Origin of the sequence: Streptomyces sp. NPDC005263, assembly GCF_042872365.1 — a bacterium.
In the GTDB taxonomy this organism is placed as follows: Bacteria; Actinomycetota; Actinomycetes; order Streptomycetales; family Streptomycetaceae; genus Streptomyces.
Window position 1 is genome coordinate 574,566 of sequence record NZ_JBIAKJ010000005.1, and the last position, 56,603, is coordinate 631,168.

General features: G+C 71.4%; 52 protein-coding genes (2 of these 52 cut by a window edge). 26 read left to right on the top strand and 26 right to left on the bottom strand.

Annotated features, from left to right (window positions below):
* The 3 genes from ACFYRY_RS25050 to ACFYRY_RS25060 all read left to right on the top strand — a co-directional run.
* Positions 1-343, top strand: the end of a protein-coding gene (locus tag ACFYRY_RS25050; RefSeq protein WP_389149686.1) for a beta-galactosidase. The gene continues 1,700 nt to the left of window position 1, outside the view; only the last 343 of its 2,043 coding nucleotides appear in the window; its start codon lies beyond the left edge, outside the window; the stop codon is at positions 341-343.
* A 131-nt stretch (positions 344-474) separates the two neighbouring features.
* Entirely contained in the window at positions 475-2,523 is a 2,049-nt protein-coding gene (locus ACFYRY_RS25055; protein WP_389149689.1) for an RICIN domain-containing protein, read from the top strand.
* 163 nt (positions 2,524-2,686) lie between these two features.
* Positions 2,687-3,154, top strand: a complete 468-nt coding sequence (locus tag ACFYRY_RS25060; RefSeq protein WP_389149692.1) for a hypothetical protein — start codon at positions 2,687-2,689, stop codon at positions 3,152-3,154.
* A 37-nt stretch (positions 3,155-3,191) separates the two neighbouring features.
* On the opposite strand, the gene ACFYRY_RS25065 is transcribed toward ACFYRY_RS25060, so the two are convergent.
* Together ACFYRY_RS25065 and ACFYRY_RS25070 are read right to left on the bottom strand one after the other, a co-directional pair.
* Positions 3,192-4,052 carry a DUF1932 domain-containing protein gene (locus ACFYRY_RS25065; protein ID WP_389149695.1) on the bottom strand — a complete coding sequence of 287 codons (861 nt, stop codon included), beginning with the start codon at positions 4,050-4,052 and terminating at the stop codon, positions 3,192-3,194.
* 38 nt (positions 4,053-4,090) lie between these two features.
* Positions 4,091-5,602, bottom strand: coding sequence for an MFS transporter (locus ACFYRY_RS25070; protein ID WP_389149697.1), 1,512 nt, complete (start codon positions 5,600-5,602; stop codon positions 4,091-4,093).
* 173 nt (positions 5,603-5,775) lie between these two features.
* Between ACFYRY_RS25070 and ACFYRY_RS25075 the strand changes: the two genes are divergently transcribed.
* Entirely contained in the window at positions 5,776-6,273 is a 498-nt protein-coding gene (locus tag ACFYRY_RS25075; protein WP_389149700.1) for a lamin tail domain-containing protein, read from the top strand.
* An 18-nt stretch (positions 6,274-6,291) separates the two neighbouring features.
* Here the strand turns inward: ACFYRY_RS25075 and ACFYRY_RS25080 are convergent, their stop codons facing one another.
* The 3 genes from ACFYRY_RS25080 to proP form a co-directional block, all read right to left on the bottom strand.
* The gene (locus ACFYRY_RS25080; protein ID WP_389149703.1) at positions 6,292-6,669 is read right to left on the bottom strand and encodes a luciferase family protein; all 378 of its coding nucleotides are present in this window, start codon (positions 6,667-6,669) and stop codon (positions 6,292-6,294) included.
* A gap of 117 nt (positions 6,670-6,786) precedes the next feature.
* A complete protein-coding gene (locus ACFYRY_RS25085; protein WP_389149706.1) occupies positions 6,787-7,002 on the bottom strand; it encodes a hypothetical protein in 216 nt (71 codons plus the stop codon).
* A 281-nt stretch (positions 7,003-7,283) separates the two neighbouring features.
* The gene (gene proP, locus ACFYRY_RS25090) at positions 7,284-8,792 is read right to left on the bottom strand and encodes a glycine betaine/L-proline transporter ProP (protein ID WP_389149709.1); all 1,509 of its coding nucleotides are present in this window, start codon (positions 8,790-8,792) and stop codon (positions 7,284-7,286) included.
* 291 nt (positions 8,793-9,083) lie between these two features.
* Here proP and ACFYRY_RS25095 point away from each other — a divergent pair, with 291 nt between their 5' ends.
* The 4 genes from ACFYRY_RS25095 (at position 9,084) to ACFYRY_RS25110 (ending at position 15,762) form a co-directional block, all read left to right on the top strand.
* Complete coding sequence (locus ACFYRY_RS25095) at positions 9,084-11,897, top strand: SpoIIE family protein phosphatase (protein ID WP_389149712.1); 2,814 nt, start codon at positions 9,084-9,086, stop codon at positions 11,895-11,897.
* 104 nt (positions 11,898-12,001) lie between these two features.
* Entirely contained in the window at positions 12,002-13,366 is a 1,365-nt protein-coding gene (locus ACFYRY_RS25100; RefSeq protein WP_389149715.1) for an FAD-dependent oxidoreductase, read from the top strand.
* 296 nt (positions 13,367-13,662) lie between these two features.
* Positions 13,663-14,544, top strand: coding sequence for a hypothetical protein (locus ACFYRY_RS25105; RefSeq protein WP_389149718.1), 882 nt, complete (start codon positions 13,663-13,665; stop codon positions 14,542-14,544).
* A gap of 96 nt (positions 14,545-14,640) precedes the next feature.
* Positions 14,641-15,762 carry a hypothetical protein gene (locus ACFYRY_RS25110; protein ID WP_389149721.1) on the top strand — a complete coding sequence of 374 codons (1,122 nt, stop codon included), beginning with the start codon at positions 14,641-14,643 and terminating at the stop codon, positions 15,760-15,762.
* Positions 15,763-15,813: 51 nt separating this feature from the next.
* Here the strand turns inward: ACFYRY_RS25110 and ACFYRY_RS25115 are convergent, their stop codons facing one another.
* Positions 15,814-16,461, bottom strand: a complete 648-nt coding sequence (locus tag ACFYRY_RS25115; RefSeq protein ID WP_389149724.1) for a hypothetical protein — start codon at positions 16,459-16,461, stop codon at positions 15,814-15,816.
* 194 nt (positions 16,462-16,655) lie between these two features.
* Between ACFYRY_RS25115 and ACFYRY_RS25120 the strand changes: the two genes are divergently transcribed.
* The 3 genes from ACFYRY_RS25120 (at position 16,656) to tgmB (ending at position 18,273) form a co-directional block, all read left to right on the top strand.
* On the top strand, positions 16,656-16,949 hold the full coding sequence (locus ACFYRY_RS25120; RefSeq protein WP_389149727.1) for a YkvA family protein: 294 nt from the start codon (positions 16,656-16,658) through the stop codon (positions 16,947-16,949).
* A gap of 132 nt (positions 16,950-17,081) precedes the next feature.
* The gene (gene tgmA / locus ACFYRY_RS25125) at positions 17,082-17,273 is read left to right on the top strand and encodes a putative ATP-grasp-modified RiPP (protein WP_389149730.1); all 192 of its coding nucleotides are present in this window, start codon (positions 17,082-17,084) and stop codon (positions 17,271-17,273) included.
* A 16-nt stretch (positions 17,274-17,289) separates the two neighbouring features.
* Positions 17,290-18,273, top strand: a complete 984-nt coding sequence (tgmB, locus tag ACFYRY_RS25130; RefSeq protein WP_389149732.1) for an ATP-grasp ribosomal peptide maturase — start codon at positions 17,290-17,292, stop codon at positions 18,271-18,273.
* Positions 18,274-18,295: 22 nt separating this feature from the next.
* Here the strand turns inward: tgmB and ACFYRY_RS25135 are convergent, their stop codons facing one another.
* From ACFYRY_RS25135 to ACFYRY_RS25150, 4 genes are all read right to left on the bottom strand, one after another.
* Entirely contained in the window at positions 18,296-18,526 is a 231-nt protein-coding gene (locus ACFYRY_RS25135; protein WP_389149735.1) for a hypothetical protein, read from the bottom strand.
* Between the two features lie 427 nt (positions 18,527-18,953).
* Positions 18,954-19,229: a DUF5133 domain-containing protein gene (locus tag ACFYRY_RS25140; RefSeq protein WP_389149738.1), complete on the bottom strand. Its 276-nt coding sequence runs from the start codon at positions 19,227-19,229 to the stop codon at positions 18,954-18,956.
* A 188-nt stretch (positions 19,230-19,417) separates the two neighbouring features.
* Positions 19,418-19,963: a hypothetical protein gene (locus ACFYRY_RS25145; RefSeq protein ID WP_389149741.1), complete on the bottom strand. Its 546-nt coding sequence runs from the start codon at positions 19,961-19,963 to the stop codon at positions 19,418-19,420.
* A 27-nt stretch (positions 19,964-19,990) separates the two neighbouring features.
* On the bottom strand, positions 19,991-20,590 hold the full coding sequence (locus ACFYRY_RS25150) for an ATP-binding protein (protein WP_389149744.1): 600 nt from the start codon (positions 20,588-20,590) through the stop codon (positions 19,991-19,993).
* Between the two features lie 205 nt (positions 20,591-20,795).
* Between ACFYRY_RS25150 and ACFYRY_RS25155 the strand changes: the two genes are divergently transcribed.
* A complete protein-coding gene (locus ACFYRY_RS25155) occupies positions 20,796-21,026 on the top strand; it encodes a DUF397 domain-containing protein (protein ID WP_389149748.1) in 231 nt (76 codons plus the stop codon).
* A gap of 100 nt (positions 21,027-21,126) precedes the next feature.
* Complete coding sequence (locus tag ACFYRY_RS25160; protein ID WP_389149751.1) at positions 21,127-22,041, top strand: helix-turn-helix domain-containing protein; 915 nt, start codon at positions 21,127-21,129, stop codon at positions 22,039-22,041.
* Between the two features lie 122 nt (positions 22,042-22,163).
* Here ACFYRY_RS25160 and ACFYRY_RS25165 read toward each other — a convergent pair whose 3' ends face one another.
* Both ACFYRY_RS25165 and ACFYRY_RS25170 read right to left on the bottom strand, forming a co-directional pair.
* On the bottom strand, positions 22,164-22,982 hold the full coding sequence (locus tag ACFYRY_RS25165) for an SAM-dependent methyltransferase (protein WP_389149754.1): 819 nt from the start codon (positions 22,980-22,982) through the stop codon (positions 22,164-22,166).
* 139 nt (positions 22,983-23,121) lie between these two features.
* Complete coding sequence (locus ACFYRY_RS25170; RefSeq protein WP_389149757.1) at positions 23,122-23,979, bottom strand: aldo/keto reductase; 858 nt, start codon at positions 23,977-23,979, stop codon at positions 23,122-23,124.
* 336 nt (positions 23,980-24,315) lie between these two features.
* Here ACFYRY_RS25170 and ACFYRY_RS25175 point away from each other — a divergent pair, with 336 nt between their 5' ends.
* Entirely contained in the window at positions 24,316-25,197 is an 882-nt protein-coding gene (locus ACFYRY_RS25175) for a Gfo/Idh/MocA family protein (protein ID WP_389149760.1), read from the top strand.
* 93 nt (positions 25,198-25,290) lie between these two features.
* On the opposite strand, the gene ACFYRY_RS25180 is transcribed toward ACFYRY_RS25175, so the two are convergent.
* A complete protein-coding gene (locus tag ACFYRY_RS25180; protein ID WP_389149762.1) occupies positions 25,291-26,187 on the bottom strand; it encodes a GNAT family N-acetyltransferase in 897 nt (298 codons plus the stop codon).
* A gap of 292 nt (positions 26,188-26,479) precedes the next feature.
* Between ACFYRY_RS25180 and ACFYRY_RS25185 the strand changes: the two genes are divergently transcribed.
* Positions 26,480-27,580: a PP2C family protein-serine/threonine phosphatase gene (locus ACFYRY_RS25185; protein ID WP_389150284.1), complete on the top strand. Its 1,101-nt coding sequence runs from the start codon at positions 26,480-26,482 to the stop codon at positions 27,578-27,580.
* Between the two features lie 3 nt (positions 27,581-27,583).
* Here ACFYRY_RS25185 and ACFYRY_RS25190 read toward each other — a convergent pair whose 3' ends face one another.
* Positions 27,584-29,809, bottom strand: coding sequence for an MMPL family transporter (locus tag ACFYRY_RS25190; RefSeq protein WP_389149765.1), 2,226 nt, complete (start codon positions 29,807-29,809; stop codon positions 27,584-27,586).
* A gap of 206 nt (positions 29,810-30,015) precedes the next feature.
* On the opposite strand from ACFYRY_RS25190, the gene ACFYRY_RS25195 reads away from it, so the two are divergent.
* Entirely contained in the window at positions 30,016-30,222 is a 207-nt protein-coding gene (locus ACFYRY_RS25195; RefSeq protein WP_389149767.1) for a hypothetical protein, read from the top strand.
* A 120-nt stretch (positions 30,223-30,342) separates the two neighbouring features.
* On the top strand, positions 30,343-31,746 hold the full coding sequence (gene sthA, locus ACFYRY_RS25200; protein ID WP_389149770.1) for a Si-specific NAD(P)(+) transhydrogenase: 1,404 nt from the start codon (positions 30,343-30,345) through the stop codon (positions 31,744-31,746).
* A gap of 14 nt (positions 31,747-31,760) precedes the next feature.
* On the opposite strand, the gene ACFYRY_RS25205 is transcribed toward sthA, so the two are convergent.
* The gene (locus tag ACFYRY_RS25205) at positions 31,761-32,291 is read right to left on the bottom strand and encodes a DUF5709 domain-containing protein (protein WP_389149773.1); all 531 of its coding nucleotides are present in this window, start codon (positions 32,289-32,291) and stop codon (positions 31,761-31,763) included.
* Positions 32,292-32,636: 345 nt separating this feature from the next.
* Between ACFYRY_RS25205 and ACFYRY_RS25210 the strand changes: the two genes are divergently transcribed.
* Positions 32,637-34,109 (top strand): APC family permease, encoded by a 1,473-nt coding sequence (locus tag ACFYRY_RS25210; RefSeq protein ID WP_389149775.1) that lies wholly within the window; start codon positions 32,637-32,639, stop codon positions 34,107-34,109.
* 11 nt (positions 34,110-34,120) lie between these two features.
* A complete protein-coding gene (locus tag ACFYRY_RS25215; protein ID WP_389149778.1) occupies positions 34,121-35,080 on the top strand; it encodes a hypothetical protein in 960 nt (319 codons plus the stop codon).
* 87 nt (positions 35,081-35,167) lie between these two features.
* On the opposite strand, the gene ACFYRY_RS25220 is transcribed toward ACFYRY_RS25215, so the two are convergent.
* The 5 genes from ACFYRY_RS25220 to ACFYRY_RS25240 all read right to left on the bottom strand — a co-directional run bounded on the left by ACFYRY_RS25220 (position 35,168) and on the right by ACFYRY_RS25240 (position 41,679).
* Positions 35,168-35,443 carry a DUF6355 family natural product biosynthesis protein gene (locus ACFYRY_RS25220; protein WP_389150287.1) on the bottom strand — a complete coding sequence of 92 codons (276 nt, stop codon included), beginning with the start codon at positions 35,441-35,443 and terminating at the stop codon, positions 35,168-35,170.
* Between the two features lie 484 nt (positions 35,444-35,927).
* A complete protein-coding gene (prcB, locus tag ACFYRY_RS25225; protein ID WP_389149781.1) occupies positions 35,928-36,782 on the bottom strand; it encodes a proteasome subunit beta in 855 nt (284 codons plus the stop codon).
* Positions 36,783-36,884: 102 nt separating this feature from the next.
* Positions 36,885-38,381, bottom strand: coding sequence for a hypothetical protein (locus tag ACFYRY_RS25230; protein ID WP_389149784.1), 1,497 nt, complete (start codon positions 38,379-38,381; stop codon positions 36,885-36,887).
* Positions 38,382-38,587: 206 nt separating this feature from the next.
* Entirely contained in the window at positions 38,588-40,945 is a 2,358-nt protein-coding gene (locus ACFYRY_RS25235) for a glycoside hydrolase family 65 protein (RefSeq protein ID WP_389149786.1), read from the bottom strand.
* Complete coding sequence (locus tag ACFYRY_RS25240; RefSeq protein ID WP_389149789.1) at positions 40,942-41,679, bottom strand: HAD family hydrolase; 738 nt, start codon at positions 41,677-41,679, stop codon at positions 40,942-40,944. The genes ACFYRY_RS25235 and ACFYRY_RS25240 overlap by 4 nt, the downstream gene beginning before the upstream one ends.
* Before the next feature lie 104 nt (positions 41,680-41,783).
* Here ACFYRY_RS25240 and ACFYRY_RS25245 point away from each other — a divergent pair, with 104 nt between their 5' ends.
* The gene (locus tag ACFYRY_RS25245; RefSeq protein WP_389149792.1) at positions 41,784-42,491 is read left to right on the top strand and encodes a nucleoside/nucleotide kinase family protein; all 708 of its coding nucleotides are present in this window, start codon (positions 41,784-41,786) and stop codon (positions 42,489-42,491) included.
* Between the two features lie 248 nt (positions 42,492-42,739).
* Here the strand turns inward: ACFYRY_RS25245 and ACFYRY_RS25250 are convergent, their stop codons facing one another.
* The 5 genes from ACFYRY_RS25250 to ACFYRY_RS25270 all read right to left on the bottom strand — a co-directional run bounded on the left by ACFYRY_RS25250 (position 42,740) and on the right by ACFYRY_RS25270 (position 49,130).
* Entirely contained in the window at positions 42,740-44,458 is a 1,719-nt protein-coding gene (locus tag ACFYRY_RS25250) for a hypothetical protein (protein ID WP_389149794.1), read from the bottom strand.
* Between the two features lie 2 nt (positions 44,459-44,460).
* The gene (locus tag ACFYRY_RS25255) at positions 44,461-45,363 is read right to left on the bottom strand and encodes a carbohydrate ABC transporter permease (RefSeq protein WP_389149797.1); all 903 of its coding nucleotides are present in this window, start codon (positions 45,361-45,363) and stop codon (positions 44,461-44,463) included.
* On the bottom strand, positions 45,360-46,280 hold the full coding sequence (locus tag ACFYRY_RS25260) for a carbohydrate ABC transporter permease (protein WP_389149799.1): 921 nt from the start codon (positions 46,278-46,280) through the stop codon (positions 45,360-45,362). Before ACFYRY_RS25260 ends, ACFYRY_RS25255 begins: the two co-directional genes overlap by 4 nt.
* 122 nt (positions 46,281-46,402) lie before the next feature.
* On the bottom strand, positions 46,403-47,722 hold the full coding sequence (locus tag ACFYRY_RS25265) for an ABC transporter substrate-binding protein (protein ID WP_389149802.1): 1,320 nt from the start codon (positions 47,720-47,722) through the stop codon (positions 46,403-46,405).
* 274 nt (positions 47,723-47,996) lie between these two features.
* Entirely contained in the window at positions 47,997-49,130 is a 1,134-nt protein-coding gene (locus ACFYRY_RS25270; RefSeq protein WP_389149805.1) for an ROK family transcriptional regulator, read from the bottom strand.
* A 294-nt stretch (positions 49,131-49,424) separates the two neighbouring features.
* Here ACFYRY_RS25270 and ACFYRY_RS25275 point away from each other — a divergent pair, with 294 nt between their 5' ends.
* The 3 genes from ACFYRY_RS25275 to ACFYRY_RS25285 all read left to right on the top strand — a co-directional run bounded on the left by ACFYRY_RS25275 (position 49,425) and on the right by ACFYRY_RS25285 (position 54,237).
* On the top strand, positions 49,425-50,357 hold the full coding sequence (locus tag ACFYRY_RS25275; protein WP_389149808.1) for an N-acetylglucosamine kinase: 933 nt from the start codon (positions 49,425-49,427) through the stop codon (positions 50,355-50,357).
* 176 nt (positions 50,358-50,533) lie between these two features.
* Positions 50,534-52,462, top strand: a complete 1,929-nt coding sequence (locus tag ACFYRY_RS25280; RefSeq protein ID WP_389149811.1) for a phosphatase PAP2 family protein — start codon at positions 50,534-50,536, stop codon at positions 52,460-52,462.
* A gap of 92 nt (positions 52,463-52,554) precedes the next feature.
* On the top strand, positions 52,555-54,237 hold the full coding sequence (locus ACFYRY_RS25285; protein WP_389149813.1) for a phospholipid carrier-dependent glycosyltransferase: 1,683 nt from the start codon (positions 52,555-52,557) through the stop codon (positions 54,235-54,237).
* Between the two features lie 5 nt (positions 54,238-54,242).
* Here the strand turns inward: ACFYRY_RS25285 and ACFYRY_RS25290 are convergent, their stop codons facing one another.
* Positions 54,243-54,644, bottom strand: coding sequence for a DUF3662 domain-containing protein (locus ACFYRY_RS25290; protein ID WP_389149816.1), 402 nt, complete (start codon positions 54,642-54,644; stop codon positions 54,243-54,245).
* 179 nt (positions 54,645-54,823) lie between these two features.
* On the opposite strand from ACFYRY_RS25290, the gene ACFYRY_RS25295 reads away from it, so the two are divergent.
* From ACFYRY_RS25295 to ACFYRY_RS25305, 3 genes are all read left to right on the top strand, one after another.
* On the top strand, positions 54,824-55,771 hold the full coding sequence (locus tag ACFYRY_RS25295) for a MurR/RpiR family transcriptional regulator (RefSeq protein ID WP_389149820.1): 948 nt from the start codon (positions 54,824-54,826) through the stop codon (positions 55,769-55,771).
* A 367-nt stretch (positions 55,772-56,138) separates the two neighbouring features.
* Positions 56,139-56,531, top strand: a complete 393-nt coding sequence (locus tag ACFYRY_RS25300) for a hypothetical protein (protein ID WP_389149823.1) — start codon at positions 56,139-56,141, stop codon at positions 56,529-56,531.
* A 68-nt stretch (positions 56,532-56,599) separates the two neighbouring features.
* A protein-coding gene (locus ACFYRY_RS25305) for an antibiotic biosynthesis monooxygenase (protein WP_389149826.1) crosses the window boundary here: on the top strand, positions 56,600-56,603 show its beginning. It continues 563 nt past the right edge of the window; only the first 4 of its 567 coding nucleotides appear in the window; it begins with the start codon at positions 56,600-56,602; the stop codon falls past the right edge of the window.

The window sequence follows — 56,603 nt, forward strand, 5'->3', positions numbered from 1 at the left end:
CCCGCAGGCCGGTGGCCCCGCCGTCACCCGGCGTACGACGGGCGGCGGTTCGGCCGCCTACGTGTCCACGCGGCTCGGCGTGAGCGGTCTGACCGCCCTGCTGCCGCGTCTGCTCGGGCCGGCCGGTGTGACCAGCGAACTGCCCGTGGAGGTGCGGGGCCTGGTCGAACTGACCGTGCGCCGCGGAACCGACAGCCGGTTCCTGTTCCTGGTCAACCGCACCGACGACACGGTGCCGGTGGCCGCTTTCCCCGGCGAGATCCTCGTCGGCGGCGCCGACGCGGACGGCACACTCGTCCTCGGCCCCAGGGGCGTCGCCGTACTGCGACAGCCCGCCGACTGAGGCGCCCCCCGGAACCGCACCGCACCCGCACCCATGACTCCTCGAACGGCATTCACCGTCCGAGGGCAGTCCCCTCCCGCTCCGTGGCGGGAGGGGTCATCACAGCGACCACAATCCAGTGGGGAGCACAGATGGCACGCCGTACCCGCAGCAGACGGTCCCTCTCAGCCGCCGCCCTGACGGCCCTGGTCACCGGGGCCGCTCTGCTCAGCGTTCCCGCGCAGGCACAGACCGAGGCCACCGCCTCCGTCACCGTGCAGCCGGACCCGTCGTACAAGCAGCAGAAGTTCGAGGGCTGGGGCACCAGCCTGGTCTGGTTCGCCAACGCCACCGGCGACTACCCGCCGGCGATACGCGAGAAGCTCGCGAGGCTTCTCTTCGGCGACGACGGCCTGGCGCTGAACATCGCCCGGTACAACATCGGCGGCGGCAACGCCCCCGACGTCAAGGACTACCTGCGGGCCGGCGGCGCCGTCGAGGGCTGGTGGAAGGCGCCCGCGGGCACCACCCGCGAGGACACCGACTGGTGGAGCGCCGACGATCCGGCCGACTGGAACAACAACGCCGACGCCACCCAGCGGTGGTGGGTGGACCGCATCAAGAAGGACATCACGCACTGGGAGACCTTCAGCAACTCGCCGCCCTGGTTCATGACGGAGAGCGGCTATGTCTCCGGCGGTTTCGACGCCAACAAGGACCAGCTGAAGGCCGACTCGGTCGACGACTTCGCCGCCTACCTGGCGGGCGCGACCAAGCGGCTGGAGAAGGCGGAGGGCATCAAGGTCGACACCGTCGACCCGTTCAACGAGCCCAACACCGGCTACTGGGGCACCAAGCTGGGCGCGGACGGTGAGCCGGTCGGCGGCCGCCAGGAGGGCGCGCACATCGGCCCCGAGCTGCAGCAGAAGGTCCTCGCCGCGCTGGCGCCCGCGCTGAAGAAGGCGAAGGTCAAGTCGGAGATCTCGGCGATGGACGAGACCAACCCGTCGATCTTCGCGCAGAACTGGAACACCTACTCGCAGGCGTCACGCGACCTCGTCGACCAGATGAACGTCCACACCTACGGCACCGGGCAGCGCACCACCGTGCGGGACCTGGCCAAGGCGGCCGACAAGCCGCTGTGGATGAGCGAGGTCGAGGGCGACTGGGGCGACGGCCAGAGCTTCACCGACATGCGGCCGGGTCTCGGACTCGCCCAGCAGATCGTCAACGACCTGCGCGAACTGGAGCCCACGGCCTGGGTGTTCTGGCAGCCGGTCGAGGACTACGACAACATGAAGCCGGGCGGCGAGTCCGCCAAGGGCGGCAACTGGGGCAGCATCCAGCTCCCGTTCAGCTGCACCGCGAAGGACACCCTGACGTCCTGCCCGATCTACACCAACACCAAGTTCGACACCGCTCGTAACTTCACGCACTTCATCAAGCCCGGCGACAAGCTGATCAAGGTGGACGACACCTCCAGCGCCGCCGCCGTGACCAAGGACGGCAAGGGCGCCACGCTCGTCCACGTCAACTCCACCACCGCGCCCCGTACGGTCACCATCGACCTGTCGAAGTTCCGCACGATCAAGGGCAACGCGACCGTCACGCCGACGGTGACCAGCGCCGACGGCAAGCTCCAGCGGCAGGCCCCGGTCGAGGTCGTGGACGGCAGGGCCACCTACACCGTCCCCGCGCAGTCCGTGACCTCCTTCGCCGTCAAGGGCGTCTCCGGCGTCGCGAAGAACGCGGGCCTGTTCACCAAGGGCCACTCCTACACCCTGACCGGTGTGCAGAGCGGCAAGGCGGTGACGGTCGCGGCGAACGGGACGAGCCTGGTCATCGGTGCGGCGAACGGCACCGTCACGCAGGAGTGGCAGCTGGACGCCCGCCACGGCAAGACCGGCAACCGTCAGCGGTACGTCCTCGCCAACCCGGCCGAGGGCAAGCGCCTCGCCGTCCGCGACAATGTGCCCGTCGTCGAGCCGGACACCGGCGAGCGTGACCCGGCCACCGAGTGGATCATGTCGACCACCGGTGACCACACCTGGACCCTGGTCAACGCGGGCACCGGACGGGTGCTGGAGGTCGGCGGCCAGGCCACCAACGAGGGCGCCCCGGTCACGACGTGGCAGCCCAACTCCGGCTCCAACCAGCGCTGGACGGTCACGGACGTGACCGACGAGGCGGCGGACCACTAGGACCGCCCCGTAATCTCCGCGAGAGAGCTCCGCCGTACCGCGCCAGTCGCGGTACGGCGGAGCTCTTGCCGTTGGTCCGTTCGAGTGGTGCGGTCCCGGTCACGGTCGTACGGTCGGTACCGTCGGATCAGGCGGACGCGGAGATGAGCGGCGGGGAGCGGCGATGCGCGCACACGGGCTGACCAAGGCGGCCACGCTGCTTGCCGCCCTGGCGTTGGCGGCGGTGATGGGGACGGCCTCCGCCGCGCCCGAGAAGGCGCCGCCGACGGCGCCGGACCTGACACGACGGGCGGCGGCGCCCGTGCTGGTCGACTGCCTCTGGAAGCCGCACGTACGCCCGGCCCGCTTCCTGCTCGCCTGCGGTGACGGCAACAGCCGTCTCACCGCGCTGCGCTGGTCGCGCTGGGACGCCCACTCGGCGGTGGCCAGGGGCCGCAACCTCGTCAACGACTGCGATCCCTACTGCGCGGCGGGCAGGTTCCACTCGTATCCGGTCGTCGTCCGGCTCGACCGCGCCGAGCGCTGGGCCCGGCACCCCGATGTGCGGCGGTTCGCCCGCATGACTCTCACCTACCCCGAGGGCAGGCCGGAGCGGCTGGCGCCCGTGGTGACGTATCCGCTGTGGAGCTGACCGGACCGTCCGTGGCCCGCCGCCGGTCGGCCGCCCGTCACGGCTCGTCCGCCGGCCGGCCCATGAGGTCGGAGATCAGCCGGTCTCCCGTCACGGTCCGGTCGTCCTTGTGGTCCCGCCACTGGTCGAAGGTGTGCGCCGCCGCGTCCGCGAAGGAACCCGGCAGGCCGCTGCCGCGCCAGGCCTCGGCGATCTCCCGCATCTCCGGCTCCCACCGCCAGGCCTTGGCCCCCGCGCTCACCAACCGCTCCGGGTGGGCCAGCGGAGTGCCGGGCAGCAGGTGCGCGGCGAGGTCGCGGAGGTCGTCGAGGACACCGTGGTCGGCGGCGAGGGCGCTGGCCTCGGCGGCGAGCGCGTACGAGATCTTGTTGTAGGCGGCGAAGGCCAGCTTGAGCGCCGACGCGCGGCCGGCCGGCCCGGCCAGCACGACCGGGGTCAGCGCGGTGCCGGCGAACAGGGCCCGCACCGTCTCCACCGCCGGGTCGTCGCCGGACAGATACAGCCGGGTGGTGCCGGCCTCGCGGGGAGGGGGGCCGGTGATGCCGCCGTCGGCCACCGTCGCCCCGTTCTCCCGCATCACCCGGGTGATCTGTTCCATGTGGCGGGGGCTGATCGCGTTGGCGTCGGCGTAGACGCCGTCGAAGCCGGTCGCCGCGACCTGGCGGGCGACGTCCAGGGCCGCGGCCGGCGGGCACACGCTGAGGATCACCGCGCACTCGGAGGCCAGCTCCGTCATGCTCGGGACCGCCGTCAGTCCCAGGGCGGCGGCCCGCTGCCGGGTGGCGTCCGACCGTTCCTGTGCCGACCACCAGACCCTGGCCCCGGCCGCCACGGCCTGCGCGGCCACCTGCGCTCCCATGGAGCCGGGATGCACGATTCCCACGTCCGCATGAACCATGCCGGGGACCCTACCGCCGTACCCGTGCGGGCCCGAGGTCAGCCCTGGCTCGCGTGCACGGGGCTGTGGGACACCTCCGGCGGGCACGGTTCCCGGGCCGCCCTGCGGTCCCGTAGCCAGTCGCGCACGGCCAACGCGAGCGCGCCGAGGACCGGCGCGATGCCGCAGCCCACGGCGGTCGCGACCGCCGACCGGTAGTCGTGGCCGTGGGCGCCGAGCACCACGTAGAACAGGCCTGGCAGGGCGGCCGTACCGACGGCTCCGCCGAGCCTCTGTCCGGTCTGCAACGCGCCTCCCGCCGCGCCCGCCATCCGTACCGGGACATCGCGCAGGGTCATGGTGACGTTGGGCGAGATGACGCAACCGCTGCCCAGGCCGCCGACGAACAGGGCGGGCGCCGCGAGCCACACCGCGAGGCCGGCGGGAGCCAGGCCCAGACTCAGGACGGCGCCGCCCAGCCCGAGAACCACGGCGGCCAGGCCGCACACGGTCAGCAGCCGGCCCAGCCGCTCCACCAGCCGGCCGGCCACGAGTGCGGCCAGCGCCGATCCGAGGGCGAACGGGGTCACGGCCAGCCCGGAGCGCAGCGGCGAGTACCCCTCGCCGTTCTGGAAGTAGAGGGCGAACACCAGCCATACGCCGCTGAAGCCGACGAAGTAGAGGGTCGCGATGGCGGCGCCGGTCGCGTAGCCGCGGGTGGCGGTGGCCAGTTCCGGATCCAGCAGCGGCTGCCCGCCGCGCGTGGCGACGCGCCGTTCCCAGCGGGCGAAGGCGAACAGGAGCGCCGCGCCGACCAGGAAGAGCCACCACAGCCGTCGGACGCCGCCGGACTCGGCCAGCACCAGCGGCAGCATCAGCGACAGGACTCCGCAGCCGAGCAGGGCGACGCCCGGCAGGTCGAGCCGTTCACGGCGGCCGGGGGCGACCCTCGGCAGCAGCCGCAGTCCCAGGACGAGTGCGAGCGCGCCGACGGGGATGTTGACGTAGAAGATCCAACGCCATCCCTGCGGACCGCCGGCGAGCATGAGGATCAGTCCGCCCACCACCGGGCCGACGGCGCTGGAGACTCCGACGGTGGCGCCGAACAGGCCGAAGGCCCGGCCGCGTTCGGCGCCCCGGAACATCTGCTGGATGAGGGCGGAGTTCTGCGGGGCGAGGCAGCCCGCGGCGAGGCCCTGGGCGAGCCGGGCCACGACCAGCAGCTCGATCGTGGGGGCCGCGCCCGCCGCGGCGCTGCACACCACGAACGCCGTCAGCGCCAGCAGGAAGATGCGACGCCTGCCGATCGCGTCGCCGACGCGTCCGGCGGTCACCAGGACGAGGGCGAACGTCAGGGCGTAGCCCGAGACGACCCACTGGATGGCGGGTGCCGAGGCATGCAGGTCCCGTTGCATGGACGGCAGGGCGACCGCGACGATCGTCACGTCCAGCAGGCTCATGAAGCCGGCCACCAGGGTCACCCACAGGGCCTTCCACCTTCTCGGGTCGGCTCCCGCGGTCGTGTCCGCCGGGTTGTCGCCCTGGCCGCCCGCCGTCGTCTCCGTGCCCACCCGGGCTCCTCTCCGCTGCCGGCCCTCTCCACTGCCGGGTCTTCCTCGCGGTCACGGGTATCCAGCACCGCGCCGATCAGCCCACTTCACACTTTCCACACGATCACTCCATATGTTTTTCATAAAAGAGATAGGCTCCTGGCGCTCCACTCGCACCACTGGGGGGATTTCCCATGCGTAAGCGCCATGTCCTGGCAGCCACCACCGCCGCCGCCGGTCTGATAGCCGCCGTGGCGGCCGCGCCGGCCCAGGCCGCCGAGTACTCGTCGGCCCTGAAGCTCAAGGGCGTTCAGTACGACGCTCCCGGCTCGGACTCCAACAACTGCGCCACCGGCAACACCAAGAACGAGTACCTGACGATCAAGAACTACTCGTCCTCGACGACCGTCAACCTCAAGGGCTATGTCGTCAAGGACTCCGCCGGGAACCACTTCACCTTCACCAACAGTCACTCGCTGCAGCCGGGCGACTATGTGAAGCTGCGCGGCGGCAGGGGCACCGACTCCGACGCGAACAACGTCGTCTACCGCCAGAACTGCAACTTCATCTGGAACAACGACAAGGACACGATCTACTTCTACAAGCCGTCCGGCAGCCGGGCCGACGTGCACGCGTACACCAAGAGCGGCTCCGACCCCGACCGCAACGGCTATGTGAACTTCCACGGCTGACGGGACGTCACCGGTCGTTCACCGCGCGATCGCGGCACCGCGCAGTTCGTTGCAGCGCGCGACCGGGGCCGGGTCACCCGGCACGCTCCCCTGGTGCGCCTTGAGAGCGACGCTCACCAGCGTCAACAGCAGGTCGATGTCCGACTCGCACTCCAGGCGGACGGTCACCCAGGCGGAGCCCGGCACCAGCCGCAGGGCGGTCGAGCCCTTCAGATCGGCCCTCAGGCGCCAGATGGCCGGTGCCGACAGATGCACGTCGGCCTTCCGGCCGGAATGGAAGTGTGCGATCTCGGCACCGTCGCAGCGCAGCGCACGACCCGTGCCGCAACTGGGCCGGGCCTCCACGAGGTCCGGCCAGTCCGCCAGTCGGGTCATGGCCCGCGAGCCAGTCGTCATACCTTCATCATGAAGACCTCACCGGGTGGCCATCAAGGTTTGAGGGCACCGTAACCAGCCCGTTGCCTCAGCCGCTGCCGAGGCGGGGCCACCGGCCGCTGTCCGCCGGTTCTCGGTTCAGCGCGAGTGACCGCCGCCCGTCGATTCCAGGCTTTCCTGGAAGCGCGCCATGCAGGGCAGACAGTGGCGGTCGGTCGCGGTCCCTCCGGACGGTCGGGCGCCTGGCCCGGTGGTCAGGTCGACGCCACACAGACTGCTGCCCCGGTGCCGCTCCAGCACGTGCCACACCAGCGCCCCCGTCCCGGCCTCCGGGCCTACGCACATCTCGTACATGGGACACCTCCTTCGACGGCTGCCCCTCAAGGAGACCCCGCCGGGCGCCACGTCTCCCGGCGAGAGCGCCATCCGGGTCAATTTCGCACTCCGGAGCCCGTCCCGGCTTGCGGGGCGGGCTCCCTCGTGCGTGGTGCGGGACAGGACGGCGTCGACGCTGCCCGGGGGCGCCTGGCTGCGGCACAACGGCCGACGGCGGCTGGGCAGGCGCGATCCGCCTGCTCCCGCCGCCGTTCCGGGTGGTCCCGGCGTCACCCGGTGACGCTCGTCCCTGACCGGGTTCAGAACCGCGGTGCCGGTGCCCGGCTCTCCACCAGGTCGGCCGCCTCCTCAGGTGTCGCGACCGCGGGCGGGGAGCCCGCCAGCGGCTTGCGGGCCGTCTCCTTCATGAAGGCGACGGAGACCGTGCCGACCAGGGCAGCGGCCATCGCGTAGAAGGCGGGCATCAGTTCGCTGCCGGTGGCGGAGATCAGCGCGGTGATCACCAGCGGGGTGGTGCCGCCGAACAGGGAGGCGGAGAGGTTGTAGCCGACGGACAGGGCGCCGTAACGCACCTGGGTCGGGAAGAGGGCGGGCAGCGCCGCGGACATCGTGCCGAGCAGGCACACCAGCGACAGGCCCAGCATCAGCATGCCGCACGACACGGCCACCAGGCTGCCCTGTCCGACCAGCAGGAACGCCGGGACGGACAGGACCAGGAAGCCGAGCATCCCGGCCATCAGCAGGGGCTTGCGGCCCAGCCGGTCGGAGAGCGTACCCACCTGGTTCACCAGCAGCATCAGCACCACCATCGTGGCGATGAGGATGAGCAGGCCGTGCGCCTCGGAGTAGCCCATCTCGTCCGACAGGTACGTCGGCATGTACGACAGGAGCATGTAGTCGGTGATGTTGTAGGCGCCGACCAGGCAGATGCACAGGATCAGTGTCGGCCACTGCTCCCGGAAGACGGCCGCGAGGTCGCCCTTGCCCGTGGTCTCCACGGTGGAAGCGGCCTCGGAGGCCCGGTGGACGGACTCGTCCTCCAGTTTCTGGAAGGCGGGCGTCTCGTCCAGCCGCAGCCGCAGATACAGGCCGACCAGTCCGATCGGCCCGGCCACCAGGAACGGCACACGCCAGCCCCAGGTCTCCATCCCGCTGTCGCCGAGCGCCGCGGTCAGCGCGGTCACCAGGCCCGCCGCGCCGACGTATCCGGCGAGCGTGCCGAGTTCCAGGAAGCTGCCGAAGAAACCGCGGCGGCGGTCCGGCGCGTACTCGGCGATGAAGGTGGATGCTCCGCCGTACTCGCCGCCGGTGGAGAAGCCCTGGACCAGTCGGAAGAGGATCAGCAGGGCCGGGGCCCAGAAACCGATCGTCTCGTACGACGGGATCAGGCCGATGGCGAAGGTACCGACCGCCATCAGGATCATGGTCAGGGCCAGGACCTTCTTACGGCCGACCCGGTCCCCCATCGGTCCGAAGACCATGCCGCCGAGCGGGCGGACCAGGAAGGAGACCGCGAACGTCGCGAACGAGGACAGCAGTTGGACGGTGTCGTTCCCGGACGGGAAGAAGACATGGCCGAGGGTGACGGCGAGATAGCTGTAGATGCCGAAGTCGAACCACTCCATGGCGTTGCCCAGCGACGCCGCCTTCACGGCGCGTTTCACCGCCGCCTCGTCGGTCACCGTGATGTCCGTCCGCCGCAGCGGCGGGTTCCTGCGCCGTCGTACGGCCCTGAACAGGGTGCGGTGACGTTTGACCGCCGCCGGATCGGCAGCGATCTGCTGGGTATCGGGTTCGTCGGCCGCCATCGTGGGTTCCTTTCCGCCGGCCAGGGGTGCCACAAGATCGGCTGCTCACTCATGGCGGACGCAAACGGAACGCGGAGCGAGATGTGTCACGCCGCGCTGCCCGAAGAACGCGGCGCGCCCTTCCGGGCCGCGGGCACGGGCCGTGCTGTCGAGGTGCCGACGCCGGCCCCGTCCGTGCGGCCGCGCGTCGGCGGCTGACCTGCGCGGGCTGCTGCTCGCGACGGGAGCTGGGCCTGTCACACCGTGGGGTGCCTCTCGCCTCGCACGGCGCGGCAGTGTAGACATGGGCACATGGTCCGACTCTTCGGTCGCTCCGGGGCCCGGCCGACCCGTCGTCCCAGCGGTCCGCGCTCCCCCGACGCGCCCGACCGCACTGAGGGAGCGCACAAGCACCGGGCGCGGCCGGCGCCGGGCAGCCCGCCCGCCGGGCCGCGGGGCGCCGACGGAGAACGGCGGGGACCGGCGTCGGGACTGCGGGCGGCGCTGAGCGGCCGCAGCGTCGCCGGACAGGTCTTCGTCCTGCAAGTGGTGATCGTGCTGCTGCTGGTGGTGTCCGCGGTCCTCGCGCTGGTGCTGCAGGCCCGCCGCGACAGCACCACCGAGGCGCGCAACCGCTCGGTCGCGGTCGCCGAGACCTTCGCGAACGCCCCCGGCACCGTCGCGGCGCTGCAAAGTTCCGACCCGACGGCGGTTCTGCAACCACGGGCGGAGGCGGCCCGGCTGGCGACGAAGGTGGACTTCATCGTCGTCATGAACACCGACGGTGTCCGCTACACGCATCCCAAGCCGGATCGCATCGGCAAGAAGTTCGTCGGCACCATCGCCCCGGCGCTGGCCGGACGGACCGTCACCGAGAAGATCGACGGCACCCTCGGACCGCTGGTGCAGGCCGTGGTGCCGGTCAGGGCCGACGACGGCAGGATCGTGGGCCTGGTGTCGGCGGGTATCACGACCGCCAACGTGGGCGGGGCCGCCAACCGGCAGATGCCGCTGGTGCTGGCCGCCGCCGCGGCGGGCCTCGCCCTGGCCACCGCGGGCACCGCGCTGGTGAGCCGCCGTCTGCTGCGGCAGACGCACGGCCTGGGCCCGCACGAGATGACGCGGATGTACGAGCACCACGACGCGGTGTTGCACGCCGTACGGGAGGGCGTGCTGATCGTCGGCGACGAGGGCACCCTGCTGCTCGCCAACGACGAGGCGCACCGGCTGCTGGACCTGCCCGCCGACGCCGAGGGCCGGCATGTGCGAGACCTCGGTCTGCCGCCGGACACGTCCGGTCTGCTGGCGTCCGGAGGGGTCGCCACCGACGAGGTGCACCTGGTCAAGGACCGGCTGCTGGCGATCAACCAACGGACCACGGACAGCCAGGGCGGGCCGCCCGGCACCGTCGCCACCCTGCGTGACTCCACGGAACTGCGCGCGCTCTCCGGTCGTGCCGAGGCGGCACGGGAGCGCCTCAACATGCTGTACGACGCCGGGGCGGCGATCGGAACCAGCCTGGACGTGACCCGTACCGCCGAGGAACTCGCGGAACTGGCCGTGCCACGGTTCGCGGACTACGCCACCGTGGACCTGTTCGACACGGTCCTGAGCGGGGGGCAGCCGGACGCCGCGCGCCGACTGAGCCGTACGGCGCTGAGCGGGATCCGCAAGGACGTCCCGCTGTATCCGGTGGGTGAGGAGATCCGCCTCGTCGACTCCTCCCCGCAGGCCCGCTGCCTCGGTACCGGGCAGGCCGTGGTCGAGCCGCGGCTCAGTGAGGCCCCGGGCTGGCGGGCACAGGACCTCGAACGCTCCGCCCAGGTGGTGCAGTTCGGCATACACTCGCTGATCACGGTGCCGTTGCGGACGGGCAGTCTGGTGCTGGGGGTGGCGAGTTTCTGGCGGTCCGAGAAGCCCCAGCCGTTCGACGCGGAGGAAGTGGCGCTCGCCGAGGAGTTGGTGGCCAGGGCGGCCGTCTCCATCGACAACGCGCGCCGCTACACGCGCGAGCACAGCATGGCGGTGACGCTGCAGCGCAGTCTGCTGCCGCGCACCCTGCCCGAGCAGAACGCCCTGGAGATCGCCTACCGCTATCTGCCCGCGCAGGCGGGTGTGGGCGGCGACTGGTTCGACGTCCTGCCGCTGTCCGGTGCCCGGGTGGCGCTGGTGGTGGGGGACGTCGTCGGGCACGGGCTGCACGCGGCGGCCACCATGGGGCGGCTGCGCACGGCGGTGCACAACTTCTCCGCTCTGGACCTGTCCCCCGAGGAACTGCTCTCCCTCCTCGACGAGTTGGTGTCCCGCATCGACCAGGACGAGACCCAGGCGGGTGACACCAGCGCCCCGGTGACCGGCGCGACCTGCCTGTACGCCGTCTACGACCCGGTGTCCCGGCTGTGCACGGTCGCCCGCGCGGGCCATCCGCCGCCCGCCCTGATCCACCCCGACGGCCGCGTGGAGTTCCCGGACGTGCCGGCCGGTCCGCCGCTCGGGCTCGGCGGCCTGCCGTTCGAGACGGTCGACCTCGAACTGCCCGAGGGCAGCCGGCTGGTGCTCTACACGGACGGGCTGGTCGAGGACCGGGAGCACGACATAGACGAGGGCCTCGAACTGCTGCGGGGCGCGCTGGAGCAGGCCGGCCAATCTCCCGAGGACACCTGCCGCACCGTCCTCGACTCCCGGTTGCCGGCCAAACCCAGCGACGACATCGCCCTGCTCGTGGCGCGCACCCGGGCCCTGGCCGCCGACCGGATCGCCGAGTGGCAGGTGCCGGCCGACCCGGCGGCCGTGTCGGAGGTGCGCGCCTCGGTGAGCCGCCGACTGACCCAATGGGGCCTGGACGAGCTGACGTTCACCACGGAGCTGATCCTGAGCGAGCTCGTCACCAACGCGATCCGCTACGGCGCCGACCCCATCCAGGTCCGGGTGCTGTACGACCGCACCCTGATCTGCGAGGTCTTCGACAGCAGCAACACCTCACCCCATCTGCGGTACGCGGCCATGACGGACGAGGGCGGACGCGGACTCTTCCTGGTGGCGCAGCTCACGGAGCGCTGGGGCACCCGCTACACGCCCGCGGGCAAGGTCATCTGGTCCGAGCAGAACCTGCCCTCTCCCTCATAAATCAGCCTTATGAGCTCATAGACGGGACCCCCGTACCAACTAAGGCTTGCCTTAATTTAGGCTTCACCTCGAGTCGATCTGTCGTCACTCGAAGGGAACTGATCATGCCCCGCCCCCTGCGGGTAGCAATCGTCGGAGCCGGCCCCGCCGGGATCTACGCCGCCGACGCACTGCTCAAGTCCGAAGTGGCCGCCGAACCCGGGGTGTCCATCGACCTCTTCGAGCGGATGCCGGCCCCGTTCGGGCTGATCCGTTACGGCGTCGCTCCCGACCACCCGCGCATCAAGGGCATCATCACCGCCCTCCACCAGGTGCTCGACAAGCCGCAGATCCGTCTCTTCGGCAACGTCGACTACCCGACCGACATCAGCCTGGACGACCTGCGCGCGTTCTACGACGCCGTGGTCTTCTCCACGGGCGCGACGGCCGACCGCGAGCTGTCGATACCGGGCATCGAGCTCGACGGCTCGTACGGCGCCGCGGACTTCGTCTCCTGGTACGACGGTCACCCGGACGTGCCGCGCACCTGGCCGCTGGAGGCGGAGAAGGTCGCCGTCCTCGGCGTCGGGAACGTCGCGCTCGACGTGGCGCGCATCCTCGCCAAGACCGCGGACGAGCTGCTGCCGACGGAGATCCCGCCGAACGTCCACGAGGGGCTCAAGGCCAACAAGGCCCTGGAGGTCCACGTGTTCGGGCGCCGTGGCCCGGCGCAGGCGAAGTTCAGCCCGATGGAGCTGAGGGAGCTGGACCACTCCCCCAACATCGAGGTGATCGTCGACCCCGAGGACATCGACTACGACGAGGGCTCGATCGAGGCCCGACGCGCCAACAAGCAGGCCGACATGGTCGCCAAGACCCTGGAGAAGTGGGCCATCCGCGACGTCGGCGACCGGCCGCACAAGCTGTTCCTGCACTTCTTCGAGTCGCCGTCGGAGATCCTCGGCGAGAACGGCGAGGTCGTCGGCCTGCGCACCGAGCGCACCGCCCTCGACGGCACCGGCAACGTCAAGGGCACCGGCGAGTTCAAGGACTGGGACGTCAGCGCGGTCTACCGCGCGGTCGGCTACCTCTCCGACAAACTGCCCAAGCTCCCCTGGGACATCGACTCGGGCACGGTCCCGGACCAGGGCGGCAGGGTCGTCCAGGAGAGCGGCGAGCACCTCCAGTCGACGTACGTCACCGGCTGGATCCGGCGCGGGCCGGTGGGTCTGATCGGGCACACCAAGGGTGACGCCAATGAGACCGTGGCCAACCTGCTGGACGACTTCACGAGCGGCCGTCTGCACACGCCGTCGTCGCCCGCTCCGGAGGCCGTGGAGGCGTTCCTCACCGAGCGCGAGGTCCGCTTCACCACCTGGGAGGGCTGGTACCGGCTGGACGCCGCCGAGAAGGCGCTGGGCGAGCCGCAGGGCCGTGAGCGCGTGAAGATCGTCGAGCGTGAGGACATGCTCCGGGAGAGCGGCGCGTAGGAACGCGTGAGCCCGGGCGAACAGGGCCCGCCCCAATGCGGATGGTGGGCGGGCCCTGTCCAGGGGAGCCATTGTGCGGGGGCCGCCTCGTGCGGGGCAGGAGTGAGCGCCCACCGACCGGAGTGGCTGTCACGCACCCCGCTCGCACGGCACGCGCCCCGGGTGCGGGCGGCCGCGCAGGGGCCGCGCGCGGGGCCCGGCCGCACATGACCGAAACAGGTCGCATGGCGCCCGGCCGACAGGGCAACCGGCACACACGTCAAAGCGTCACCTCCCGACTTGAGAGGGTGTGTGCGGTGTCCAGGACGCGTGTGGGAAGTGCCGTCGCCGTGGTGATGCTCGTCGCGGGGGCGGCCGGTTGCGGCGGTACGGGCGACACGGCCGACGCGGCGGGCAGTCCGTCGAGCGGGCCGGAGAAGACGGACGACTCGCGCGTCGTCCGTGCGGCCTACGACAGGACCAGGGCGGCGGACACGGCCAAGCTGACCGTCTCCACCAAGGCGGTGGCCGACGGTCAGAGCGTCACCGCCCAGGGCACCGGTGCGGTGGACCTGGCCAAGGGCGACAGCCGGATGACCCTCGTCTCTCAGGGCAGCCGGATCGAGCAGCGGGTCGTCGACGGCATCGTGTACCAGAAGCCACCCGCCGGGCAGCGGGGGCCGCTGCCCGAGGGCAAGACCTGGATGAAGATCGACCCGGCCCGGCTGGCACGCTCCGGATCCGGTGACGCGCGGGCGAGCGACCCGGTGGAGCCGTTCGGATACGTCGAGAAGCTCGGCTCCGGCAAGGTGACCAGGATCGGCACCCGGACCCTGAACGGCACCCGCACCACCCACTACCGGGTGAACATCGATGTGTCGACACTGGCGCGGGGCGACAGCGGTCAGGCACGGGAACTGCGCAGGCAGCTGGGTACGTCGTCGGTTCCGGTGGACCTGTGGCTCGACGAGAAGGGGCGGCTGCGGCAGGAGACCGTGCGCCTCGCCCTGCGGCCGCTGCGGGACAGCTCGCCGACGGACCGCGAGGACACCCGGGTGACCAGCACGACGACCCTGCGATTCGACGACTTCGGTACCCGGGTGAACGTGGAGCCGCCGCCCTCGGCCCAGACGGCCGACGTGACCGCCGAGCTCTCCGACGCAGCGACGTCGTCGCAGCAGTCGCCCCAGGCCGGCTGAGCGCGCCGGTCCGCCTCGGGGACCCCCGGTGATCGTCGAAGCGGGCGTGCGACGATACTGAAAGGCGCACGTGCCCCTCCGCCACCAGATGGACTCATGCCGATCTCCCCCGCCGCCCGTCCCACCCACCCTCCGACGGTGTGGCTGGCCCGCGGCCGCCACACCGGATCCGACCCGCTGGACGTCGTCTGCCGCACTCTGCAGCGGCGCAAGGACGCGGGCACCATCGACGACTTCCTGGAGCCCCCCGAGGCCGAGGACGCCCCGAAGGCGGTCTTCGAAGCCCGTTGGCGGGTCCCCGACGGGGTGACGGTCCGGGCCCGACTGACGGTTGTGCGCGTCGCGGACACCGAAGCGCACACCGAAGCGGACCGCGGAGCGGAGTGGGTACTGGCGGCGGAGGCGGAACAGCCGTGGGACCAGCAATGGCCCTCACCCGCCATCGTGTTCTGGCCGGACGCCCCGGACGCCGACTGGGACCACGACATCCCCACCGGGCTGCGTCTGCGGGACGTCAACCGCCTCCCCGAGGACGACAAGGCCATGCGCCGGCTGTTCCGGGACGCGGTGCGCGGCAGCTGGAACATCCACGTCGTGGTGCACGAGGCGATGACCCCGGACGACCGCGGCCGACGGGCCCTGACCCCGCTGCTCCCGCAGAGCCTGCGGCACCGGGTGGTCGAGCACCGCGCCGCGCCGCAGCAGCTGCGGGCCGTGAACTGGGCCCTGAAGGAGACCGGCGTGCAGGTGCCGCGGGGCGGCGCCGTGATCCTTCCCGCGGCACCGGGCAAGGTCGCCCGCGACCAGGACGAGTTCGCCGTACGCAGTGTCTTCCTCGACGGCTCCGAGCCCTCGGACCTGGTCGACGCGCTCACCCGGTTCGCCGCGGAGCCGAGAGCCCTGCCGGACGGGGGCGAGGACGCGGTGACCGCGCTGCGGGAGCAGTGGCACCTGCTGACCCTGGAGGAGGAGCTCGTCCGCGAGCGGGCACTCGTCGCCATGTACGCCGAGGCGCTGGACTCCATGACGAAGTCCCGGGACCTGTACCGGGAGGCAGCCGAACGGGCCCACGAGGCGCTGACCGCGTACCGCGAGACCGCGGCCGCCCTCCCCGAGCCGCCGCAGCCGTCCGCCGCGCCCACCGCCTCCCCGCTCCAGCAGCTGACCCGCACCCTGGAGCGTTTCAAGGGCACCCCGCGGACGAGGGACACCCCCTAGGGGGCGGGCGGGACCTTGCGACCACCCCCCAGGGCGGTGGACGAAGGGTGGTCAGTCCGCGGAGCGGGTGGCGTCGGCCGTCGGCCGGGCGGTCGTGCCGCGCGGCGACTGCCATGTCAGGCGGGCGACCAGGGAGGCCAGCGCCGTCAGGGACGCGACGACCCCGGCCGTACCGGCGAGCCAGGACGGCGCGAGGGCGAGGTCCAGCGCCCGTGACAGCCCGGCCGAGTGCACCAGCGTGCCCTCGAACAGCTGACCGGCCGCCACCGCCGCCGGGACCACGACGGCCGCGGCGAGCGTCGGGACGGTGGACCGTACCGCCAGCACCAGCGCCAGGAACACGCACAGGACCGACACCGCGAGGGCGAGGCCGTAGACCCGTGCGGACGCGCCGTTGCGGTACAGCGGGAAACTGAGCGCCCCGCACACCGCCAGGACCACGACGGCGAGCCGGGCCTGGGGGGACGGCGGAGCCGTCGGCCCAAGGCGGCTGGCGGCGATGCCGACGGGGCGCACGGGGACCGCGCCGAGTCCGAGCGACACAGGGCCCGCCTCGACCGGCGGCCGGGTCAGCAGGGCGTGTATGTCGGCGGGGTTCGACTCAGGTGATGCAGGGCCGGTGGTCATGCTGAGCTCCAGGGGCAGGGTGTTCCCGCGGTCGACGCCCCGACGTACGACACGCGGTGGTACGTCGACCATTTCTAGGCTCCCCCGCGGCTGCGTGCCACCCGGGTGACCCAGTGGTGGGAGCGGGGCGTCGGCGGGCGTACGCGCCCCGGTCGCGCGCCCCTCGCCCCAGCGGCACGCGGTCGGCGGGCAATACCGTCGCCGGTAGCGGGAATCCGAGAAGTGGCGGCCGTGGACGCGGCCCGCCCCGACGAGGAGGACCGCCCGTGGACACGACCACCGGAGTGTTCGTCGCCGTCGCGATCCTCGCGGCCCTGGTGCTGGCGGTCGCGATCGCCCTGCTGGTGCGGCTGGTGCGGGCCCGGCGCAGTCTGCGGCGCGCGGGTCTTCCGACGGGACCGCGCTGGGTCTTCTGGGGCGCGTTGCTGTACTTCGTGCTGCCGACGGACCTGCTGCCCGACCCGGTGTATCTGGATGACATCGGCGTACTGCTTCTGGCGCTGCGCACCCTTCGTGCCTCCCCCGAGGGGAGCGATCCCGGCGCGCCGAAGCGACTGTGATCACGCAGCGTAAGGAAACCAATCACCCGTTCGACTCGTATAAGTCTCTGGGAGCCCGTAGAAGTCGGCAGCCATGGGGGGCTGCGGAGGCTACCGCCGTTCGATCGAGCAGCACCGCTAAGGGGAGAGACGATGCAACCGTTCGCGCTCAACTACGCACGCCCGGCACCGGAGTTGGAAGCCACCACTCCGTACGTCTACGACTCCGGGCGGCAGTTGAACGTACTCTTCGACGGGCGGATCGCCGCCCGCGACCACAGCCTGATCAGGGAGTTGGGGACCACCACGTCCACCGCGGGCTCCAAGACGCACTTCGACGACTGAACACGAGCCGCGACATATGACCGTGTTGATTCTGACCAGTGAAGAGGACGTGACCGCGGACATGGTGGTCGTGCACCTCAACGCCACGGGGGTCCCGGTGGTCCGGCTCGACCCCGCCGACCTGACCGGTGAGGTCGCCCTGTCCGGTGAGTACGTGCACGGGGCGTTCCGCGGCCATCTCTCGGCCGCGGGCCGCCTGGTGAGCATCGGCGGGCTGCGTTCCGTCTGGGTGCGCAGGCCCGGAGTCCCGGCCGTGCGGGCCGCCGCGCCCTCCTCCTGGCTGACCGAGGAGTCGACGCAGGCGCTGTACGGCATGCTGCGGAGCAGTGACGCCCGCTGGATGAACCATCCCGACGCGGCCCGCCGGGCCCGGCACAAGCCCTGGCAGCTGCGGCTCGCCCAGCGTTCGGGGCTGCCCGTGCCGGCCACGCTCATCACGACGTTCCCGCAGGCGGCTCGGGAGTTCGCGGAGCGCTACCCGGATCTGGTGGTCAAGCCGGTCTCGGGCGCCCATCCGCAGGATCCGCCCCGCGCGGTGCCGACCAGCAGGGTCGCCCCGGACACCGACTTCTCCGCCGTCGCCTACGGTCCGACGCTGCTGCAACGGCGGATCGCCAAACGGGCCGACATCCGCCTCACGGTGGTGGGCGAGCGGATGCTGGCCGCCCGGAAGCCGACCGCCGCCGACGCGGATCCGGACGAGGTCGATGTGCGGTTCGCGGTGAACACCGCGTCCTGGTGCCCGACCGACGTTCCGCCGCGCGTCGCCGACACCGTCCGGGCGTATCTCCGGGACGCGGAACTGGCCTACGGCGCCTTCGACTTCGCCGAGGACGCGGACGGCACCTGGTGGTTCCTGGAGTGCAATCAGTCGGGACAGTTCGGCTTCGTGGAGGTGGACACCGGCCAGCCGATCGCGCGGAGCGTCGCGGAGTGGCTGACGGATCCCGAGCCGGATCGACCGGGCCGGGTCAACGGAACGGACCGGGCGGTGCGTTGAGGTCCGGGCCGGGCGTCCGGGGTCAGTAGGGGCGTGGGCCGGGCAGCGCCGCCCGCTGCCAGCCCGCGCCGGGGGACGCCGGACGGTCGGTGGGCAGGCCGGGATGGGAGCCGGGTCCGGCGCCGAAGGACTGCAGCGGGCGCATGGCGTACTCCAGTTCCCTGGCCACGCGCTCGGCCTCCCTGCGTGTCTGAGCGGGGACGTCGCCACGCTCCGCGACGAGTCGGTCGTAGATGGGGGAATCCTGGAACACCCGTCAACGCGCCTTTCGAGTCACTGCCCATCAGCACGGGCACGAGTGCCGAGTGTAGGCGCCCTCACCCACCGGAAGGCGAATTCCGGTGGAGGACTTGACGCCGGGTAGGAACGGCGGTGATCGCTCGGAAGCCGGTCGCGGGCCCGGCCGGACGGTCGTCCGGCCGGTGACGGTCGCTCACAGCAGAGTGAACAGGCCGCCACACATGGCGAGTTGGATCAGGTTACGGCGCTCGGCGGTCCCGTCTGCGTCCATCCGCCCAAGGAGTCGGCTCTGGCGGAGCAGCACGAAGGCCACCAGGATTCCGGCCCCGCGCCGCGGTCAGGGCGATGGAAATCACGAACCCATGGGGCCGGTGGGCCCCCGTCCCGCAGCCGCTCCCCCGGGACCTGTCCCGGGGGAGCGGCTGCGGGACGGCACGGTGTCACACCGCCAGCCGCAGCCCGTCTTCCTCCCCGTCCGCATCCGTCGCGTCCGGTGCCGTGCGTCCGGCGGCGATGAGCAGGGCGTCCGCCTTGGCGACCGCCTCGTGGATGTTGGTGGCTCCCACCATCACACAGAGCGTGTAGGTGACGTCGTCCAGTTCACGTGCGATCGCCTCCCTGTCCCTGTGCGCCTGGGCCCTCTCCGCCTGGGCGATCCGCAGCGATGCGTACCGAGTCAGCAGCTTTCTGACGACCTTGGGGTCCGGAACGAGCACGTAGCGCCCCTCTCTCGAGTTTTGCGCTCCGTATGCCCGAATGGTGGCGGACCATTCACTTCCGGTGCCGTACCGCGCACAATTGGCGCAATAGCATTACTTCCTGCCCGGCGTACGCACCCGCTGTCGTCATGCGCCCCTCGTGCGCCGGCGGGCGAGCCGCCGCTGTGCGGGCGCCGGGCCGGGGCTCACTCCCCCAGGGTGCGGGCGAGTTCCGTGGTCGCGCGGGCGATCTCGGTGTCCGCCTCGGCCATCAGCCCCCGCAGGGCGCCGCGCCGGTCGCGGACCGCCTGCCGCGCCTCGCGCTCCCACACGACGTGGTTCTCACGGTGGTTGAGCAGCTTCGGGTAGACCGCGGCCGTGTTCTCCCACTGCCGGGCGGCGGCGATGTTCCTGAGCAGCTCGATGATCTCGGCGCGGCAGGTGACCTGGGGCAGTTGGGCGAGTTCCCACAGGAAGGGGACCGTGGCGGCCGTCGCCTGTTCCACGACGAAGCCGTACTGGCAGACGCGTCGGCGCAGTTCGGTGAGGGCGGCTCGGGCCGTCTCCGGGTCGCCGCAGGCCACGGTGCTGAGCAGCAGGGGGATGGCGGCGGCGCTACCGGTGGAGTCCTGGATCTCGCCCCACGGCACCCGGTCCACAGCCGTCAGGGGCGCGGTCCTGGCCACCCCGGAGGGCGGCTCGTGGGGGTCTGTGCGCTCGGTGCTCTGCTGGTGCTTCGGAGCGGTGCGCATGGCGTGGGCCTTTCCGCGACGGTCATGTCAGATGGGAGGGCGGGTCGACAGCCTGGCCCAGACGGTCTTGCCGGCCGGGGGCTTCAGGGTCCAGCCCCATTCCTCGGCCAGGGCGTCGACGATGAACAGGCCCCGTCCGTGGTCCAGGAGGGCGGAGCCGTCGGTGGCCGTGCACTCGGGCGGATCCTCTCCGCAGTCGGTGACGGTGAGCAGTACGTCGGCGAGGCCGGGGCCGGGCACGATCCCCAGCCACACCTCCGCCTCGCCCACCGGGGCTCGGGGTACCGCGTGCGCCACGGCGTTGGCCGCGAGCTCGGTGATCACGAGGGCGGCGTCGTCGCCGCGGTGACCGAGCGACCAGCGGCACAGGGTGTCCCGGGTGAACGCCCGGGCCAGGGCGAATCCCTCGGCGCTGCATCCGATGCGCAGTGCGACGGCGTCCGGGGCGTCACTCCGGGGCGTCTGGCCAGGGGTGTTCCGCCTCTCAGTCGCCGTACCCGGGGACGACGGCCTGCCGAGGCCCGCCGGACGCCGCTGTGACGGGAGACCGCCGACGAGGGGCGCTCCCCCTGTGCCGGGCACGGCCTGGCCCGGCTGCCGGAGCACGTGGTTCGCAGGTGACGGCACGGCATCTCCCTGATGCGACGTCAAGAGGGGGCGTCATCCGAGGGGTTGACGCCCTGGCTATTATCCACGCAGAAAGCATCCTCGTGCAATTGCACGAGAAATTGCACGAATTCAGGTGGGACTGGAGGGACCGGGGGAACCCGTCCGTGCACCCGGACGGCCGGGCGCTGCGCCCGGCGGAGACGTGAACACCAAGGAGAGTGCGGTGCCACCAGTGCGGAACGGAGTGCGGGCGAGTTCGCTGGACGCCCGCTGGATCAAGAGCCGGCACAGCAACGCCGAGGGCAACTGCGTGGAAGTGGCCACGCTGCTCGACGGGGAGGTCGCGATGCGCAACTCCCGTGACCCCGACGGCCCGGCGTTGATCTACACGCCGGCCGAGGTGGCGGCGTTCGTCGCCGGAGCGAAGGAGGGCGAGTTCGACCACCTGCTGTGAGCCGGGCGGTCAACTTCCGTACGTCTGCGTGGAGATACGGTGCGACACTACGCAGTGCGATAGTCTGAGTCGTCTCTGTGCCGGTTTAATGGGAGCCAGGATGTCCCCCGAGTCGCACCGCGTCTCCCGCCTACAGCCCTACCTGGACCGGCCCGAGCCGGCTCCGACCCTGCTGAAGATGCTGGTGGGTGTGCAGTTGGCGGGTTTCCGCGAGGACGCGGGGCTCACGCAGGAACAGGCGGCGCGAGCCCTGAAGTTCAGTCCGGCGAAACTGTCACGCATCGAGTCGGGCAAGGGCAGGCGGCCTCCGGCCGAGACCGACGTCCGTGCCCTGCTGGAGCTGTTCGGCACCGACGACTACGAGGCGTCGGTGCTCCTCAAACTGCTCCAGCGCGCGGGTGAGCCGGGCTGGTGGCAGCGCTACGACAAGCGGTTGATGCCCGAGTGGTTCGACCGTCTGGTGGGCCTCCAGGAGGCGGCGGCCGCGATCCGTACCTTCGAGATCCAGTACGTGCCCGGGCTGCTGCAGACGCCCGACTACACCCGGGCCGTGGTGGAGCGGGGGCTGCCCTCGGCGCCCGAGAGCGAGGTGCGGCGCCGGGTCGAACTGCGCACCCGGCGGGCGCAGTTGCTGGAGCGTGCGGAGGCTCCGCAGTTGTGGGCGATCCTCGACGAGTCGGTGCTGCTGCGGGTTCTGGGCAGTCGTGAGGTGATGCGGGACCAGCTCGACCATCTGATCACGATGGCCCAGCGCCCCCAGGTGACGGTGCAGATCGTGCCGTTGGACGTGACGAACGCGTCCGCCCCGGCCATCCCGATCACCTATCTGCGTTTCGGCGGTCTCGACCTGCCCGACGTGGTGTATCTGGAGCACATCAAGAGCGCCAACTTCCTGGAGGACCGCGACGAGACGGAGGAGTACCGGCTCGCCCTGGACCGGCTGGCCGACGACGCCCTCGAACCCCGGGACTCGTTGCGGCTGCTGCGGGAGACCAGGGAGCAGCGCTACGGCTGAGCGTCGCGCCGCCGGCTCCCGCGCCAGGCACCTGGAACGCCCCGTCACGGGACCGAGAAGGTCGCGTGACGGGGCGTCGTGGCGCCAGGGCACCGACGGACCGCTGGGGGGGCGGCGTCGGGTCAGACGATGCGGGCGACGCCGCCGAACTCGATCCACTCGTGGGAGAGTTGACGGGGGGCCACCTCGGAGTCGGGCCGCCAGGTGGAGACCTCCACCAGGCCCGGGTCGAGGATCTCCGTGCCCTCGAACCACTCGGCGACCTCCTTCTCCTGGCGCACCCGGCCCCAGTGGCCCTGGGTGGCCTGGTCCATGAAGTCGGTGACGAACGTGCGGACCTCGGGGTCCTCGCTGACCAGCTGGCACATCACCATGAAGCTGCCGGGCGCCAGCCGTTCGGTGACCCGGCGGACCACCGCGAGGGGCCCGTCCGTGTCGCTGTCGGGGATGCAGTGCATGACCGAGTTGAACAGCACCGCGACCGGCTGACTGAAGTCGATCAGACGCCGGGTGTCGGGGTGCGAGAAGATCTCGTCGGTCTCCCGCATGTCCGCGTGGATGACGGCGGTGCGCTCGTCCTGCTCCAGCAGGGCCCGGCCGTGGACCAGCACCATGGGGTCGTTGTCCACGTAGACGACGTGCGTGCCCGGATCGATGCGCTGGGCGACCTGGTGGACGTTGTCCTGGGTGGGCAGGCCTGAGCCGTGGTCGAGGAACTGCCGGATGCCGTGGTCGGCCGCCAGCACCTTCACCACACGTTGCAGGAAGCGCCTGTTGTTCACGGCCAGCCGGCGGGTGCTGGGGACGACCTTGTCGAGTTCCTCGCACGCCGCCCGGTCCGCCGCGTAGTTGTCCTTGCCGCCCAGATAGTGGTCGTACATCCGCGCGGCCGTGGGTACGGCGGCGTCGATCGACGTGGACAGTTGCTTACCGGTCTGCATCTTTCCCCCAGCTTCGTGCCGCGCCAACTGGCCTGGCAGGACAGGGAGTCCATCCTAGTCAGGTGGCAGACACCGGGGGCCGAATGTCGGCCGATGCCGGTCCGGGCCCGCGGCGGCCGCGACGCAGAACCGGGCGGGGTCAGGCGGCGTCGAGTTCCGCGAGTTCCTCGGGGGTGAGCACGAGGTCGGTGGCCGCGGCCGAGTCGCGGACCGTCTCGGGCCGGCTCGCGCCCGGGATCGGTACCACCACCGGCGACTTGGCGAGCATCCAGGCCAGGCAGACCCGCTGCGGGCTCACTCCGTGGGCTGTCGCGATCCGGTCGAACGGGGCGTGGGCGGAGCCGAGTTCGCCGGCCCGGGAGATACCGCCGAGCGGGCTCCAGGGCAGGAAGGCGATGCCCAGTTCGTCGCACAGGCGCAGTTCCGGCTCGCTGGAGCGGAAGGCCGGGGAGAACTGGTTCTGTACCGAGACCAGCCGGCCGCCGAGGATCTCGTTCGCCTGACGGATCTGGTCCGGGTCGGCGTTGGATATGCCGGCCATGCGGATCTTGCCCTCGTCGAGCAGGTCACGGATCGCGCCCACCGAGTCCGCGTAGGGCACCTTCGGGTCCGGGCGGTGGAACTGGTAGAGCCCGACGGCTTCCACGCCGAGCCGCCGCAGCGAGGCCTCGCAGGCGGCCCTGAGGTGCTCGGGGCTGCCGTCGAGGGTCCAGCTCCCGTCGCCGGGGCGCAGATGGCCGCCCTTCGTCGCGACCAGGACATCCCGGCCGCGGTCGTGGGAGGCGAGTGCCTTGGCGATCAGGGTCTCGTTGTGGCCGACCTCGTCGGCGTCCCGGTGGTAGGCGTCCGCGGTGTCGACGAGGGTGACGCCGGCGTCGAGTGCGGCGTGGATCGCGGCGAGGGAACGGGTCTCGTCCGGTCGTCCCTCGATGGACATGGGCATGGCGCCCAGGCCGATCGCGCTCACTTCGACATCACCGATACGGCGGGTGTGCATGACCTCGTGACCTCTCTCGGCTGTCCGGCAATACCGACGGCGTCCGACGAAACCCGGGCGGGGCGCCCACCACGACGGACACGCTCCAGCCTCGCTGGCCCGCACCCCGACGGTCCAATAGAGGATCGAGAACGGATTCAGCACCCGGGCCGCTGAATCCCGGCGGCCGCCCGGACCGCGGTGCGCCCCGCCCGGTGACCCGGCGTTCCGGGATCCCGAGGTCAGGGGCCGAAAGGTCTTGCGCGGCACCACCAGCGATGTGAAACGCTCGCCCCGACCGGTCCCCCACCCGCGCCGGTCATCACGAGGTCGTATCGGCGTGGAGAGGCAAGCGGTATGCGCATAGGACTGCTCGGCACCGGCCCCTGGGCCCGGATGGCTCACGCCCCCGCCCTGAGCGAACACCCGGGGCTGGACTTCGTCGGGGTGTGGGGCCGCCACCCGGACCCGGCCAAGGAACTCGCCGACGTGCACGGGGTACGGGCGTACGACGACGTGGACGCGCTGTTCGCCGACGTGGAGGCCGTGGCCGTCGCGCTGCCGCCGGACGTGCAGGCGCCGCTCGCGGCGCGGGCCGCGCGGGCGGGCTGTCATCTGCTGCTGGACAAGCCGCTCGCCATGACGGTCGAGCAGGGGCGGGCGGTGGTCGACGCCGTCGAGGACGCGGGCGTCGCCTCGGTCGTCTTCTTCACCTCCCGCTTTCTGGCCGAGACCGAGGCGTGGATCACCGAACAGGCGGGCGTGGAGGGCTGGTTCACCGCGCGGGCGCAGTGGCTGGGCTCGGTGTTCACGAGCGACAGCCCGTTCGCCGACTCGCCTTGGCGGCGCGAGAAGGGCGCCCTGTGGGACGTGGGACCGCACGCCCTGTCCGTGCTGCTTCCGGTGCTCGGCGATGTCCGGCGGGTGGCGGCGGCCGCGCCCGGCCCCGGGGACACCGCGCATCTGGTGCTGCACCATGCCGGTGGCGCGTCGAGCACCCTGACCCTGAGCCTCACGGCGCCGACCGCGGCGGCGGGCACCGCGGTCGAGCTGCGGGGCGAGGCGGGTGTGACTGCCCTTCCGGAGAGCTCCGAGGGGTTGGGGCCGGCCGTCGCCCGGGCCGCGGACGCCTTGCTGGAAGCCGCCCGCACGGGTCGCCCGCACGCGTGTGACGCCAGGTTCGGTCTGCGGGTCACCGAGATCCTGGCGGCGGCCGAGGCCCTGCTCGACGAGGCCTGAACCTGACGGGAGCCGCACCGGCGCACCGGCGGCCGGCATGCCACCCGGCACTGACAGACGGACCGGGCCGCCTGTCGGTGCCGGGCGGCCGTCTCAGCCGGTGCGGCCAGGGAGGTACTGCACGCGTTCCCGTACGACGGGATAGCCGGCCTTGCTGAAGTTGGCGGCCATCGGGAAGTTCCCCTGATCAGTGGCGGCGGCGACGAACTCCGCGCCCCGCTCGACCAGGAAATGGGTGCACTCCGCGACGAGGTCGTAGGAGTAGCCGTGTCCCCGATGGTCGGGCAGGACCCCGATGAAGCCGACGCAGGGGCCCGAGGGGTTGTGCGCCGGGATGTGGATGCCGACCGGCTGCCCCTCGGGCGTGTACGCGATCTGCCACCACTCCCGGGGCGACGGGCACCAGTGGAAGAAGTCGAGTTCCTCCTGGGCGGCCCGGTCGAGGCCGCCCTCCTCTATGGCCTTCAGGGCGTGGGCGTCCAGGGTGACGGAGTGGATGCGGCGCAGGAGGTCGCGGAACACCTCGTCGTCCGGTTCGGACCGGAACTCCAGGCGTCCGGGCCGATCCGGCAGCCCGCACTCCGAGGTCCACCGGTACAGGAAGCGTTCCACGAAGAGCTCGTATCCGGCGCCGCGTAGGGCGGTGACGCGGCTCTCGGTCGCGGCACGCGACACGGGGTCCTCGCGCCAGCCCGGGGGCAGGCTCATTTCGAGTTCGACCTGCCAGGGGGCGGTGCGCAGGAGTTCGGCGCCCGCCTCCTCCTCGCCTTCGGCCACGTCGAACCAGTTGATGTTGAGGGGCTCGGTGTCGTCGGGGCCGCCCCACCAGGCGCCGCGCGCCACGACCTCACCGTCGCGCAGGGCGACCCGCTTCCAGTCGGGGCGGTGCCGGGTGAGCCGGTGTCCCTCGCGGGCGTTCAGCGGGTCCGGCATGGTGTCGAAAAGGGGGGCGTCACGCTCGTCGAGCGCGCGGATGACCAGATCGGTCACGTGTTCCTCCGGGATGCGTACTGCGCGGAGCGCTCCCGGTCAGATGTGGCACGCCGGGGCAACGGGAAGGGAGCGCTGGGTGGTTGTGGACTTCACGGCACTCGCCTCCTTCCTTCGCTCGGGCGTGAGCCTCACCGTACAGGGCCCCAGCGGCCCATGCAGCCGAATTACCGCGCGCTGAACCTGCGAGGGCAGGACAGGGCCCATCGGGACACGGCTGACCCTCTGGTCCTGCCGGCGCCCCGGCATGCGGCGCGAGGGGCGTCGTAGCAGCGTAGGGGGTGTGAGCAGAGTGCGCGGTGGGCGGTCACGCCCGGAGCGGGGCCCGCAGGGCTGGCTGCGGGGCGGCGCGCCGCCGCCGGGCTGGGTGCGGGCGCTGCCGGCCGCCCTGCTCGTCGGTGTGTGCGCGGCGACCCTGATCAGCCCCGACCCCCTCGACATCGGTTTCCTGCTGGGTGCCATCCCGCCGCTGGCGGTCCTGTCCTACGGGCCCGTGGCGACCGCGGTGCTCGGCGGGCTGGTGCTGGCGGTGCTGAACATTCCCGCGTTCCATCTGAACGATCCCGGCGACACCGATGTGCTGACCGTCGGCTTCGTCGCCGCGCTGAGCGTGTTCGTGTCGTTCGTCCGCAGTCGTCGGGACGCCCAGCTGCTCACCGAGCGTGCCGTCGCCGAGGCGGCGCAGCTCGCCGTCATGCCGCCGCTGCCGCCGCGGGTGGGGTCGGTGCGGTGTGCGGGCCTGTACCGGGCCGCGCAGCGCGGGACGCTGGTCGGGGGCGACTTCTTCGACGTACGGCAGGGGCCGTTCGGGGTGCGGGCCGTGATGGGCGATGTGCAGGGGCACGGACTGTCGGCGGTGGCGACGGTCGCCTCGTTGCTGGGGGCGTTCCGGGAGGCGGTGCTGGACCAGCCGGACCCGGAGTCGGTGGCGGCCCGGCTGGACCGGCGGCTGCTGCTGGACTCCGCCCGGACGCCGCACTCGGAGCTGTTCGCGACGGCGGTGCTGCTGGACTTCGCCGCGGACACGCGGGCGGTACGGATCGTGGCGTGCGGCCAGTCCGGGCCGTTGCTGCTGCGCCGTGGCCGGCTGGTCGAGATCGAGCTCGCCCCGCAGCCGCCGCTCGGTCTCGGGCTGCCCGACGGGGGGCCGCCCGTCGGTCTCACCGTGCCGCTGGAATCCGGGGACCTGCTGTTCCTCGCCTCCGACGGGGTCACCGAGGCGAGGGACGCGGCCGGGGCGTTCTACCCGCTCACCGACCGGCTCTGCGGCTTCGCCGCTGAGGACCCGGCCGCGCTGGCCCGCCAGGTCTGGACGGACGTCCTGAGGCACGGCAGGACCCTCCAGGACGACGTCACGATGCTCGTCCTCGTGCCCGGGCCCCCGGGCTCCTGACGGTCACCCCTGTCGGCCCGCCCCCTCGGCGTCGATGTGCGGGAGGATCCGGTCCAGCCACCGCGGTGTCCACCAGGCGTGCGGTCCCAGCAGGGTCATGACGGCGGGCACCATGAGCAGCCTGACCACGGTGGCGTCGATCAGCACGCTGACGGCCAGGCCCAGCCCCAGCATCTTCACGACGATGTTGTCGCTGATGATGAACGCCGCGAACACGCTCACCATGATCAGGGCCGCGCAGGTGATCACTCGGGCGGTGATCTCCAGGGCGTGCGCGACGGAGTCCTTGGCGTCCCCGGTGCGCAGCCAGACCTCGTGGACGCGGGAGAGCAGGAAGATCTCGTAGTCCATGCTGAGCCCGAAGATGATCGCGAACATCATCATCGGCACATAGCTCTCGATGGGCACCTTGCCGTGCACGCCCAGCGCGGGCCCGCCCCAGCCCCATTGGAAGACGGCGACGACGACGCCGTACGAGGCGGTGATCGACAGGACGTTGAGGACGGCGGCCTTGACCGCGACGAGCAGGCCGCGGAACACGGCGAGGATGATCAGGAAGGCGAGCGCGACGACGACGGCGATGATCAGGGGCAGCCGGCTGGCGACGATGTCACGGAAGTCGACCTGGGCGGCCGTGGTGCCGGTGACGTAGCCCTTGGCGTCGTAGCCGGAGACCGCGTCGGGGAGGGTGTGGTCGACGAGGCGGTTGGTCAGGTCGGTGGTGTCGGCGTTCTGCGGGGAGACCTCGGAGTAGACGGTGGCGAGCAGCAGGTCGCCGTCGCTGGTGGGCATCAGCGGGGTGACGGTGCCCGCGCCGGGCACCGTGCTCAGGGTCTTCCCGGCCTGGGAGGCGAGGGCGGAGCGTTTGTCGGACGGGACGGACGTCTGGTCGATGACGACGGTGAGGGGGCCGTTGGAGCCGGGCCCGAAGGCGTCGGTCATCAGGTCGTAGGCCCGCCGGTCGGTGAAGGAGGTCGGGTCGGCGCCGTCGCCGATGTGGCCGAGCTGGATGGAGAAGACCGGGATCGCGAGGATCGCGATGACGACCACACCGGCGCCGAGGTACTCCCAGGGCCTGCGCTCGACGCGTTTGGCGTAACGGTGCCAGGTGCCGTGCGGGGCGGATCCCGGTTCGGCGTCGGTCTCGGCGACCGGCTCGCGGACGTGGTAGCGGTCGATGTGTCTGCCGATGAGCCCGAGGAGGGCCGGCACGAGGGTGAGGGCGCCGACGACGGCGGTGACGACGGTGACGGCGGCGGCGAGTCCGAGTTTGCCGATGAAGGACACCCCGGACGTGTACAGGCCCATGAGGGCGATGATCACGGTGGTGCCGGAGACGAGCACGGCACGGCCGCTGGTGGCGGCGGCGAGCCCGGCGGCCTCGGCGGGATCGGCGCCGTTCATCACGTTCTGCCGGTGCCGGGTGATCAGGAAGAGGGCGTAGTCGATGCCGACGCCCAGACCGATCATGGTGGCGAGGGTCGGCGAGACGGTCGCGAAGGTGAAGGCGGCGGCCAGCAGCCCCAGGCAGGCGAGCCCGACGACCACGCTGATCAGGGCGGTGAGCAGGGGCAGTCCGGCCGCGATGACGCTGCCGAAGCCGATGAGCAGGACGACGACGGCGACCGCGAAGCCGATCAGTTCGCTGACCCGGTCGTCCGCGTCCGGACGGGCGAGCTCGCCGAGCGAACCGCCGTACTCGACCTCGGCGCCGGCCGCCCGCAGCGGCTGGACGGCGTTGTCGACGCCGGTCAGGTAGTCGTCGCCGAGGGTGGAGGGCTGCACATCGAAGCGGACGGTGACATAGGCGGTCCGGCCGTCGCTCGACACCGGGCCGACCTTCGACGACGTCACGGAGAGCGGGTTCTGGGCCGAGAGCACATGCGGGAGCTTCTCGAGGTCACCGACGGTCGTGGACAGCTGCGAACTCAGCGCGCTCACGGGCTGCTGGTCGTCGTGCAGGACGATCTGGCTGCTGTAGCCCCCGGCCTGCGGGTCGTGCTCCTTCAGCACGTCCAGGCCTTCCGTGGACTGCACGCCCGACAGCTGGAAGTTGTCCTCGTAGGTCCCGCCGACGGCTCTGCTGACCACCTGGAGGGCGACGACGGCCACCAGCCAGGCGATGATCACGACCACGAAGTGCCGCGCGCACCACTCCCCCAGCCGCCGCAGACCCCCCGGAGCCACGCTGTCCGCTTCCCCCTCTTCGGTTGTCCTGGTTGCTGGCATGCACGGGCCTCTTCTGCCGGCCGGGTCTTCGGTCATCCCCATTAGACGCCCGAGTGATCGTCCGGGCATGTCGGGCGCCCGAGGGCCGGGCCGGGTGCCGCGGGCTCCCTCGGGATGCACGGGGCGCCCGGGCGTTGAATGGTGATATCGGGCCCGGTGAGGGAAACCGGGGTCGAGGAACGATCCGGATCCGAGGAGCAGACATCATGCCGACGTCACAGCCCGACGCGTCCGACCCGTCCGAGGACCGCACCACCCCGGACGCCCTGCTGCACGCCCGTACCGGCACCGACGTGTCCCCCGAGGACGTGGTGCTCGCGTCCGGTATGGACCTCACCCCGCACAACCTCGAATGGGCCAGGCGCAAGCTGGCGGCGGAGGGCCCTGCCGCGCTCGACAAGCTGCTGCCGTAGCGGACCGCGACGCGGTGGCGTGTGCCGCCGCGGGCCCGGCGGGCCCGGCCCGGGACTCGGGGTCGTCGTTTGTCCCTCCGCCCTATCGAAGGGGGCGCCGGGACTGACAGACTCCTGAGGGTGCCCGACTTCGACATGCTCGTCATCGGATCCGGACCCGGTGGTCAGAAGGCCGCCATCGCCGCGGCCAAACTGGGCCGCCGGGTCGCCGTCGTCGACCGCCCCGACATGGTCGGCGGGGTCTCCATCCACACCGGCACCATCCCCTCCAAGACCCTGCGCGAGGCGGTGTTGTACCTCACCGGTCTCAGCCAGCGCGATCTGTACGGGCAGAGCTACCGGTTGAAGGAGGACATCACCGTCGCCGACCTGACCGCCCGCACCCAGCACGTGGTCAGCCGCGAGGTCGATGTCATCCGCAGCCAGCTGTCCCGCAACGACATCGCCCTGTACGCCGGGACCGCCCGCTTCGTCGACGACCACACCGTCGCCCTGCGCGAGGTCACCGGCCAGGAACGCCTGATCAGCGCCGACCACTTCGTCATCGCCACCGGCACCCGCCCCGCACGCCCGGACAGCGTCGAGTTCGACGGGCGGACCATCATGGACTCGGACAACGTGCTCGCGATCGAACGGGTGCCGCGCTCCATGGTGATCGTCGGCGCCGGGGTCATCGGCATGGAGTACGCGTCGATGTTCGCCGCGCTCGGCAGCAAGGTCACCGTGGTCGAACGGCGGGCCGGCATGCTCGACATGTGCGACGTCGAGGTGATCGAGTCGCTCAAGTACCAGCTGCGGGACCTGGCGGTGACGTTCCGTTTCGGGGAGACGGTGGCGGCCGTCGAGCGTCATCCCCGGGGCACGCTGACCGTGCTGGAGAGCGGCAAGAAGATCCCCGCCGACGCCGTGATGTACTCGGCGGGCCGCCAGGGCCTCACCGACGACCTCGACCTCGACAAGGCGGGGCTGTCGGCGGACGCCCGCGGCCGGATCACGGTGGACGAGCACTACCGCACCGAGGCGGCGCACATCTACGCCGTGGGCGACGTCATCGGTTTCCCGGCGCTGGCGGCGACCTCGATGGAGCAGGGCCGGGCGGCGGCGTACCACGCGTGCGGGGAGCCGGCCCCGCGGATGCACAACCTCCAGCCGATCGGCATCTACACCATCCCCGAGATCAGCTTCGTGGGCCGGACCGAGGATCAGCTCACCGAGGACCGGGTGCCGTTCGAGGTCGGCATCTCCCGTTACCGGGAACTGGCCCGCGGGCAGATCATGGGCGACTCGCACGGCATGCTGAAGCTGCTGGTCTCGCCCGAGGACCGGACCCTGCTCGGGGTGCACTGCTTCGGCACCGGCGCCACCGAACTCATCCACATCGGACAGTCGGTGATGGGCTGCGGCGGCACCGTCGACTACCTGGTCGACGCGGTGTTCAACTACCCGACGCTCGCGGAGTCCTACAAGGTCGCCGCCCTGGACGCCACCAACAAACTCCGCCTGATCGACCGTATCGGGGACTGAGCGCCCCGCCCCGCTCAGTTCTCCTCGTCGCTCACGTATTCCAGGTCGTCCATGCCGTCCATGTCGTCCATGTCGTCCCCGGCAGTTTCCTCGTCCTCGACGACATGGACGGCGGCCTCTTCCGCCCCGGCGGCTCCCGCGTCGATGCCCACGTCGGAGGCGACAGCCTCCTTGGTGGTGTCGGGGTGGGCGCCCTCGTCCGGGGCGACGAGCCGGCCCGCGCGGTCGGCGCCCACCTCGCGGTCGACCGGTTCGCCCTCGCCGCCGGGGATGTCGCCGACCCCGTCCCCCATGGTCTCCGCGGCGTCCGGAACCTCCTGGGACAGTCGCTGGTCGAGACTCTCCCCGTCGTGCTGTTCGGCGGCCGTGGTGCCGTACTTGGTGACGCCGAGCGGTTTCTCCGGCGGGGAGTAGCCCTCGTCGAGGGTCTCGTCGTAGGTGCGCTCGTCGAGCGCGTCCTGGAGATCGAGCGGGCCCGCGTCCTCCTGCTCCTCGTTGGTTCCGGTGGGCTGGTACGCGTCGTCCGCCATCGGCTGCGTGCCCATGGGGCTGCCTCCTTCGTTCGCTGCGCGACCGGCTTGGCTCCGGTGCCCTGCACGCGTTTCCCGGTACGCGGAGCCCAATCCCGAACGTGGGACGGAAGTGGCCCAGGGGGCTCTCGGGAGGTTACTCCCCAGTCAACCTTGAATGTTAAATATGTGCCGCTATCATCACTCGAACACACGGTGTGACCGGCCGACGCCGCGGAGGCAGAGCCGATGTCCGCCACCCGCTTTGCGCCGCCCGTGCCCCGAGGCCACCCCTCTCCGGTTCTGGACGGGTCCCGCCTCACCCACTACGTCGCCGGGCCTGGTGGCCTCGCGTCGCGCACGACGGAGAGCAGCGCAACCATGAGCAATATGAGGGGCAGAGGGCTGCAGGCCAACGCCCTCGGGACGTTCGACACCGTTGTGATGGCGGTGGCGGGCAGCGCGCCGGCGTACTCGCTGGCCGCGACCACCGCGGTGCTGGTCGGCGCCGTGGGCCTGGCCAGTCCGGCCGCCCTGCTGTACTGCGCGATACCGATGCTGGGCATCGCGCTGGCGTTCAGCTACCTCGGCCGGATCGATGTGAACGCGGGCGCCAGCTACTCCTGGGTGGGGCGCACTCTCCACCCCTTTCTGGGCTTCATCAGCGGCTGGGCGCTGGTGATCTCGGCGACCATCTTCATGGTGGCCGGTTCACTGCCCGCCGGTTCGATGACGCTGGCCCTGTTCGACGACGGGCTCGCCGACAACACCGGACTGTCCACGGCGGTGGGCGGGCTGTGGTTCGTGGTCATGGTGCTCGTGGTGCTCGGCGGTGCCCGGCTGACCGTGCGCGCCCAGCTCGTCATGTCCGGTGTCGAACTGTCGATCCTGGCGCTCTTCGTGGTCCTCGCCCTCTTCCACAGCGGCAACGCCCTCGCCTTCGACTGGTCCTGGCTCGGGTTCAGCCACTTCGACGGCATGGGGGGCTTCGCGTCCGGCGCGCTCATCGCCGCCTTCTACTACTGGGGCTGGGACGTCACCAGCAACCTGAGCGAGGAGACCCGCAACAGCCGTCGTACGACGGGACTCGCGGGCCTGATCGGCGTCGGCATCGTCTTCCTGCTGTTCGAGGCGTTCACCATCGCGGTGAACATGATCCTCTCCGCCAAGCAGATCGAGGCGAACGACGCCAACGTGCTCTCGGTCCTCGGGGACGAGATCTGGCCCGGCTGGGGCGGCAAACTGCTCATCGTGGCGGTGATGCTGTCCACCATCGCGACGCTGGAGACCACCCTCATCCAGGTCACCCGTTCGCTGTTCGCGATGGGCCGCGACCGGACGATGCCGTCGGCGCTGGGCCGGGTCCACTCCCGCTGGAACACCCCGTGGGTCGCGATCGTGGTCGTCGGCACGGTGGCGCTGGGGATGCTCATCGCCTCCAACTCCCTGGGCTCGGTCGGTGACATCCTCACCGACGCCATCTCGGCGATCGGCCTGCAGATCGCCGTGTACTACGGGCTCGCCGGGCTCGCCGTGGTCGTCGCCTACCGCAGGATGCTGCTGACGTCGGTGTCCAACTTCGTCTTCGGCGGGCTGTGGCCGCTGCTGGGTGCCCTGTTCATGTTCTGGGTGTTCGTCGAGTCGCTGGGTGAGCTGAGCTCGGCCGCGATCACGATCGGGATCGGCGGTCTCGCGGTCGGCCTGATCCCGATGTTCTGGTACTGGCGGCAGGGCAGCGACTACTACCGGCCCGCGAAGCTGGACGCCTCCCGTGCCGTCGAGACGGACTACGTCCTCGAGGAAGCCGCAGGTCCGCGCACCCCGTTCCACGAGGGTCTGCCCACCGACTTCTGAGGGAGACCCCGATGGCGCGAGACCGTTTCGCTCCCCACTTCGACCCCGACTGTGGAGACACGGCCCTCACCTCGGCGCGCCACGACATCGTCATCGGCCGCTGGCAGGGACTGCGTGAACTGCTGTACACCACCGGCCCCGACTGGCCGTCCCGGGGCCACCGGGTGCGGCTGCTCGCCCAGGCCTGCGTGAGCAGTTCGTCGGTGGAGTCGTGGGTGGCCGCCGAGCCGCGTCGCGGGGACGCGCTGGTGCTGCGCGCGGCCACCGAGACGGCCCGGGCGTTCAGCCTGGCGATCGCCGCCGGCCGGGGCGCGCCGATCGACCAGCACCGCATCGACGGCGCGGTGATGGCCTGCCTGCAGGCCGCGGAGGCCTACCCGGAGGACCCCACGCCGTGGGTCTCCCTGATCTCGGTGGCCCGGCTGTACCCGGCGGGGGTGCGGGTGCAGGAACTGGAGCGCTGGTGGGACGAGTTGCTCGGGCGCGACCCGTACAACGTGGAGGGCCACCTGCAGATCCTGCACTACTACTCGTCGCGCTGGCACGGCACACACGGCCTCATGTACGACTTCGCCCGCGACGCGGCGGGAGTGGCCCCGGCCGGTTCCGCGCTGCCGGTGCTGGTGCAGTACGCCCGGGTCGAGGAGTTCCGGTTCGCCCAGGACGCCGCGCAGGACGGGCGGACGTCCGTGAGCCTCGCGCAGCACTGGAGGAACGACGGGGCCGTCAGTGATGTGTGGCGCACCTGGCAGGCCTGGATCGTGGGCCGGACGGAGAGCGAGGTGGCACCGGCCGAGTTGCGTGACGTCAACTACCTGACCCACGCGGCCTGTCACGCGGGGGTCCACGACGTCGCCGCCTCGTTGCTGCGGATGCTGGACCGGCGCGCCACCCGGACCCCGTGGTCGTACACCGGCGACGCGGAGAAGCAACTGGTCAAGTGGCGCAAGGAGTTCCGGCTGCGGGCCTGAGCCGCGTGCCCGGCGCAGGGGGCCTTCGTAGTGGTGGGGTGCTCCGTACCGTGCGGGAAGGACGGTACGGAGCACGGTGCGCACCGGTCAGCAGGTACGGCCGACGTAGTAGGCGCCGTCGATCTTGCTCGCCCCGCCCAGCCAGGTCGTGCCGGGCGCGACGCACCGCTCGTAGTCGGGCGCCCAGGCGACCTCCACCTTGATGACGACCCGTGAGCCGTCGGAGGTGCAGTGGTTGTAGTAGGCGTCCGAGCCGGTCTCGTAGAAACCGCACGGGTCGGCGGCCGCCGGGCCCGCGGCGGTGGTCACCGCGCCCATCGTGGCGAGCACGAGGGCGGCCGAACCGAGGGCGCTGGTCACCATACGAGGAACACGCAAGGGAATCTCCTTGGGCAGGGGAGGCAGCGGGCCGGAGCCCGGTCTGCCGATTCGGTGGATTTCCGCCCCAGGATCGTCGTCCCGCGGCCCACGATGTGATCATTCGCCGTGCCGTTCACCTGGCGAATCGTTCTGCCGCTAGGCCAGTGGTGTGATCGTTTCCCGTTTTCCCGCGCCGGGGCTTTCCCCTTGTCGCGAGGCCGCTGTTCGACCCGCCCTGACCCACTCCTGCCGCGTCATGGAGCCACGGACGCGGCGCCGGGCCGGGCCCCTCTCGGGGGCGGTCGCGGGGAGGAGGAACGGAGCGGGGTCAGGGGCGGCCGTCCTCGGGAGGTGGATCCTTGCCGTCGGGTCCTACGGCCGCGTCCAGCAGCCTGGTGGCATCCTTCGGGGGCTACAAGCCGTGTGCGGTAAAAGCCCGTGGCAGATCTTCCCCACGAGGGAGGAAAGCCGCCTGTCACGGCCCGTGTCAGGGCGCCGCGTTGGGTCCGTCGGGCCGGTTGCCGCGCTGCTCGACCATGTCGCGGCTCAGCGCTTCTGTCTCCGGTTCGGGCAGCCGCTCGAAGCCGTCCTCGGTGATGACGGAGACGATGGGGAAGATCCGGCGGTTCAGGTCCGGGCCGCCGGTGGCGGAGTCGTCGTCGGCCGCGTCGTACAGGGCCTGGAGCGCCGCCAGGGCGGCCTCGCGCCGGTCCATGCCCGGACGGAACAGTTTCTTCAAGGCGCCCCGGGCGTAGGGCGATCCGGAGCCCTCGGCGTGGAAGTCCGTCTTCTCGTACAGCCCGCCGGCGACGTCGAAGCTGAAGATGCGGCCCTCGCGGCCCTCGGGTGCGGCGGCGTCGTAACCGATGAGCAGCGGTACGACGGCGAGGCCCTGCATGGCCTGGCCGAGGTTCTGCCGGATCATGCCGGCCAGGCGGCGCGCCTTGCCGTCGAGCGTCATGGCGACGCCCTCGATCTTCTCGAAGTGCGTCAGCTCGACCTGGTAGAGCTTCACCAGGTCCACCGCGAGGCCGACGGTTCCGGCGAAGGCGACGGCCGTGTGCTCGTCGGCGGGGTGCACCTTCTCCAGGTCGCGCTGGGCGATCAGGTTGCCCATGGTCGCCCGTCGGTCTCCGGCGATCAGCACCCCGTCCCGGAAGGTGAGGGCGAGGATGGTGGTGCCGTGCGGGACCTGGTCGGGTGCGGCGGCCACGCCGTCCGGCAGGACACGGCGGGTGCTCAGGAGTCCGGGGCGGTGTGCCGCCAGGAAGTCGGTGAACGACGACGTCCCCGGGGTGAAGAACTCCTTTGGTAAGCGCCCGCCGTCCTCGTTCCACGTCATGGCCGTCCCCCCTCGTCTCGTCCGCGTACCGACAACGTGAGTCCTACCAGGTGCGTGCGGACCGGAAACGCCGGTGCGCCGCACAGCGCCTCGCGTCGGACGTCACCGGTGCCCTTCGTCGGCCGGGGGCGGCGCGAGGCGGAGGTCGGGCCCCGGGGAGTGGTGGGCCTTCCAGTCGCGGGCGTACGGCGGTGGGGTGCCGTCGGGTCGGATGAGGGTGGCGGTCGGGATACGGCGGGCGGTGCGCCGGATGTCCGCCTCGGTGCTGTTGGCGTTGGGGCCACTGGTCGCCGCCGATGAGCAGCCGGTGTAGTAGGCGACGGGGAGGGCCTCGTGCCCGGTGAGCAGGCAGGGCGGACGGATGCCCAGGCGGTGCAGTTCGTCGGCGGTGCGGGCCCAGACACGGCGGTCGGCAGCGGTACGGTCCACGGTGCGCTCCAGGACGGTGTACTGCACCGCCAGGTGTCCCGCCAGCCCCAGCGCGACCACGGCGGCGGCCACCGGGCGCCATCGGCCGTTCGGCCCGGTGACCAGGTGGAGAAGCGCGTCGGCGACGGGGATCGCGAGCAGGGCGTAGGCGGGCAGCAGGAAACGCGGAGCGGCGTAACCGATCATGAACAGGTACGGCACGGCGGCCGTCGCGGCGCAGGCCAGCGGCACCAGGGTGGGCCCGGCACGCCGGGCCCGCACCGCGATCACCAGTCCGACGACGGCGAGCAGCGGGAGGACGAACCACCAGGCCATCACCGCCGGATGGGGCAGCGGGCCGCTGCAGGGACGGCACAGGCCCCGTCCGCCCAGGCTGCGTAACTGGTCGTCGACGGCGAAGTACAGGCCGAGGCCGCCCTGTATGTCGGAGCCCTCGGACAGCCGCCGGCCCAGGCCCCCGTAGCTGACGAACGCCTCGATCACCCACTCCGCCGCGCCCGCGGCGAGCCCGCCGAGGAGCGCGAGCGCGGGGCGCCACAGACGGGCCGCCGCCACCAGGACGATGAGCGGCAGGGTGACCCACACGGCGTCGGTCGGCCGCATCCACGCCATCAGCATGGCGCCCGCCGCGACGCCCCACAGAGCGCGCCGGTCGGGACGGTCCGCGCGGGCGCGCAGGAAGCAGCCGACGGTGATCAGGGCGCCGAGGGCGACCCACAGGTTGGGCATGGCCGTGGGGCCGTAGTACAGGGTCACCCACAGGGTGGCGAAGAGCGCCCCGGCCAGGGCCAGGACCCGGGTCCTGAACAGTCCGCGCCAGACCCGCAGCGCCAGGTAGAGGCCGAGGCCGGACAGCAGCGCGAGGTAGACGCGCAGCAGTTCGGTGGAGGTCGACCAGGACGCGATCGGCGCCACCAGCAGGGATATGCCCCGGGCGCGCGGTGCGCTGAAGAAGGACGCCGGGGCCTGGGCGCCGACCTGGCTGACATACACCGTCTCGTCCCAGCCGAGGCCCAGTCCGGGGCCGACGAGGAGCAGTTGGGCGAGGGTGAAGGCGCCGGCGACGGCCGCGAGTAATCGGCTGTCACGTCGGCGCCAGAACGCGCCGGGCACGGCCGCCGGGTCGCCTCGTCTCACACCGACGAGCATGGCGTTCGTGCCGTGCGTCATCGTCCACCCTCACTCCTACGTCTCGTAGGACGTCCAGGCCTCGCAGCCCGTCAAGCCGAAGGCGGGTTCGAACAAGCGTTAAAAATCATGGCTAAACTAACCCGCGGCCCATGGATGTGCAGGGTGGTATTCGGCCAGGTGCCTGACGCCTCCTCCGGAAGTCGTCGGCCTGGGGCGGGCGCGGTCGGCGGTGCCCGCGCCAGGGTTCATCGCCGGACGTCGGGGCGGCGGTGCGGTGGCTGCTCCGGGGCCGGGCGGGGCTTGTGGGCCGGTATCGCGCGGACCACGGGGCCGTCGCCGTTCACGGTCAGGGCCCCACCGTGGTGGCGGATCGTCAGGGGCTCGCCGGCCACCAGGGTGTACGTGGCCTTGTCCGGCCCGATCTCCACGCGCAGCCGCCTGCCGAGGATCTGGAGGGTGAAGGCGAGACGGCTGAGCCGGTCCGGCAGGCGCGGGGCGAACCTGAGTGACGTGCCGTCCCGGCGCAGGCCGCCGAACCCGGCGACCAGGGCCGTCCAGGTACCGGCCAGGGACGCGACGTGCAGTCCGTCCTGGGTGTTCTGTTCCAGGTCGGCGAGGTCCATCAGCGCCGCCTCGGCGGTGTAGTCGTAGGCGAGGCCGAGATGTCCGGCCTGGGCGGCGACGACGGCCTGACAGCACGCCGAGAGCGAGGAGTCCCGTACGGTCAGCGGCTCGTAGTAGGCGAAGTTGCGGGCGATCTGCTCCTCGTCGCAGTACTTCTCGAAGAAACCGCTGCACATGTACATCGCCAGCACCAGGTCCGCCTGTTTGACGACCTGCTTGCGGTAGAGGTCGAAGTAGGGGAAGTGCAGCAGCAGGGGGTACTGGTCGGCGCTCGTGCCGGCGAAGTCCCAGCGCTGGTAGCGGGTGAAGCCGGCGTGCTGTTCGTGGACGCCGAGTTCGTCGTTGTAGGGGACGTGCACGGCCTCGGCGGCGTCCCGCCAGGTGGCGCTCTCCTCGTCGTCGACGCCGAGAGCGGCGGCCTGTTCGGGGTGGCGTTCGCAGACGTCGGCGGCGGCCAGCAGGTTCGCCCGGGCCATCAGGTTGGTGTACAGGTTGTCGTCGGCGACCGCGCTGTACTCGTCGGGGCCGGTGACGCCGTCGATGTGGAAGACGCCGTGGTGGTCGTGATGGCCGAGCGAGCGCCACAACCGCGCGGTCTCCACCAGGAGTTCGACGCCGGTGTCGCGTTCGAAGCGGGTGTCGCCGGTGGCCTCCGTGTAGCGCACGACCGCGTCCGCGATGGCGGCGTTGACGTGGAAGGCGGCCGTACCGGCGGGCCAGTACGCGGACCCTTCCGACCCCTCGATGGTCCGCCAGGGGAACGCGGCGCCGCCGAGGCCGAGTTGGGCCGCGCGTTCCCGGGCGGCGGGCAGGGTCTGCTGCCGCCAGCGCAACGCCTCGGCGACGGAGTCGGGGGCGGTGTAGGTGAGCAGGGGCAGGACGAAGGTCTCGGTGTCCCAGAAGGCGTGGCCGTCGTAGCCGGATCCGGTCAGTCCCTTGGCGGGGATGGCCCGTTGCTCGGCGCGGGCGCCGGCCTGGAGCACGTGGAAGAGGGCGAAGCGGACGGCCTGCTGGATCTCCTCGTCGCCGTCGACCTCGACGTCGGCACGGGCCCAGAAGTCGTCGAGGTACTCCCGTTGTTCGTCCAGCAGTCCCTGCCAGCCGCTGTGCGCCGCCGCTGCCAGCGCCGCCTCGACCTGGTCGCTCATCGCGGGCCGGGAGCGGGCGCCGGACCAGCCGTGGGCGACGACCTTCTCGACCCGCAGCCGCTGTCCGGGTTCAAGGACGGAGGTGACGGTCAGCCGGGACACGTCCACGTTGCTCTCGCTGCCGGTGGTGGTCCGCTCGGGGCCGTCGACGACGTGGTCGGCCGCCACGGCGACCCGGAAGCCGCTGCGGCGGGTGCGGTGCACCAGGCGCAGCCGGGAGCCGGAGGCGAAGTCCTCCTCCGGCTCCAGCGGCGACTTCAGGGCGCGGGCGGCACGCGGGTCGCCGTTCGGCTCGGGCAGGCTCTCGTTGGCGACGAGTTCCGACTGGATGACCACCCGGGTGCGGCTGTCGACGGGCTCCACCTCGTACGCCACCGCGGCGATCGCCCGCTGGGTCAGGGAGACGAGGCGCGTCGAGCGCACCCGGACCCGGGAACCGGCCGGCGAGACCCACTCGCAGGTCCGCTCCAGCACGCCCCGGCGCAGGTCCAGGGTGCGCTCGTGGCTGACGAGGCGGCCGTAGCGCAGGTCGAAGGGCTCGTCGTCGACCAGCAGCCGCAGCACCTTGCCGTTGGTGACGTTGATGACGGTCTGCCCGGACTCGGGGTAGCCGTAGCCGGCCTCGGCGTAGGGCAGCGGGTGCAGTTCGTGCACACCGTTGAGGTAGGAGCCGGGCAGGCCGTGCGGTTCGCCCTCGTCGAGGTTGCCGCGCCAGCCGACATGGCCGTTGGACAGCGCGAACACGGACTCGCTCTGGGCGAGCACGTCGAGGTTGAGGTGGGTCTCGCGGACCGCCCAGGGCTCGACGGTGTAGGACCGGTTGCTGATCACGCGTCGCCCCCCAGTTCGGCGAGGTCCTTGACGACCACGTCGGCGCCGTGCGCGTACAGGGCGTCGGTCTGTCCGACCCGGTCGACACCGACGACGTAGCCGAAGTGGCCCGAGCGGCCCGCGTCCATGCCGGCCTGGGCGTCCTCGAAGACGGCGGAGTGCGCGGCGTCCACGCCCAGGTCCCGCGCGGCGGCCAGGAAGGTGTCGGGGCGCGGCTTGCCCGGCAGCGCGCGCTCGGCGGCGACGACACCGTCGACGCGTACGTCGAAGAGGTCCTCGGCGTCGATCGCGCGCAGCACGTCACGGCAGTTGGCGCTGGAGGAGACGATCGCGGTGCGCAGGCCCCGGGCGCGCACCGCGGCGATGTAGCGCAGGGTGCCGTCGTAGGCCTCCACGCCGTCGGTGCGGATCTTCTCCAGGACCAGGTCGTTCTTGCGGTTGCCGAGTCCGTGCACGGTCGGTGCGTCGGGCGGGTCGTCCGCGGTGCCGTCGGGCAGGTCGATGCCGCGGGAGGCGAGGAAGGCGCGGACGCCGTCGGCGCGGGGGCGGCCGTCGACGTACTCGTCGTAGTCCTTGTCGTCGAACGGCCGGAAGTGCTCGCCCTCGCGTTCGCGCAGGAACGCGTCGAACATCTCCTTCCAGGCGGCCGCGTGCACCACGGCCGTCCTGGTGACAACGCCGTCGAGGTCGAAGAGGCAGGCCAGAATGTCTTCGGGTAGACCGAGCTCCGTCATAAGGACACGGTTCCCCGCGAAACCGTCTCCAGTGAGTGGCGCACGCCACATCGGAGGCACTCACGGCGGATTCGCGCCCCGCGCCGGATGACAGACTCTGCTCTGTGACGCTGACCTTCGACGACCTCCTCACCCGGGCCCGCGCCCTCACGCGCCCCGGCCGGCGTGCGCTCCTGGGCATCGCCGGCAGTCCGGGCGCGGGCAAGACGACGCTCGCCGAGCAGCTCGTACGGGCGCTGAACTCGTCCGGTGACCCGTGGGTGGCGCATGTTCCCATGGACGGCTTCCACCTGGCCGACGTCGAACTGGACCGGCTCGGCCTGCGGGACCGCAAGGGGGCACCCGGCACCTTCGACGCGGCGGGGTACGCGGCGCTGCTGCGGCGGCTTCACGAGCGGGAGCCGGAGGGTGAGATCGTGTACGCGCCCGGTTTCGAGCGGGTGCTGGAGCAGCCGGTCGCGGGGGCGATCCCGGTGCCGCCGACCGCCCGGCTGGTCGTGACGGAGGGGAACTACCTGCTGCTGGGCACGGGCGCCTGGGCACGGGTGGAGGCCGAGCTGGACGAGGTGTGGTTCTGTGAGGTCGACGAGCAGGAGCGTCTGAGCCGACTGGTGGCCCGGCACGAGGAGTTCGGCAAGAGCCACGAGGAGGCGGTGGCCTGGGTGCAGCGCTCGGACCAGCCCAACGCCGAACTGGTCGCGGCGACCCGGGAGCGGGCGGACCTGGTGGTGCGCGAACTCGCAGGGTGCCCCGGTGGGGAACGCGATCCCGGTGCTGGCGGTGGACCGGGGGCTGGCGAGCGCTCGGGCTGACTCACTGAGGGGTAGGGCACGAGCCGCGCCCCTCAGCCGATGGCCTGGCGCCGCGTCAACTCCGGCTGCGCGGGGGCGTCTCCGTTCCAGGGCCCGCTCGACGACGTCGGCGAGGACCGCGTCGTACGTCCCGTGGCTGTCCGGCAGGTCGTGCCGCGGGCCGCGCTGGTGCGTGAGGTGCACGGAGGGGCGTGCGGTGCACGGGGATCAGCTCTTCCTGGGCGTGGCCATGGCGTGGTGCGGCGGGGTCACCTGACAGGTGCGGGCCGGTGGGCACGCAGTGCGAGGGTCAGTGTGTGCGGGCCCTGTCCGCCGATGTAGACGCGGTTCCCGGTCGTCGCATCGGTGCCGCCCACCACGGTGTAGTCCTGACCCGGGTCGTACCGCAGTACGTCGCTCCGGTCCGGCCCGGCGAGCGGTTCGCCTGCCTCGACGCCGGCCTCGACCCGGATCTCGTCGTCGCCGACCCGGTAGGTCATCGGTCCGGTCGTCAGGCACCAGCGTCCGTCGCCGATCGGTACGGCGCCCTCCAGCGCGCCGCCCGGCCGGAAGGTCAGTTCGAGCGCCCAGGGCACTCGTGGTCCGCTGATGTCGATCCGCAGGTCGGCACCGTCCTCCCTCAGGTCCACCTCGACGCGGGTCGTGTGCGAGACCTCGTCCCGGGGCCGGTCCGCGAAGGCCATCGCGGCCGAGAAGCGGCCCTCGTCCGCCATCCGGTAGGCGCCGTCGTCCCGTCGCAGCTCCGGCGTGAGCGGCTGGTAGTAGGCGGCTGTGAGGGTTTCGGTGAGCCGGTACCGGCTGTCGGCGAGCTGGTGCGTGTCGGCGGCGCGGAACGGGCCCAGGTCGAAGAACCCCCGCGAGAGACGGACCGCGTCGAGGACGGCGTCGCCGGCGAACAGGCGCAGGAAGGTGGGATTGCAGGCGAGGCCCGAGCGGATGCGCCGGTGCTCGGGCACGTCGGAGCCGCCGTAGACCACCGTGTGCGCGGTGGCCGAGGCGTGTGCGGCGAGGCGCGCGGTGGTGAGGTACCGGTCGCGCGGGAGCGTCTCCGCGGCCGGCGTCGGCAGGACGCGGCACAGGTCCGGGGTGAGGAGGGTCTCGGCGAGCAGGTCGGGGTCGTCGATGCCGCCGGCGGCAGCCAGCCGCGCCGCCCGGCTGAAGTCGCCCCGGCCGGTGCGGACCGCGAGCAGCCGGTAGTGCGGCAGGTAGGGCGCCAGCGGGAACGGCTGGTTCTGGTCCTGCCGTCGCGAGAGGAGCGTCTCCACCGTGCCGTCCGGCCTGATGAGGTCCAGGGTGGTGGCGAGGTTGCGTTCGACGGCGGCCAGCAGGTCGTCGCGGCCGAGGACGCCGGCCAGCAGCAGCAGCGACGGGTTGGACACGTGGGCCGCGTAGTTGGCGCTGCGTTCCGAGTACAGGCCCTCCGCGTCGATGTCGACGCCCTCGGAGAGCCACTCCTCGATGCGGTCGAGGAGCCGGTCGTCGGGGAACGACCGGTGCAGCCGGGCCAGCGCCGCGGACAGCTCCCAGCGGTGGTTCGGGGTGTGCACCCCGCCGGTCAGGAGGCTGCCGGTGGCGGCGCCGGCGATCTCGGCGAGCGTGGCCGTGACCTCGCGCAGTTCCGGTCCCGCGCCGGCGGCCAGGACGTGCGCGTCGCACACGTCGTTGACGGTGAACGCGGAGTCCGGCGGCGACTGCACGTTGTCGCCGCCCGCGAAGAGGCCGGTGCCGGTCTGCACGGCCCGCAGGGCGCGGAGGTGGGTCGTCGCGGCGGCGACGGCCTGCCCGCTGCCGTGCAGGGCGGAGTCCGGGGAGCGGTAGGCCGCGACCAGGGTCTTCACCCGCCGCGCCAGACCACGGTGCGGCACACCGGCGGGTTCCTCGTCGGGGTCGGCCGTGAGCGGGACGGCCAGCCGGTCGGCGGCGCGGGCCACCGACCGGACGAACTCGGGGTCGAGCTGGGTGGGCACGATCAGTCCTTGAGTCCGGCGTTGATGTCGGCGCCCATGACGTAGCGCTGGAAGACCAGGAAGATGGCGATCAGCGGGATCATGGAGATGACCGAGGCGCCCAGCAGTACCGACCAGTTGATGTTCTGCGCGCCGACGATGCTCTGGATGCCGATCTGCACGGTGAACTTGTTGGGGTCGTTCAGCATCAGAAGCGGCCAGATGTAGTCGTTCCACCGCCACTGGAAGGACAGGATGGCGAGGGTCAGCATGATCGGCCGGGAGAGCGGCACCATGATCCGCAGGAAGATCGACAGTTCGCGGGCGCCGTCGATGCGGGCGGCTTCCACGAGTTCGTCGGGGACCGTCAGGAAGAACTGGCGGAACATGAAGCATCCGGTCGCGGTGAGCACGGCCGGGAGGATGATGCCGGCGAACGAGTTGTAGAGGCCGAGGTTGCGGACCACCAGGAACTCCGGGGCGAGCATGACCTCGCCCGGCAGCATCGTGGTGGCCAGGATGCAGAGGAAGAACGCCTTGAGCCATCTGTTGTCGTACTTGGCCAGCGCGTACCCGGTGCAGCAGCTGACACCCACCGTGAGGATCGTCGTGATCACGCACACGATGGCCGTGTTGATGAAGTACTGGGAGAAGTTGGCGCTGTCCCACGCTGCCCTGAATCCCGTCAGGGTGGGGTTGTGCGGGACCAGCGTCAGCGGATAGGAGAACAGGTCGCTGGCCGGCTTGAGGGAGCTGAGGACGAACCACAGCACCGGAAAGCCGTACAGGCACGCCATGATCCACAGCAGTGTCGTCGCGGACACCGCCTGCCGGAGCCCACCGGTGGCCGTCTTGCGGGGCCGCTTCTTGGAGACTCTCCGTCCGGAGCCGACGTCGGCCGGGCGCGGGATGTCTGTGGTTGTCATCGGTTCTCCACCCGCCGGTTCACCATCAGCTGGACGACCGCGACGGCCATCAGGATGAGCATGAGCACGAACGACGCGGCGCTCGCGTAGCCGATCTGGCCCCGTTTGAAGCCGGTCTCGTAGATGTACTGGACGAGCAGGTTGTTCGAGGTGCCGGGTCCGCCGTTGTTGAGGGCGACGAACACCGGGTACTCCTTCATCGAGTTGATCGTGTTGAGCAGGATCACGATGAACGAGGTGGGCGCGATGCTCGGCAGGGTGATGCTGAAGAACTGGCGCCAGGGGCCGGCGCCGTCGAGCGAGGCGGCCTCGTAGTACGACACCGGTACGTTCTTGATCGCCGCGATGAACAGCAGCATCGTGAATCCCGTCCAGGCCCAGGCCGCCGCCATCACCACCACGAGCAACGAGAGGTCCGCGTTCGACTGCCACGGAACGGCGTCTCCGCCGAACTTCTCGATGACGTAGTTGACCAGTCCGAAGTTCTCGCCGAACATCCACCGCCACAGGACACCCACGACGATGGGCGACAGCAGCCACGGGATGAAGAAGATGACGCGGGCGACCGACGAGCCCTTGGCGTGCTTGCTCACCACCAGGTTGGCGGCGAGCAGCGAGACCACGAAGTTCAGCGGGACGAAGAGGACGGTGTACAGCACGGTCCGGGACAGCGCGTCGTAGAACGTGGAGTCCCCGAACAGGTTGTGGTAGTTGTCCAGCCCGACCCACTGGAACACCCCCACGCCCGTGTAGTTCGTGAAGGAGTAGACGAGCCCGATCACCGCCGGCCAGACGAAGAACAGCGCGAAGAGCACGACATTGGCCGCGATCAGGACGAGCGGCGCAAGGGTGTACTTACTGCGTCTCCTGGGCGGACTCGGCGGGCTCACAGACACGTCCGAGGCGCGTTTTGTCATCTTCCTGACTCCGTGCTGGTGGAATGGATTCCTCTGGGCTCACGCCATGAGCCCGGCGTCACATGGGCGCCGGGGCCGGGCGACGGTGTCTCGACTCCGCCGCCCGGGCCCGCGGGCTACGATCAGCCGCCGACCTGCTGGTTGTAGACGGACACGATGTTGTCCAGGGCCTTGCCGGCCGACTGCTGGCCGTTGATCGCCTTGCCGAGCTCCGCCTTGGTCGGGTCGTCGGGGAGGCTCTTGCCCTTCAGCACCCACTTCGTCTGCGCGCTGTTGAAGTAGCCGGAGATCGGGGCGTAGAGCGGGATCTCCTCGTTGTACAGCTTGAACGCCGCCTGTGCCGCCTCGGAGGTGAAGGGATACTTCGGGTTCAGATCGTTCTCGACCGGCAGGAACCCGGAGGCCTCGCACAGCTCGCGGTAGTGGTCCGGCTCGTAGATCCAGGACAGGAACTTCTGCGCGGCGGTGGCGGCGGCACCGTTGTTGTTGAAGCCGACCATCATGCCGCCGCTGTTGACGTCGCTGGCCTGCACCGGCTGGGCGGGCGTCGGGACGCTGGCCCAGTCGAACTTCTTGATGCTGTCGGCGAAGGCGGCGACCTGCCACACGCCGGACCAGTAGGCGACCACGTCACCGCTCTGGAACATGGCGGACGGGTCGGCGCCGCTGGTCCACACCGACTTCGGCATGGTCTTGTTGTCGTTCCACCCGATGAAGGTGTTCACGGCCTTCTTGGTCGCGCTGTCCACCGAGAACTTGCCGGAGGAGTCCGCGTGGACGTACTTCCCGCCCATCTCGTACACCATGGCGCGCAGCCGGGAGGGGGACTGGTCGAAGGTCAGGGAGTACTTGGCGCCGGTCTTCTCGCGGACCTTGTTCGCCGCCTTGATGAAGTCGTCCCAGGTCCAGGTCTTCTGGGGCGAGGTCGGGAAGGAGACGCCGGCCTTCTTGAACAACGACTTGTTGATGAACAGGCCGGACGCGGTGATGTCCGAGGGGATGGACAGCACCTTCCCGGACGAGTCCTTCGCGAGGAAGTTGGCGTTGATGTTGTTGCTCTTCTTGTTGGCGATGGAGCCGAGGTCGAGCAGCTTGTTCGACCAGATCGGGTCCAGTGCCGGCACGGCCGCCACGTCGGGCAGGGAGTTCGCCTGCGCGGCGTTGTGCAGCTTCGTCGAGTAGCCGTCGTAGGGGATGTTGACGAGCTTGACGGAGACGCCGGCCTCCTTCTTGTACTGCGACACCAGCTTCTTCCAGCCCGCGTCCTGCCCCGGAACCGTGGAGATCCAGAACGTCAGCGACTTGGAGGTTCCGCCGGAGTCGGACGACCCGCAGGCGGAGAGCAGAAGGGCACCTGCCGTGGCCACGGCAGCGAGGGGAACCAGGCGGCGTATGCCGCCGCGGCCGAGTCGGCGGGAGCGCCGCACACCCACACTGGTCATGTTCGATCCTTTTTCGTCGTAGGGGACGGAGCACGGCGCCAGCCGAGGCGGCACGGGTGCGTTGTGCAGGAAGTTTCGCTTTCCGGGGGCACGGCCTCGCCCGGCCGCGTCGCCTCTGCGGGTGGGATCCCCGGCCCTCACGGCCGTGGCCTCGCGAACACGCCCTCGCGTGGCTGCCGTACCTCACGTACGGTCGGGACGCTCACCCCAAGCCGGTGTCCCGACCGACTTAGAAAGCGCTTGTCCGGACATTGGCAGACCGAGTCGGAGGCCGTCAATGCTTAGTCCCCGCGGCTTCGGTCACGGTTTGGACTCCCCGGGCGACCGCGAGCCGGGCGGCACCCACCACCGTGCCCAGGTCACCGACCGTGCTGCTGACCACCTCGGTGGGCCAGCTCAGCCGTGACAGTTCGGCCCGCACACCGGGCAGGAGCTGCGGGTCCGCGCCGGTGCTGCCGCCCAGCACGACCAGTCCCGGGTCGAGCACGGCGGTCACGGCGGCGGCGAGGCGGCCCACGTCCACGGCGTGCCGGCCGACGACGGCACGGGCCGCGGCCCGGCCCTCCCCGGCGAGGGCGAAGAGCCGCTCGGCGGTACGGGGGCACGGGCCGTCGGCGTCCTGCCAGGCCTCGGCCGTCCGCCGCAGGAGCGAGCGGGCGCCGATGTAGTCCTCCAGCGCCTCCTGACGCGGTTCGCGGCCGTCGTCCCACGGGTAGGGCAGTCGGGCCAGCTCACCGGCCGCGCCGTTGGCTCCGCGCAGCACCCGGCCGCCGACCACGATGCCCAGGCCGATGCCGACGCCGATCCGCAGGTAGCCGAAGGTGTCACGGCCGCGGGCGGCACCCTCGTGCAGTTCCGCGAGCGCGGCGCAGTTGACGTTGTTCTCGAGGTGGATGGGTACGCCCGGCGGCAGCGCGACGGCCATGGCGTCGAACACGGGGCCCGCCTTGGCGGTCGCCGGACGCATGCCGCTCCCCCGCTCCTGCGGCGCGGTGACATCACCGACGGCGACCACGATGGTGCGCAGCGGGGCGCCCTCGGGCAGCGCGTCGAGGGCCTGGCGCACCACGTCGGCGGCCTCCTCCCGGGAGCCGGTGGCCTGGGCGAGCAGAGTGCCGTCCAGGGCGCAGCCGCGTACCCGCGTGAAGGCGGGGCCGAGGTCCACGGCGAGGACGGCCCCGGCGGCCGGGCCCAGACGGTAGACGGCCGCGGAACGGCCGGTGCCGCTGGAGGAGGTGCCGGAGTGGGCGGCGAGCCGGGCGTTCTCCAGCTCCGCGACGGCGGAGGACACCGTCGGCTTGGACAGACCCGCCAGGGTCGCGAGCTGCGGGCGGGTCGCGGTGCCCGCGTCGGCCAGCACGGCGAACACCGCGCTCGCGCTCTCGGTCAGGCGAGGGGCTCTCGCCACGTCGTGTTCCACAGTTCTCCCACACGGGTCATGGGCCGCGCTCCCGGTGCGATCGTGTTCCGGGATGCGGCGACGGGATGCCCTGGCGTCCGCGGTCCCCACCCCGCCGGGCCCGGTGTGGGGCGCTGCGGGGCTCAGTGCGGGACGCCTCTTGACACGCACTGTACTTCGTTAGTTAACTTCCTAACGAACGTCACGGTACTCGCCTGCCGTGCCCGTCAGAAGCCCGTCCCGGGGCTTCCCTAGTTCAGCAACTCCCTATGTTCCAGGTACGGTTCGCCCGCCGTCGCAGCCATGCGCAACGACGAAAGAGGATCCGTGCCGGACGCTCTTCCCTCCTGCCCTCTCGTGGTCGGTATCGACGTGGGCGGCACCAAGACACACCTCCGCGCCTTCGCGGGGGACGACCTGGTCGCCGACCATGTCCGCCCGAGCAGCGGCTGGCGGCCGCACGACCCCGTGGCCGCGGCCGCCTGGATCGCGGCACTGGTCGCCGGGGCTCTGCCGACGGGCGCGCGCCCGTCCGCCGTCGCCGTGGGCGGCCACGCCTGTGAGACGCCACGGCAGTGCCTGCAGATACGCACCGCGCTCCATCTGCACTTCGACGCGCCCGCGCTCGTCATGGGCGACGCCGAGCTCCTCGTACCCGCCGCCGGCCTCGAGCGGGGTGTCGGCCTGGTCGCCGGCACCGGTTCCGTCGCGGTCGGCCGCCTCGCCGACCACACCTCCGTCCAGGTCGGCGGCTGGGGCGCGGTGCTCGGGGACGAGGGCGGCTCGGCGGGTCTCGTGCGCGAGGCCGTACGGGCCGTCTGGGCGGCCCACGACCGCGGCGAGGCCCCCGACGCGCTCGCCGAGTGCCTGGTCGCCGCGTTCGGTGTCGACGAGGTGCCGGCACTCGGCGCCGCCCTGGAGCGGGCCACCGACGTGTCCGCCGAGTGGGGCCGGCACGCACCCGTGGTCTTCACCGCCGCCGAGGCGGGTTCCTCCCTCGCCCGTACGGTGATCACCGAGGGCGGCCGCTGCCTGGCCGCGCTGGTCCGACGGCTCGCCGACCGCGGTGTCCCGGTCGAGGACGTGGTGGTCGCCGGCAGCACCGTGCTCGCCCAACCCGCCCTGTACGAAGCCTTCGTGACATCCCTGGCCGAGAGTGTGCCCGGGGCCCGTCCGAGGCCCCTGGACGCGGCGCCGGTCGACGGAGCGGTGGCGATGGCCCGTTCACTCGTATGACATGTGGCGGACGCCGGATCCCCCCTGATCCGACACGACTCGCCCGTAGATCTTCGCTCACCGGACTCGGGAAAGCGCGTTCGACGCGTACGTCACGTGCCGCACCATGAGTCACGTTCGATCGCTCCACCTCCTTCCGCGGCCGTACGGCCGAAGAACTCAAGAGAGGCAGACGTATGCCGTCATCAGCCGGGCGCCGCTCCCCCTCGTCGGTCCGTGAACCCGCCGTGAACCGGAGGGGGTTCCTGAAAACCTCCCTGGGTGCCTCGGCCGGTGTGCTGGCCGCGCCCACCCTCGTGACCTGGCTGGCCGCCGCGGACGCGAAGGCCGCGGCCGGCGCCCTCGCGTTCGTGGACGACTACAAGACCAACGTCATGGCGAACCTGACGCCCGAGACCAATGCCGTGGTCCGCGTCCTCGGCGGCATGGCCGACGTGTGGAAGACCGGCGGCGCCTGGAACACCGGCACGCCGCTGATGCCGGAGGTGCTGCGGGCCAACATGCGCTACTGCGCCCGCATCACCTCGGCGCGCACCGAGGCGCAGGCCAAGGAGGCGTTCCTCTACGACCGCCAGCACCAGAGTTACGCGATGATCGCGGGCCTGGGACCGCTGGCCGACCTGTACCGGACGGGCGCCAAGGCGGTCACGTCGATCACCGGCGCGCCCGACGGCACACCGCCCACCAAGATCGACGACGCGGTACCGGCCGGCGCCCCGGCGGGCTCCGCGCTCGGCGCGGGCTCGCACGACTCAGCGCTCGGCAAGGTGGCCGAACTGGTCGACACGGTGCGTGGCCCGTTCGCCTCCGGCAACCCCGGCAAGTACGCCTTCCAGTACCCGCGTCCGTGGCGCATGAACGAGGACAGCGAGGTCGTCGACACCGGCAGGACCGACGCGCTCGGCTACCCCGTCTACGACTCCGAGGTGATCGTGGCACCGCAGCTGCTGCGTCAGCGCAGCACCTCCCCGGTGGACGACGGCGGCTTCCCCAGCGGCCACACCAACGCCTTCCACCTGGCGGCGCTGGCCTACGCGTACGCGGTGCCGGAGCGCTTCCAGGAACTGGTGACGCGCGCCTTGGAGTTGAGCCACACCCGGATCATGTCGGGCATGCACTCGACGGTCGACGTCCTGGGCGGCCGGATCATGGCCACCGCCCTGGCCGCCGCCACCCTGGCCGACCCCGCGAACGCCGACCTCAAGGCCGCGGCACGCGCCCAGGCCCTGGCGTACTTCCAGAAGGAGACCGGCACGACGGCGGACACGCTGTACGCGTACGCCCACTCGGACGGCTCCGACGCGTACGCCGACCGGGAGAACAACGCCCGTGCCGTCACGCCCCGGTTGACGTATGTGCTCACCCGGCGCGGCCACAACAAGCCGCTGACCGTGCCGAAGGGCGCGGAGGTGCTGCTGGAGACGCGACTGCCGTACCTGACCGCGGCCCAGCGGCGTGCGGTGCTGCGCAGTACCGCGCTGCCCTCCGGGTACGTCCTCTTGGACGGCTTCGAGCAGTGGGGCCGGCTGAACCTGTTCGCCGCGGCCGACGGTTACGGCTCCTTCGAGTCCGACGTGAGCGTCACGCTCGACGCGGCGGCCGGCGGCTTCCAGGCCGCGGACAGCTGGCGCAACGACATCGACGGGCCGGGCGGCCTGACCAAGCGCGGCACCGGCACGCTGACCCTGACGGGCCACAACCGGTACACGGGCGGCACCGTGGTGGCGGACGGTGTCCTCGTCGCGGGGTCGGCGCACGCGCTCGGCCACGGCGACGTGCGGGTGCAGGACGGCACTCTCCAGCTCGGCACATCGCTGCAGGTCCACGGCACCTACACCCAGGAGTCCGGCACGCTGGAGGTGACGCTGCGCTCGGGCCAGGAGCCGGTCCTGGAGGTGACGCGGCGGGCAGTGCTGGGCCGGGGCAGCACACTGGTGCTGCGGCTGGACGCCGAGCGGCCGCCGGCCGCGGGCCGTACGGTCCGCGTACTCGGTGCCCCGGTGCTGCGCGGGCAGTTCGACCGCGTCGAGCTGAACTCGGAGCGCCTGCGGGCCGTACCCGTCTACACGGCGGAAGGTCTGTCGGTACGACTCCTGAAGCGGTGACGCCCCGGGTGGCGGGAGCTGGTGCAGAGTAGGCGCATGACACGCCGCTCGATGGCTCCCGCCACCGCCCGCCCGGTGTCGCCGCGGGGCGGATGATGGCGCGCGTGACGCACACGGTCCTGGACCAGAAGACGGCTGTCGGCGCGTCCGGCGAACAGCCTGCGGGGCGGCCCGCCAGGCGGTGGCTGGTGCCGTTCCTGGTGGTGCTGCTGCTGGGCCAGATGGCCGTCGCGATGGTGACGACCGCCGTGCAGCAGACCCCGACCATCGACGAACCGGTGTATGTCGGCACCGCCGCCGAGTACCTGCACGAACACCGCCTGCTCCACAACCCGGAGCATCCGCCGCTCGGCAAGCTGGTCATCGCCGTCGGTGTTGCGATCGCCGACCCGCACGTCGATCCGTCTTTCACCGCCAATCAGGGCCTGCTCGGACAGCGTCTGTTGTACGAGTCCGGGAACGACCCCTGGCGGCTGATGCTGTGGGCCCGCCTCCCGGTCATCGTGCTGGCCCTGCTGTTCGGTCTGGTCGTCCTCGCCTTCGCCCGCGAACTCGCCGGTCCGGTGGCCGGGTTGGTCGCGCTCGCCCTGTACGCCTTCTCCCCCGACGTCGTCGCGCACGGTTCGCTGGCCACCCTGGACGTCCCGGCGGCCGGGTTCCTGCTGACCTCGGTGTGGCTGCTGTGGCGGGCGCGTCGGCGTCCCCTGCTGTTCCTGCCGCTCGCCGGGGTGGCGCTCGGCGCGGCCCTGGCCACGAAGATGAGCACGCTGGCGGCGATTCCGGTGCTGCTGGTCCTGGCCGGGGTGTCGGTCTGGTCCTCTCCGGCGGGCCGGGCCTCGGGCCGTCGCCGGGCGCTGCTGAGGGCGGCCGTGGGCGCCGCCGTGGTGGCGCTGGTCGCGGTCGCCGTGGTCTGGGCGACGTACCTGGCCGTCGATCCCCGGCTGCGCTGGTCGCCCGTCCAGTCCGTGCCCGTGGTGCACGGGAAGCGCGGGCTGCTGGTCGACTTGATGCCGTTCCCGGAGTCGTACCGGGACGGGATGCGCATCCAGTTCGGTCTGGAGAACCACCCGTGGGAGGGCTTCCTCTTCGGCACGGTGTACACCGGGGCCCTCTGGTACTACCTGCCGGCCGCGCTGCTGGTGAAGACCCCGCTCGGCCTGCTGGCCCTGTGGGCCGCCGGTGCCGTCGTGGTGTGCGTGGTGCCCCGGCTGCGGCCCGCGGCGCCGTACCTGCTGGTGCCCTCGGCCGTGCTGCTGGCCACGGCCATGACGGGGGCCCGCGACTTCGGCACCCGTTACGTCGTCTTCCTGCCGATGTTCCTGGCGGTGGCCGCGAGTTGTGTGGTCGCCGTGCGGTGGCGGTGGGCGCCCGCCCTGACGGGGGCGCTGGTGCTGTTCGTCGCGGTGAGCTCACTGCGGACGTACCCCTACTATCTGCCGTACTCCAACGAGGCGTTCGGTGGTCCGGCGAAGACCCGGCTGCGCCTGCACGACTCCAACGTCGACTGGGGTCAGGACCTGGGCCGGCTGGCCGACCGGCTGCGCGAACGGTACCGGGGCGAGCGGATCTGGCTCGTGTACAAGGGCAGTGGTGTGCCGTCGTACTACGGCATCGACGCGGCCGATCCACGACGGGTGCCCGTGCGTACGGTGCGCGGGCTGTTGGTCGTGTCCGACTCCTCGGTCGCCAAGGCGACCGGCAGGCTCGCCGAGTTGATCGACAGCAGTCGCCGGATCGACGAGGTCGGTCACTCGATCACGATCTACCGGCGGTGACGCTTCTAGTGCGTCACATGCTGGAATCCCTCGGCGCTCACGTGGGTCATCACCCTGCTGGCCACGTGGTAGCGGCCGTTGGGCACGGCCTGAGACCTCGTGATGTGCACGGTGAGCGGGCCGGCCCATTCATAGCCCTTCTGCTCGGCGTGCCGCATCAGGGCGTCGGTGAGCTCCTGGCCGACGCTGCTGCCCCGGCGGGTGATCTCGTCGTGCACGCAGTCGGCGAGTTCGACGTCGTAGGCGTTGGGGACCACCACCCGGGACTCGCTGCACACGACCACGTTGTTGTCGCACTCGCGCCGCAACGCGTCGAGGAGTTCGACCGGGTCCTTGTCGACGACCCGTGCCCACAGCGCCTCCCACCTGCTTTCCAGGGCCTGTTCCAGCGCGCTGATCGCGCTCATCGTCTCCTCCTTGGTGTCGCCCGGTGCCGCTCCGTGCTCTCGACCGGTACGACTCTTGATGCCGCCCGGCCCTCCGGGCGGGTTCCCGGCGTGCACGCGTGTATCCGCCCTATTCGTCGCGGCCTGATGACGCCGCACAAGCCCTGGTCACCGCGGTGGGTGGGCTATGTTGAACGTCCGTGGGAGACAAAGGAGGCGCACCGGTGCCATCGCCGCAACAGGCACGCGCACAGTCATCCTCGATCACCTCGGGAAAGACCGCACCGGAGGCGGAGGCCTCCCCGACGTCCCAGCTCAGGACACTCTTCGACCGGCCCCGGCTGTCCCCCGGACAGCGGCGGATCGCCCAGTACCTGATCGAACACATCACCGAGGCGGCGTTCCTGTCGATCACCGATCTCGCGGAGCGCGCCGGCGTCAGCCAGCCCTCGGTGACGCGGTTCGCCGCGGCCGTCGGCTTCAGCGGATACCCCGCGCTGCGGGAGAAACTCCAGGCGATCGCGCTCGGCACCCTCGCCGGCGGGCCCGCGGCGGCCGAGGAGAACGGGAGCAACGAACTCCAGGCGGCCGTGGACGCCGAGATCGAGAACCTGGAGAACCTGCGGCGGGACTTCGTCGATCCCGACCGGGTGATCGGCGTGGGCCGCGAGTTGTCCCGGTCGACCCCGCTGACCGTGCTGGGTACGCGCATCTCGGCGTCCCTGGCGGAGTACTTCGCGTACGCGGCGCGCCGCGTCCATCCCGACGTACGGCTGGTGACGGGGGGTGGCAGCGTCGCCTACGACGCGCTGCTCCAGTCGCGGGAGGCGGGCGGCACCTGGGTGCTGGCGTTCTCCATGCCCCGGCACGCCCAGGAGACCCTGACCGCGGTACGCGTCGCGCGCAGCGCCGGATTGAAGGTCGCGCTGATCACCGACCTGGCTCTCGGGCCGGTGGCCGACGAGGCGGACGCCGTGTTCGCCGTCGGCACGGGCTCCCGTCTGGTCTTCGACTCCTACGCGGCCCCGGGTGTGATGGCCGCCGCGCTGCTCCAGGCGATGACCGACGCCGACCCGGAGCGCACGCAGGCTCGGCTGGAGGAGTACGAGCAGATCTCCGATCAGCACCAGTTCTTCCTGCGGGACTGACCACCACGTCCGGACACCCGCTGATCAGGGCTTCCATACACCCGCTGATCACACTTCCGGACACTCGACAATCAGGGCAGATCGGAACACAGGGGCCCTTCTGTGACATATCACGTATGAATGTTTTCATACGTCTTGCAAAGCAGACGGCATATATAAATACTGCTCACGGATCGTGCCCCAGCCCGCACCGGGACGCGTTCCACACCGACGGACACCCGAAGCCGCCGTCTCCTACCCGCGTCGGCGCCGAGGGTGTCCGGGCCGGGCATCGCCTGCGCGAACGCCCGTTCGCGGCCCCGGCCATCCCCTAGGCCGGGGCCGCCCACCCGTCGGACCACCCGCACGACGCCGCACACCGGAAGCGATGACCATGCCCCTGACCTCCACGCGGACCACCACCCGCATCGGCCCGGACTGGCCGTGCCAGGTCAAGGCCCCCGGCAGTTACGACTGGGAGCGCTCGGCCGCCAAGTGGCTGCGCGAGTTGGTACCGGCTCGCTATGCCAGCTACCCGGCCCTGATCCGGCACCCGGTGCTGCTCGCACGGCACGCGCAGATCCAGGTGCAGCACGAGGTCCGCGTCGCCCGCACCGCCCTGCAGACGGCCCGGGCCGATCTGCCCGCGCTGGGCCTGCCGGAGTCGGTCATCGAGCACACCATCAAGCTGTACGCGGCGGAGGTCCTGCAACTGCAGCACATCGCCCGCAGCGTGCGCGTGGTCGCCCAGGCCCTGGTCGACCACGCGCACGGTCGCTGACGGCCCCGCAACGCCCCGCTCACGCCCGGGGGGCATGACGAACCGGTCAGGTGGCACCCGTGGTGAACATGA

Coding starts and splice junctions, on each gene's coding strand:
- ACFYRY_RS25210 (WP_389149775.1), top strand. CDS start 32,637: ATGAGCAATATGAGGGGCAGAGGGCTGCAGGCCAACGCCCTCGGGACG.
- ACFYRY_RS25110 (WP_389149721.1), top strand. CDS start 14,641: ATGCCGATCTCCCCCGCCGCCCGTCCCACCCACCCTCCGACGGTGTGG.
- ACFYRY_RS25165 (WP_389149754.1), bottom strand. CDS start 22,982: ATGCAGACCGGTAAGCAACTGTCCACGTCGATCGACGCCGCCGTACCC.
- ACFYRY_RS25215 (WP_389149778.1), top strand. CDS start 34,121: ATGGCGCGAGACCGTTTCGCTCCCCACTTCGACCCCGACTGTGGAGAC.
- ACFYRY_RS25265 (WP_389149802.1), bottom strand. CDS start 47,722: ATGACCAGTGTGGGTGTGCGGCGCTCCCGCCGACTCGGCCGCGGCGGC.
- ACFYRY_RS25100 (WP_389149715.1), top strand. CDS start 12,002: ATGCCCCGCCCCCTGCGGGTAGCAATCGTCGGAGCCGGCCCCGCCGGG.
- ACFYRY_RS25285 (WP_389149813.1), top strand. CDS start 52,555: ATGATGGCGCGCGTGACGCACACGGTCCTGGACCAGAAGACGGCTGTC.
- ACFYRY_RS25230 (WP_389149784.1), bottom strand. CDS start 38,381: ATGACGCACGGCACGAACGCCATGCTCGTCGGTGTGAGACGAGGCGAC.
- proP (WP_389149709.1), bottom strand. CDS start 8,792: ATGGCGGCCGACGAACCCGATACCCAGCAGATCGCTGCCGATCCGGCG.
- ACFYRY_RS25260 (WP_389149799.1), bottom strand. CDS start 46,280: ATGACAAAACGCGCCTCGGACGTGTCTGTGAGCCCGCCGAGTCCGCCC.
- ACFYRY_RS25095 (WP_389149712.1), top strand. CDS start 9,084: ATGGTCCGACTCTTCGGTCGCTCCGGGGCCCGGCCGACCCGTCGTCCC.
- prcB (WP_389149781.1), bottom strand. CDS start 36,782: ATGACGTGGAACGAGGACGGCGGGCGCTTACCAAAGGAGTTCTTCACC.
- ACFYRY_RS25255 (WP_389149797.1), bottom strand. CDS start 45,363: ATGACAACCACAGACATCCCGCGCCCGGCCGACGTCGGCTCCGGACGG.
- ACFYRY_RS25055 (WP_389149689.1), top strand. CDS start 475: ATGGCACGCCGTACCCGCAGCAGACGGTCCCTCTCAGCCGCCGCCCTG.
- tgmB (WP_389149732.1), top strand. CDS start 17,290: ATGACCGTGTTGATTCTGACCAGTGAAGAGGACGTGACCGCGGACATG.
- ACFYRY_RS25115 (WP_389149724.1), bottom strand. CDS start 16,461: ATGGTCGACGTACCACCGCGTGTCGTACGTCGGGGCGTCGACCGCGGG.
- ACFYRY_RS25195 (WP_389149767.1), top strand. CDS start 30,016: ATGCCGACGTCACAGCCCGACGCGTCCGACCCGTCCGAGGACCGCACC.
- ACFYRY_RS25065 (WP_389149695.1), bottom strand. CDS start 4,052: ATGGTTCATGCGGACGTGGGAATCGTGCATCCCGGCTCCATGGGAGCG.
- ACFYRY_RS25060 (WP_389149692.1), top strand. CDS start 2,687: ATGCGCGCACACGGGCTGACCAAGGCGGCCACGCTGCTTGCCGCCCTG.
- ACFYRY_RS25275 (WP_389149808.1), top strand. CDS start 49,425: ATGCGCAACGACGAAAGAGGATCCGTGCCGGACGCTCTTCCCTCCTGC.
- ACFYRY_RS25160 (WP_389149751.1), top strand. CDS start 21,127: ATGTCCCCCGAGTCGCACCGCGTCTCCCGCCTACAGCCCTACCTGGAC.
- ACFYRY_RS25175 (WP_389149760.1), top strand. CDS start 24,316: ATGCGCATAGGACTGCTCGGCACCGGCCCCTGGGCCCGGATGGCTCAC.
- ACFYRY_RS25190 (WP_389149765.1), bottom strand. CDS start 29,809: ATGCCAGCAACCAGGACAACCGAAGAGGGGGAAGCGGACAGCGTGGCT.
- ACFYRY_RS25280 (WP_389149811.1), top strand. CDS start 50,534: ATGCCGTCATCAGCCGGGCGCCGCTCCCCCTCGTCGGTCCGTGAACCC.
- ACFYRY_RS25085 (WP_389149706.1), bottom strand. CDS start 7,002: ATGTACGAGATGTGCGTAGGCCCGGAGGCCGGGACGGGGGCGCTGGTG.
- ACFYRY_RS25300 (WP_389149823.1), top strand. CDS start 56,139: ATGACCATGCCCCTGACCTCCACGCGGACCACCACCCGCATCGGCCCG.
- ACFYRY_RS25220 (WP_389150287.1), bottom strand. CDS start 35,443: ATGGTGACCAGCGCCCTCGGTTCGGCCGCCCTCGTGCTCGCCACGATG.
- tgmA (WP_389149730.1), top strand. CDS start 17,082: ATGCAACCGTTCGCGCTCAACTACGCACGCCCGGCACCGGAGTTGGAA.
- ACFYRY_RS25170 (WP_389149757.1), bottom strand. CDS start 23,979: ATGCACACCCGCCGTATCGGTGATGTCGAAGTGAGCGCGATCGGCCTG.
- ACFYRY_RS25205 (WP_389149773.1), bottom strand. CDS start 32,291: ATGGGCACGCAGCCGATGGCGGACGACGCGTACCAGCCCACCGGAACC.
- ACFYRY_RS25145 (WP_389149741.1), bottom strand. CDS start 19,963: ATGCGCACCGCTCCGAAGCACCAGCAGAGCACCGAGCGCACAGACCCC.
- ACFYRY_RS25075 (WP_389149700.1), top strand. CDS start 5,776: ATGCGTAAGCGCCATGTCCTGGCAGCCACCACCGCCGCCGCCGGTCTG.
- ACFYRY_RS25240 (WP_389149789.1), bottom strand. CDS start 41,679: ATGACGGAGCTCGGTCTACCCGAAGACATTCTGGCCTGCCTCTTCGAC.
- ACFYRY_RS25080 (WP_389149703.1), bottom strand. CDS start 6,669: ATGACGACTGGCTCGCGGGCCATGACCCGACTGGCGGACTGGCCGGAC.
- ACFYRY_RS25290 (WP_389149816.1), bottom strand. CDS start 54,644: ATGAGCGCGATCAGCGCGCTGGAACAGGCCCTGGAAAGCAGGTGGGAG.